47 protein-coding genes and 2 tRNA genes (2 of these 49 cut by a window edge) are annotated in these 57,671 nt (G+C 71.0%); 40 read left to right on the forward strand and 9 right to left on the reverse strand.

What is annotated here, in order from left to right; translation table 11 throughout:
• Positions 1-1,846: the 5' portion of a glycosyltransferase family 2 protein gene (locus ACIQ7Q_RS13785; protein WP_403860017.1), read on the reverse strand. It extends 224 nt beyond the left edge of the window; 1,846 of the gene's 2,070 nt are visible here — the first part of the coding sequence; the start codon lies at positions 1,844-1,846; its stop codon lies off the left edge, out of view.
• A 424-nt stretch (positions 1,847-2,270) separates the two neighbouring features.
• Here ACIQ7Q_RS13785 and proB point away from each other — a divergent pair, with 424 nt between their 5' ends.
• The 5 genes from proB to ACIQ7Q_RS13810 all read left to right on the forward strand — a co-directional run bounded on the left by proB (position 2,271) and on the right by ACIQ7Q_RS13810 (position 7,575).
• Positions 2,271-3,377 carry a glutamate 5-kinase gene (proB, locus tag ACIQ7Q_RS13790; RefSeq protein WP_403860569.1) on the forward strand — a complete coding sequence of 369 codons (1,107 nt, stop codon included), beginning with the start codon at positions 2,271-2,273 and terminating at the stop codon, positions 3,375-3,377.
• A 160-nt stretch (positions 3,378-3,537) separates the two neighbouring features.
• The gene (locus tag ACIQ7Q_RS13795; RefSeq protein WP_403860020.1) at positions 3,538-4,176 is read left to right on the forward strand and encodes a hypothetical protein; all 639 of its coding nucleotides are present in this window, start codon (positions 3,538-3,540) and stop codon (positions 4,174-4,176) included.
• Positions 4,177-4,333: 157 nt separating this feature from the next.
• Positions 4,334-5,626, forward strand: coding sequence for a glutamate-5-semialdehyde dehydrogenase (locus tag ACIQ7Q_RS13800; protein ID WP_403860023.1), 1,293 nt, complete (start codon positions 4,334-4,336; stop codon positions 5,624-5,626).
• 90 nt (positions 5,627-5,716) lie between these two features.
• The gene (locus tag ACIQ7Q_RS13805; protein ID WP_403860026.1) at positions 5,717-6,331 is read left to right on the forward strand and encodes a hypothetical protein; all 615 of its coding nucleotides are present in this window, start codon (positions 5,717-5,719) and stop codon (positions 6,329-6,331) included.
• Positions 6,332-6,498: 167 nt separating this feature from the next.
• Entirely contained in the window at positions 6,499-7,575 is a 1,077-nt protein-coding gene (locus tag ACIQ7Q_RS13810) for a hypothetical protein (RefSeq protein WP_403860029.1), read from the forward strand.
• Here ACIQ7Q_RS13810 and ACIQ7Q_RS13815 read toward each other — a convergent pair.
• Complete coding sequence (locus tag ACIQ7Q_RS13815) at positions 7,560-8,642, reverse strand: M48 family metallopeptidase (protein ID WP_403860032.1); 1,083 nt, start codon at positions 8,640-8,642, stop codon at positions 7,560-7,562. The two genes, ACIQ7Q_RS13810 and ACIQ7Q_RS13815, sit on opposite strands and share 16 nt — an antisense overlap.
• A 221-nt stretch (positions 8,643-8,863) precedes the next feature.
• On the opposite strand from ACIQ7Q_RS13815, the gene ACIQ7Q_RS13820 reads away from it, so the two are divergent.
• From ACIQ7Q_RS13820 to ACIQ7Q_RS13855, 8 genes are all read left to right on the forward strand, one after another.
• The gene (locus ACIQ7Q_RS13820) at positions 8,864-9,025 is read left to right on the forward strand and encodes a hypothetical protein (RefSeq protein WP_403860035.1); all 162 of its coding nucleotides are present in this window, start codon (positions 8,864-8,866) and stop codon (positions 9,023-9,025) included.
• A gap of 38 nt (positions 9,026-9,063) precedes the next feature.
• Positions 9,064-9,699: a nicotinate-nucleotide adenylyltransferase gene (nadD, locus tag ACIQ7Q_RS13825; protein ID WP_403860038.1), complete on the forward strand. Its 636-nt coding sequence runs from the start codon at positions 9,064-9,066 to the stop codon at positions 9,697-9,699.
• Between the two features lie 19 nt (positions 9,700-9,718).
• Entirely contained in the window at positions 9,719-11,653 is a 1,935-nt protein-coding gene (locus ACIQ7Q_RS13830; RefSeq protein WP_403860041.1) for an LCP family protein, read from the forward strand.
• A gap of 95 nt (positions 11,654-11,748) precedes the next feature.
• Entirely contained in the window at positions 11,749-12,183 is a 435-nt protein-coding gene (gene rsfS / locus ACIQ7Q_RS13835; RefSeq protein WP_356639214.1) for a ribosome silencing factor, read from the forward strand.
• A 35-nt stretch (positions 12,184-12,218) separates the two neighbouring features.
• A complete protein-coding gene (locus ACIQ7Q_RS13840; RefSeq protein WP_403860044.1) occupies positions 12,219-12,869 on the forward strand; it encodes a histidine phosphatase family protein in 651 nt (216 codons plus the stop codon).
• A gap of 159 nt (positions 12,870-13,028) precedes the next feature.
• Positions 13,029-13,101: transfer RNA gene (locus ACIQ7Q_RS13845), tRNA-Ala, on the forward strand.
• A gap of 466 nt (positions 13,102-13,567) precedes the next feature.
• Positions 13,568-13,741 (forward strand): hypothetical protein, encoded by a 174-nt coding sequence (locus ACIQ7Q_RS13850; RefSeq protein ID WP_403860047.1) that lies wholly within the window; start codon positions 13,568-13,570, stop codon positions 13,739-13,741.
• A gap of 167 nt (positions 13,742-13,908) precedes the next feature.
• Positions 13,909-13,981 (forward strand) — tRNA-Ala (locus tag ACIQ7Q_RS13855).
• Positions 13,982-14,048: 67 nt separating this feature from the next.
• On the opposite strand, the gene ACIQ7Q_RS13860 is transcribed toward ACIQ7Q_RS13855, so the two are convergent.
• Together ACIQ7Q_RS13860 and ACIQ7Q_RS13865 are read right to left on the reverse strand one after the other, a co-directional pair.
• A complete protein-coding gene (locus tag ACIQ7Q_RS13860; RefSeq protein WP_403860049.1) occupies positions 14,049-15,644 on the reverse strand; it encodes a ferredoxin in 1,596 nt (531 codons plus the stop codon).
• Positions 15,641-17,260: a hypothetical protein gene (locus ACIQ7Q_RS13865; protein WP_403860052.1), complete on the reverse strand. Its 1,620-nt coding sequence runs from the start codon at positions 17,258-17,260 to the stop codon at positions 15,641-15,643. Before ACIQ7Q_RS13865 ends, ACIQ7Q_RS13860 begins: the two co-directional genes overlap by 4 nt.
• Positions 17,261-17,688: 428 nt before the next feature.
• Here ACIQ7Q_RS13865 and leuS point away from each other — a divergent pair, with 428 nt between their 5' ends.
• The 8 genes from leuS to holA all read left to right on the forward strand — a co-directional run bounded on the left by leuS (position 17,689) and on the right by holA (position 28,827).
• A complete protein-coding gene (leuS, locus tag ACIQ7Q_RS13870; RefSeq protein WP_403860055.1) occupies positions 17,689-20,541 on the forward strand; it encodes a leucine--tRNA ligase in 2,853 nt (950 codons plus the stop codon).
• 142 nt (positions 20,542-20,683) lie between these two features.
• Complete coding sequence (locus ACIQ7Q_RS13875) at positions 20,684-21,442, forward strand: hypothetical protein (protein WP_403860058.1); 759 nt, start codon at positions 20,684-20,686, stop codon at positions 21,440-21,442.
• A 219-nt stretch (positions 21,443-21,661) separates the two neighbouring features.
• Positions 21,662-22,507 carry a DegV family protein gene (locus ACIQ7Q_RS13880; RefSeq protein WP_403860061.1) on the forward strand — a complete coding sequence of 282 codons (846 nt, stop codon included), beginning with the start codon at positions 21,662-21,664 and terminating at the stop codon, positions 22,505-22,507.
• Positions 22,508-23,287: 780 nt separating this feature from the next.
• On the forward strand, positions 23,288-23,986 hold the full coding sequence (locus ACIQ7Q_RS13885; protein WP_403860064.1) for a helix-hairpin-helix domain-containing protein: 699 nt from the start codon (positions 23,288-23,290) through the stop codon (positions 23,984-23,986).
• On the forward strand, positions 23,983-26,544 hold the full coding sequence (locus ACIQ7Q_RS13890; RefSeq protein WP_403860067.1) for a ComEC/Rec2 family competence protein: 2,562 nt from the start codon (positions 23,983-23,985) through the stop codon (positions 26,542-26,544). The genes ACIQ7Q_RS13885 and ACIQ7Q_RS13890 overlap by 4 nt, the downstream gene beginning before the upstream one ends.
• Before the next feature lie 109 nt (positions 26,545-26,653).
• The gene (locus ACIQ7Q_RS13895; protein ID WP_403860070.1) at positions 26,654-27,448 is read left to right on the forward strand and encodes an arylamine N-acetyltransferase; all 795 of its coding nucleotides are present in this window, start codon (positions 26,654-26,656) and stop codon (positions 27,446-27,448) included.
• 67 nt (positions 27,449-27,515) lie between these two features.
• Positions 27,516-27,761: a hypothetical protein gene (locus ACIQ7Q_RS13900; RefSeq protein ID WP_403860073.1), complete on the forward strand. Its 246-nt coding sequence runs from the start codon at positions 27,516-27,518 to the stop codon at positions 27,759-27,761.
• Positions 27,762-27,840: 79 nt separating this feature from the next.
• On the forward strand, positions 27,841-28,827 hold the full coding sequence (holA, locus tag ACIQ7Q_RS13905) for a DNA polymerase III subunit delta (protein ID WP_403860076.1): 987 nt from the start codon (positions 27,841-27,843) through the stop codon (positions 28,825-28,827).
• 247 nt (positions 28,828-29,074) lie between these two features.
• Here the strand turns inward: holA and rpsT are convergent, their stop codons facing one another.
• Positions 29,075-29,341, reverse strand: a complete 267-nt coding sequence (gene rpsT, locus ACIQ7Q_RS13910; protein ID WP_356629763.1) for a 30S ribosomal protein S20 — start codon at positions 29,339-29,341, stop codon at positions 29,075-29,077.
• Between the two features lie 253 nt (positions 29,342-29,594).
• Here rpsT and lepA point away from each other — a divergent pair, with 253 nt between their 5' ends.
• From lepA to ACIQ7Q_RS13935, 5 genes are all read left to right on the forward strand, one after another.
• Positions 29,595-31,460, forward strand: coding sequence for a translation elongation factor 4 (lepA, locus tag ACIQ7Q_RS13915; RefSeq protein WP_403860080.1), 1,866 nt, complete (start codon positions 29,595-29,597; stop codon positions 31,458-31,460).
• Between the two features lie 335 nt (positions 31,461-31,795).
• The gene (locus tag ACIQ7Q_RS13920; RefSeq protein ID WP_403860083.1) at positions 31,796-33,685 is read left to right on the forward strand and encodes an AMP-dependent synthetase/ligase; all 1,890 of its coding nucleotides are present in this window, start codon (positions 31,796-31,798) and stop codon (positions 33,683-33,685) included.
• Positions 33,686-33,932: 247 nt separating this feature from the next.
• The gene (locus tag ACIQ7Q_RS13925; RefSeq protein ID WP_403860572.1) at positions 33,933-35,882 is read left to right on the forward strand and encodes a SpoIIE family protein phosphatase; all 1,950 of its coding nucleotides are present in this window, start codon (positions 33,933-33,935) and stop codon (positions 35,880-35,882) included.
• A 74-nt stretch (positions 35,883-35,956) separates the two neighbouring features.
• Positions 35,957-37,189, forward strand: coding sequence for a radical SAM family heme chaperone HemW (hemW, locus tag ACIQ7Q_RS13930; RefSeq protein WP_403860086.1), 1,233 nt, complete (start codon positions 35,957-35,959; stop codon positions 37,187-37,189).
• Positions 37,190-37,291: 102 nt separating this feature from the next.
• Positions 37,292-37,870 carry a Uma2 family endonuclease gene (locus ACIQ7Q_RS13935; protein WP_403860089.1) on the forward strand — a complete coding sequence of 193 codons (579 nt, stop codon included), beginning with the start codon at positions 37,292-37,294 and terminating at the stop codon, positions 37,868-37,870.
• Here ACIQ7Q_RS13935 and ACIQ7Q_RS13940 read toward each other — a convergent pair.
• On the reverse strand, positions 37,867-38,673 hold the full coding sequence (locus ACIQ7Q_RS13940) for a DUF3097 domain-containing protein (protein WP_403860092.1): 807 nt from the start codon (positions 38,671-38,673) through the stop codon (positions 37,867-37,869). The two genes, ACIQ7Q_RS13935 and ACIQ7Q_RS13940, sit on opposite strands and share 4 nt — an antisense overlap.
• A 25-nt stretch (positions 38,674-38,698) precedes the next feature.
• On the reverse strand, positions 38,699-39,430 hold the full coding sequence (locus tag ACIQ7Q_RS13945) for an MBL fold metallo-hydrolase (RefSeq protein ID WP_403860095.1): 732 nt from the start codon (positions 39,428-39,430) through the stop codon (positions 38,699-38,701).
• A gap of 189 nt (positions 39,431-39,619) precedes the next feature.
• Between ACIQ7Q_RS13945 and hrcA the strand changes: the two genes are divergently transcribed.
• The 9 genes from hrcA (at position 39,620) to ACIQ7Q_RS13990 (ending at position 50,066) form a co-directional block, all read left to right on the forward strand.
• A complete protein-coding gene (gene hrcA / locus ACIQ7Q_RS13950; protein ID WP_403860098.1) occupies positions 39,620-40,645 on the forward strand; it encodes a heat-inducible transcriptional repressor HrcA in 1,026 nt (341 codons plus the stop codon).
• Entirely contained in the window at positions 40,646-41,782 is a 1,137-nt protein-coding gene (gene dnaJ, locus ACIQ7Q_RS13955) for a molecular chaperone DnaJ (protein WP_403860101.1), read from the forward strand. It begins immediately after the preceding gene.
• 179 nt (positions 41,783-41,961) lie between these two features.
• Entirely contained in the window at positions 41,962-43,035 is a 1,074-nt protein-coding gene (locus ACIQ7Q_RS13960; RefSeq protein ID WP_403860104.1) for a nitronate monooxygenase, read from the forward strand.
• Positions 43,035-43,778 carry a 16S rRNA (uracil(1498)-N(3))-methyltransferase gene (locus tag ACIQ7Q_RS13965; RefSeq protein ID WP_403860107.1) on the forward strand — a complete coding sequence of 248 codons (744 nt, stop codon included), beginning with the start codon at positions 43,035-43,037 and terminating at the stop codon, positions 43,776-43,778. Before ACIQ7Q_RS13960 ends, ACIQ7Q_RS13965 begins: the two co-directional genes overlap by 1 nt.
• Positions 43,779-43,856: 78 nt before the next feature.
• Complete coding sequence (locus ACIQ7Q_RS13970) at positions 43,857-44,399, forward strand: hypothetical protein (RefSeq protein ID WP_403860110.1); 543 nt, start codon at positions 43,857-43,859, stop codon at positions 44,397-44,399.
• A 45-nt stretch (positions 44,400-44,444) separates the two neighbouring features.
• A complete protein-coding gene (locus ACIQ7Q_RS13975) occupies positions 44,445-47,645 on the forward strand; it encodes a S41 family peptidase (RefSeq protein WP_403860113.1) in 3,201 nt (1,066 codons plus the stop codon).
• Positions 47,646-47,758: 113 nt separating this feature from the next.
• Complete coding sequence (locus ACIQ7Q_RS13980) at positions 47,759-48,118, forward strand: histidine triad nucleotide-binding protein (RefSeq protein ID WP_403860115.1); 360 nt, start codon at positions 47,759-47,761, stop codon at positions 48,116-48,118.
• Positions 48,119-48,124: 6 nt separating this feature from the next.
• Positions 48,125-49,039 carry a ribonuclease Z gene (locus ACIQ7Q_RS13985; RefSeq protein ID WP_403860118.1) on the forward strand — a complete coding sequence of 305 codons (915 nt, stop codon included), beginning with the start codon at positions 48,125-48,127 and terminating at the stop codon, positions 49,037-49,039.
• A gap of 25 nt (positions 49,040-49,064) precedes the next feature.
• Positions 49,065-50,066 carry an adenosine deaminase gene (locus tag ACIQ7Q_RS13990; protein ID WP_403860121.1) on the forward strand — a complete coding sequence of 334 codons (1,002 nt, stop codon included), beginning with the start codon at positions 49,065-49,067 and terminating at the stop codon, positions 50,064-50,066.
• Between the two features lie 72 nt (positions 50,067-50,138).
• Here the strand turns inward: ACIQ7Q_RS13990 and ACIQ7Q_RS13995 are convergent, their stop codons facing one another.
• A complete protein-coding gene (locus tag ACIQ7Q_RS13995) occupies positions 50,139-51,431 on the reverse strand; it encodes a YncE family protein (protein WP_403860124.1) in 1,293 nt (430 codons plus the stop codon).
• A gap of 149 nt (positions 51,432-51,580) precedes the next feature.
• On the opposite strand from ACIQ7Q_RS13995, the gene ACIQ7Q_RS14000 reads away from it, so the two are divergent.
• The gene (locus tag ACIQ7Q_RS14000) at positions 51,581-52,228 is read left to right on the forward strand and encodes a TetR/AcrR family transcriptional regulator (protein ID WP_403860127.1); all 648 of its coding nucleotides are present in this window, start codon (positions 51,581-51,583) and stop codon (positions 52,226-52,228) included.
• An 84-nt stretch (positions 52,229-52,312) separates the two neighbouring features.
• On the opposite strand, the gene ACIQ7Q_RS14005 is transcribed toward ACIQ7Q_RS14000, so the two are convergent.
• On the reverse strand, positions 52,313-53,611 hold the full coding sequence (locus ACIQ7Q_RS14005) for a glucarate dehydratase family protein (RefSeq protein ID WP_403860130.1): 1,299 nt from the start codon (positions 53,609-53,611) through the stop codon (positions 52,313-52,315).
• Between the two features lie 203 nt (positions 53,612-53,814).
• On the opposite strand from ACIQ7Q_RS14005, the gene ACIQ7Q_RS14010 reads away from it, so the two are divergent.
• From ACIQ7Q_RS14010 to ACIQ7Q_RS14025, 4 genes are all read left to right on the forward strand, one after another.
• Positions 53,815-54,924: a carbohydrate kinase family protein gene (locus tag ACIQ7Q_RS14010; RefSeq protein ID WP_403860133.1), complete on the forward strand. Its 1,110-nt coding sequence runs from the start codon at positions 53,815-53,817 to the stop codon at positions 54,922-54,924.
• A gap of 171 nt (positions 54,925-55,095) precedes the next feature.
• A complete protein-coding gene (locus ACIQ7Q_RS14015; protein ID WP_403860135.1) occupies positions 55,096-56,118 on the forward strand; it encodes a PhoH family protein in 1,023 nt (340 codons plus the stop codon).
• 12 nt (positions 56,119-56,130) lie between these two features.
• Complete coding sequence (gene ybeY, locus ACIQ7Q_RS14020; RefSeq protein ID WP_356629803.1) at positions 56,131-56,628, forward strand: rRNA maturation RNase YbeY; 498 nt, start codon at positions 56,131-56,133, stop codon at positions 56,626-56,628.
• Positions 56,625-57,671: the 5' portion of a hemolysin family protein gene (locus tag ACIQ7Q_RS14025; RefSeq protein ID WP_403860139.1), read on the forward strand. 252 nt of this gene lie beyond the right edge of the window; 1,047 of the gene's 1,299 nt are visible here — the first part of the coding sequence; it begins with the start codon at positions 56,625-56,627; its stop codon lies off the right edge, out of view. The genes ybeY and ACIQ7Q_RS14025 overlap by 4 nt, the downstream gene beginning before the upstream one ends.

Genomic DNA, 57,671 nt, shown 5'->3' on the forward strand with positions numbered 1-57,671 from the left:
GGTCCTTGTCGCCGTCGAGCCGCACACCGAGCTGCCAGGTGCCCGCCGGGGCGCCCTCGACCTGACGCGGCACGGCCAGATGGGCGCGGCCCTGCGCCGGACGGAGGGCGCACGAGAACGAGTGCACCACCGAGGTCTCCAGAGCCTCGGACGCCGCCGGGCCGGCCGCCGCGTCGGACGGTTTGCTGAGCACCACTTCGACCATGGCGGGAGCGGTGCTGCCCGTGGTGAAGAGGTCGAGCCGCAGTTGTGGCGATCGCCCGGGCATACGCAGTACGGGACGTCCCTCCAGATACGGGACGACCTTCTTGCCGCGGCGCGCGACATCCAGCGTGAGATTGCTGTGCGTGTCCGTGAAGTACGGGATGACCGGCCGGGCGGGCGAGGACAGCAGCGCCGGGAAGCACTGGTCGTCGACGTGCTCCTCGCGGTCGGCGCCCAGCCGCACCCTGCGGACGAGGCCGAGGCCTCGGACCGTCACCCAGGCGTCCCAGAAGCCGCGCGGCAGGCTGCCACGGCCCTTGCGGCCGCCTTCGGAAGCCAGTCGGCCCGTGCCGCGCTGCACGATCTCGCAGGTCCCGTCCTCCTCGTCCAGCATCTCCACCCGTGCCTTGAACGTGGCAGGGCAGGGCCACTCGACCGCCTTGTCGCGGTCGCGCAGTGCCAGCTCGGCCTTGAAGCCGCCGAGGTCGTCGGTGATCTCGAGAAGGGCGCCGTCGGGCAGGAAGCGGGAGGTGATGTCCGGATGGACGTACAGCCGCTCGTCACGGCGCAGCAGCTTGAGCGGCAGCCGCTGCTCGCCGTGTACGAGGCGTACGGCGAGGGTCAGGGCGATCCGGCCGTCGGCCTCCCAGGCGACGTTCTCGAGTCGCACCGCGCCCTTCACGGACGAGGCCAGCCCGGCGAGCCGGACCAGCCCCTGCGCGTTGTTCTCGCGCAGCAGGGTCGAGCGCATCCGCAGCATCGGGCCGAGTCCGTTGTGCACGGAGTCGCCCATGAACTCCAGGGCGAGGGGCCGTACCGCCTCGACCATCTCGCGCAGATAGTCGTCGTCGTACTTCAGCACCGCCGGTTCGCTGAGGCGGCCGAGCATCTCCACACGGTAGAAGCGGCGCAGCACCCGGTCCCGGAGAGGGCCCGGCTCGGTGCTGGCGACGACGACCTCGAGCACCTCGCGGAGGTTGCCGTAGTAACCCGCGGGGACGAGCTTGGCCGACCCGGCGTTCTTGCCGTCGTCCCGCTTGGAGTAGTGGTAGCAGGTGTACGTGCCGAGGATGGAGACGACCTGTGCGGGGAAGTACGCCTTCATCATGTACAGCTGGTCCTCGAGGCGGCGCTTGCCCTCGGGGTAGGCGATGCCGTGCTCGCGCAGGAACTCGGTGCGGAACATCTTGTGCGGCGTGAGGCTGTCGAACAGCGGCGCGTTCTGCAGCGTGCACTTCTCGCGGTTCGTGCGGAAGACGCCGTGCGGCACCCCCCGGAAGTTGCTGGCCACCTTGCCGATGACGATGTCGGAGCCGTTGCGGTGACCCATGTCGTAGAGACGGCGCAGTGCGTCGGTCCCCAGGTGGTCGTCCTGGTCGAGGAACTGGACGTACTCACCCCTGGCCTCGGCGACTCCGATGTTCCGTGGCTTGCCCGGCCAGCCCGAATTCGGAATGTGAATCACTCGGAAGTGTGGGTGCTGTGCCGCCAGCTTGTCGAGGCGCTCCGGCGTGTCGTCGGTGGACCCGTCGTCGACGAACACGACCTCGAACTCCTCGGCGGGCAAGGTCTGGCCGAGGAGGGAGTCAATGCAGGGATCGATGTACTTTCCGGGGTTGTACACCGGGATGACGACACTCACTTTGACCGACACGACTGTGCCCCGTCTCTTGTGGGAACCGGAGTCGAAGATGTGGGGCAGGAGGCAGGCGCGCGCCGACGTGATCGCGGGGGCCACCGCCCACCAGCACCCTATCGGTTGTCCGGAACGTGCACTTCGCATGCGACACAACTCGTGCTAAGGGTGAGCCCCTTTGGCGCCACCCGGACACGTGCAGACGGCACCGAGTTCGCGGCCGTGGCCGGAAGCCGCTGTCCACCGAACGGAATGCCCGCGCAGGCGGCGCGCGCCCTGGCATACATTCGGCCTTGTGACAGAGGAGCGGCAGAGCGTGGCAGGACAGACCCCCGACGACACCCCGGGGCACGGCGCAGGGCAGGGGACGCGACAAGCGGCGGCGCGCGCGGCGGGGACCCGGCCCGGCCCCGCAGAGGCGAGGGCACAGGTGACCGAGGCCCGCCGGATCGTCGTCAAGGTCGGCTCCTCCTCCCTGACCACCGCCGCCGGCGGACTCGACGCCGACCGGGTCGACGCCCTCGTCGACGTGCTCGCCAAGATCCGCAGCGGCGGCGAGAAGGAGATAGTGCTGGTCTCCTCCGGGGCCATCGCGGCCGGCCTCGCGCCGCTCGGCCTGGCCCGCCGCCCCAAGGACCTGGCCCGTCAGCAGGCCGCCGCGAGCGTCGGCCAGGGTCTGCTCGTCGCCCGCTACACGGCCTCATTCGCCCGCTACGGCGTCCGTGTCGGCCAGGTGCTCCTCACCAGCGACGACACCAGCCGCCGCGCGCACTACCGCAACGCCTACCGGACCCTCGACCAGCTGCTCGCCATGGGGGCCGTCCCGGTCGTCAACGAGAACGACACCGTGGCCACGGACGAGATCCGTTTCGGCGACAACGACCGGCTCGCCGCGCTCGTCGCCCACCTCGTGCGCGCCGATCTGCTCGTCCTGCTCTCGGACGTCGACGGGCTCTACGACGGCGACCCGGCACGCCCCGGCACCTCCCGCATCGACGAGGTGCACGGACCCGAGGACATCGCGCACGTGCAGATCGGCAGCGCGGGCAAGGCGGGTGTCGGCACAGGCGGCATGGTCACCAAGGTCGAGGCGGCAAGGATCGCCGCGGCGGCCGGGGTACCCGTCGTCCTCACCTCCGCGAGCCGTGCCGCCGACGCCCTCTCCGGTCGCGCGACCGGCACGTATTTCCACGCGACCGGGCGCCGCTCCGCCGACCGGCTCCTGTGGCTCGCGCACGCATCCACCCCGCAGGGATCCCTCACCCTCGACGACGGCGCCGTGAAGGCGGTCGTCGACGGCAGGAAGTCGCTGCTGCCCGCCGGGATCGCCGCCGTCGACGGCGAGTTCAGCGCCGGCGACCCCGTGGAGTTGCGGGACGCCGGGGGGCGGGCAGTGGCCCGCGGGCTCGTCAACTTCGACGCCAAGGAGATCCCGCAGTTGCTCGGCCGCTCCACCAGGGAGCTGGGCAAGGAGCTCGGACCGGAGTACGAGCGGGAAGTCGTACACAGAGACGATCTGGTCGTCCTTCACCCCTGAAAGAGTCGACTTTCCCCCTGAAAGAGGGGAAAGTCCCGCCTTCCGGCAGAGACCTTTACCAAAACGACCCCATGCCACGCCGCGGGCTGGTCAACTTTGATGCGGGGGCATGCGGGGGTTCGGAACAACGACGCAGCGACGCAGCAACAGGAGGCGGCCGGTGAGGCGAGCGCGCCCAGGGGATGTGCCCCGAGGGAACGGGAGGCCGCCCCCTGTCCGCCGGACGGGAGGCGAGGAGCGTGCCCTGACCAGCGTCGGGGCGGGCGCCGACTTCGGTGACGGGCGCACTGACGAACCTGTTGACGCTCGCGGTGAAGGGCGGGCCGAGGGCTCTGGCGACCTACGGACCGACGCCGACACGGGGCGCGGGGACCGGACGACCGTCCACTGGCCCGCGGCAGGCACGGGCGCGGCGGAGACCGGGGCCCTGCCCGGCAGCCGCACCGAGGAACGTGTGCTGTCGCGGCTGTGGCACATCACCCTCAGCGTCTCCGGCCCGGAAACTCCGCTGAAGGAGGTCCGGCGCGGCCTGGAGCAACTGGCCCACGACCACCCGTTCCTGCTCACCAGCCGGTACGCGAACGATCACGCGGAGATCCGCTACTGGGAGGAGGCGCGCGACCTGCACGACGCGGCGGCCGTCGCCCTGCGGCTGTGGGGCGAACACCGTGCCACGGCCAAACTCCCGCCCTGGGAGATCGTCGGCCTGGAGGTCATCGACCGGCAGACGTATCACCAGCGCATCGCGGAGGGCTACGGCCCGCCGCCCGCCGCGCCGGTGGGCGTGCACCCCTTCTGAGGCCCGTGGCCGCCGACACCTGTGGCTGCTTGCGGTGCATGTGTCCGCCGAGGCATGCCGTCCCGGTCAGAGTGCGCATGCCGTCCGGTCATGGTGCGTCGTCTCGCGGATCGGGATACGGGGCGGATGCCTGCCACCGGCCCATTACGCTGCACGTATGACGTCGCTCTCTTCGGTCTCGCCGTACGACAACATGTCCCCGGTCGCCCAGGCGGCCTACCGGGCCCGCGCAGCGGCCGCCGACCTGGCGCCACTGCCGCGTTCGGCCAAGGACGACGCGCTGCTCGCGATGGCGGACGCCCTCGAGGTCCGTACGAGCGAGATCGTCGAGGCCAACGCCGACGACATCGCCCGCGCACGTGAGGCCGGCACGAGCGAGGCGATCATCGACCGGCTCACCCTCACCCCCGAGCGGGTGCGGGCCATCGCCGCCGATGTGCGCCATGTGGCCGCGCTGCCCGACCCCGTCGGCGAGGTCATGCGCGGCTCGACCCTGCCCAACGGCATCGACCTGCGTCAGGTGCGGGTGCCGCTCGGCGTCGTCGGCATCATCTACGAGGCCCGGCCGAACGTCACGGTGGACGCCGCGGCGCTCTGCCTGAAGTCCGGCAACGCCGTGCTGCTGCGCGGCTCGTCCTCCGCGTACTCCTCGAACACCGCGCTCGTGCGGGTGCTGCGGGACGCCGTCGGCGGCTCCGGGCTGCCCGCCGACGCGGTGCAGCTGGTGCCGGGCGAGAGCCGCGACTCCGTGCGCGAGCTGATGAGGGCCCGCGGCATGGTCGACGTGCTGATCCCGCGCGGCGGCGCCTCGCTGATCCGCACGGTCGTCGAGGAGTCCACCGTCCCCGTCATCGAGACCGGCACCGGCAACTGCCATGTGTACGTCGACGCCGAGACCGACATCGACATGGCCATCGAGATCCTGATCAACTCGAAGGCGCAGCGGCCGAGCGTCTGCAACGCCGCAGAGACCCTCCTTGTCCACAAGGATGTCGCCGACGCCTTCCTGCCCCGCGCGCTGGACGCACTCGCCGACGCCGGAGTGACCGTGCACGGCGACGAACGCGTGGTCGAGTACGCGGACGCGACCAAGGCCACGATCGTGCCGGCGACCACGGAGGACTGGGAGACGGAGTACCTCTCCTACGACATCGCGGCAGCCGTCGTCGAGTCGCTGGAGGCGGCCGTCGCCCACATCAGGCTCTGGTCGTCCGGCCACACCGAGGCGATCGTCACCACCTCGCAGGCCGCCGCCCGCCGATTCACCCAGTTGGTGGATTCCACGACGGTGGCTGTGAACGCGTCCACGCGTTTCACGGACGGCGGTCAGTTCGGCTTCGGCGCGGAGATCGGAATCTCCACCCAGAAACTGCACGCACGCGGCCCCATGGGGCTTCCCGAGCTCACGTCGACCAAGTACATCGTGACCGGCGACGGTCACATCCGGTAAACGTCAGCGGGGCGCTGCCCCGTGTCACTCGGGCGGGGAGAATTTGCACTCTCCCTGCCCAAACCGAGCCCTCCGGTCTACTCTGAAGGCGTGCCGGACGACGTGGGGGGTAGGCCGTTCCCGGACGGCTGGGAGCCCGACGACGACCGCGGGGGCGCGGACGAGGACTTCGCCACCGTGGTGTTCGACGAGGACTTCGTACGGGCCGCCAAGATCCATGAGCCGAGCGCCGTCGAGCGGCTGCTGGCGGCCGCCCAGGCGCGCGCGGACGAGGCCGCCCGGTCCGGCCCCCGCGGCCACTCCGCGGACGACGACCTCTACGACGGCGTGCACGGTGGCGGACACCGCAGAAGCCGCGGCTACAACGAGGACGAGGACGACGACCTCGGTTCCGACGGGGAGTGGGCGGGCCCCTACGGACGGCACGGCGGCGCGCTGCGCCCCTACCGCGGCAGCGCCCGCTGGCACCGGCCGGTGGCGTGGATCCTGGCCCTGGTGATGGGCATCGGGATGGTCGCCCTCGCCTTCACGGCCGTCTACCGCGGTGCCTCGAGCAACAACCGCCAGGAACCGGGACCGCAGCCGGCGAGGACCGGCGTGGACGCCCCACCGACGGGCGCCACGGTCAGCGGCCGGGGCAACGGCACTCCTGCTCCCCTCGAGCGCTCCGCGCCCCGCGTCTCGGCGGTCCCGCGTACCCCCTGAGGCGTCGCGTTTGCGCCGTTCGCCGCAGCCCTGAAGTGCTGCGTCAGCCGGACCGCAACCCGCTGCCGTACTCACCATGCGGTCGGCCCGCAAGTCGGTGAGATCTCCTCAGAACTTGTCGTGCAGCAGCGCGTTTACCGTGCTCCTGCCAGACCTACCCTGAAAGTATGGCTGGGCGTGGAGACCCGCCCGAGGGGACTCCCGAGGGGCTCCCCGGCGGTGGAGAGGACGAATACGGATCCGTCGTCTTCGACGAGTCTTTCGTCCGTGCTGCCCGCGTGCAGGAATTTTCCGCCGTGGAGCGGATGGGCGAGCACGCGCCTGCCGTGCGCAGCCTGCCCGTCTGGAAGGGCAGGCGGGCGCCCCGGCAGGCCGTGCTGCTCGTCCTGCTCGTCGTGATCGCCTTCGGCACCGCGATCTACCTGGGGGTCCGGCATCCCTACCAGCCGGTCACGGTCCGGCAGGCGGAGCAGCTGCGTATCACCCTCGTCCCGCTCGCGCCGCAGGGGCGGGTGCCCGGCGGCATGCCCGCCGAGCTCTACGCGAACAGCCCGGCCGAGCAGTTCCGGGTCGGCGCCTCCGGAATCACCATGCCTGCCGTCCGCCGTACCGAACACTTCTCGGAGGGGCAGGTGATGACCGCGCTTGCGACCACCAAGGACTACCTGGTCGAGTCGTCACTCGACCCCGACGTCCTCACCGGAGACGAGGTCCAGCCCGTTCGGCTGCTGCTCGACCCGGACCAGCTGCCGCAGTTCGACCGGAGCGTCGCCGCGCCGGCCTCCGACGGCCGCCACGCCGCCACGGGCTGGCTGGTGCGCTTCGACCCGGCGAAGGTCGCGCTGGCCGACCCCCATGTCAGGGTGCAGGGCACGCTGGTCGTCACGGAGACAGAGGTGGGCACCCTCGAGATCACGTCGGACCACACCTTCGTCTACGCCCTGCGCCCGGCGGCGGCGAGCGGCCCGCGCGCGGACGAGGCCTCGCTCTTCACCGTCCGCCGCGAACTGCACTTCCGCTTCGACCGGGACGACCTGCAGCACCATCGCCTGGAGGTACGGGTCAGCTACCTCCAAGCCGGGCCCCAGTCCTGCTCGTCCGACGCTTCGGGCACGCTCCGTCCGCTGCTGGCCGGTGAGCGGGCCGCATCGGACGGGCCGGCCGGCACCGACCCGTACGCGACGGGCCCGGCCACCGCGGCTCTGTGCGGGGTCCTCGCCCCCAAGGCTCAGCCCTCGTCCTGACCCCCTCCGCCCGCCGGACCCGTGTCCGTGCTCCCGCCGGGTGCGGCGCCGTTGCCCATGAACTTGTCGCGGAGCTTGCCGCCGAGGTCACCGGCGCCGCCCGCTATGTCGCCGACCAGCTTCATCAGCGGGTCCTTGCTCGTACGCACCGACTCGGCGTAGTGCGAGGCCGATTCCCGGAACGAGTCGGTCACCGAGGTGTCCTTGTCCTCGTGGCGACGGGCGTAGTGGCCGTCCATGATCCGCTGGTAGTCACGGCTCTCGGCCCACAGCTTCAGCTCTGCCGCGCGAACCGTGGTGAACGGGTGCGAGCGCGGGAGCACGTTCAGAATCTTCAGGACCGAGTCGCGCAGGTCGCCCCCGGCCTCGTACTCCTCGGCCTGCTTGAGGAACGCGTCCACGTTCATCTCGTGCAGGTGGTTGCCGCCGGCGATCTTCATCAGGCCGCGCATCGAGGCGCGCAGATCCTGGCCCACCAGCAGCCCGGCGCGGTCAGCGGAAAGCTCCGACTTGCGGAACCACTCGCGCAGCGCCGTGACGATCGCCATGATCGCCACATTGCCCAGCGGGATCCAGGCGACCTTCAGGGCCAGGCTGGTGAGGAAGAGCAGGATCGTGCGGTAGACGGAGTGACCCGAGAGGGCGTGGCCGACCTCATGGCCGACGACCGCCCGCATCTCCTCCTCGTCGAGCAGCTCCACGAGCCCGGTGGTGAGGACGATGATCGGCTCGTCCAGGCCGATGCACATGGCGTTGGGACGCGGGTCCTGCGTCACATACATCGCGGGGACCTTCTTCAGGTCCAGGATGTAGCAGGCGTCGCGCAGCATGTCGTGCAGATGCGTGAACTGCTCGTCGCTCACCCGAACCGAGTCGGAGAGGAAAAGCAGTCGCAGGCTGCGCTCGGGCAGCAGCGCGCTGAGCGCCTTGAAAACGGTGTCGAAGCCGCTGAGCTTGCGCAGCGCCACGAGCGCCGAGCGGTCCGCGGGGTGTTCGTACGCCCGAGAGGAGATGTCCGGGAAGCGCTTGCGCTGCCTGCTCGGTACCTGCTCGTGGTTGTCGGTCATGGTGCCCCCTGATTGGTGCGAGTCCTCGCTCGTCCCCCTGACGGCCCCCAGCGTAGGGGCTGGGGACGCGGCACGGTGCGGGCCTGTGGATAACTGTGAAAGCCCTGTCGACGGCGCCTGCGGGAAGCACAACGACCGAGTCGGCGTGAGCGTGCCCGCGCCGCCCGCATACGATGTGCGCGACGTCTCTCCGCTCCGACTCCCGATAGGTCCTGCTGAAGATGAGCCTCACCAGCGCCGCCGCCAACCTGGTCACCCTCGCCGAGGGCGCCGAGCACGGCGGCAACCACGAAAGCCTCAACCCTTACCTCACCGGCGGCGGCGCCCTGCTCGCGCTGCTCCTGCTGCTGTGGATCACCACCCGCTTCAACCGCGACCGCTGAGTCCTGGCCGGCAGTCGGTGCCAGTAGGCTCTGCACGCATGGGAGAGCAGCAAGTGGCCACGGGCCCCGGCGCCGGCTCCGGATCGGGCAGGCGGCGACTCGGTGTGATGGGCGGGACGTTCGACCCGATCCACCACGGGCACCTGGTTGCCGCGAGCGAGGTGGCCGCGCTCTTCCACCTGGACGAGGTGGTGTTCGTACCGACCGGGCAGCCGTGGCAGAAGAGCCACAAGAACGTGTCACCGGCAGAGGACCGCTATCTGATGACGGTCATCGCCACGGCGTCCAACCCGCAGTTCTCGGTGAGCAGGATCGACATCGACCGCGGCGGGCCGACGTACACGATCGACACGCTGCGGGACCTGCGCGCCCTCAACGACGACTCGGACCTGTACTTCATCACGGGTGCCGACGCGCTCTCCCAGATCCTCAGCTGGCGCAACGCCGCCGAGCTGTTCTCCCTCGCCCACTTCATCGGCGTGACCCGCCCGGGCCACGATCTGACGGACGACGGGCTGCCCGAGGGCGGTGTGTCCCTCGTGGAGGTCCCGGCACTGGCGATCTCGTCGACCGACTGCCGGGAGAGAGTCGCCGAGGGGGACCCGGTCTGGTACCTCGTGCCGGACGGTGTGGTGCGCTACATCGACAAGCGCCAGTTGTACCGCGGCGAGTGAGCCACGGAGAGGGGCAGCGGTGAACGACCAGCAGAACCCGTACGACCCGTACTACCAGCCGCAGATCGTCGGCTACGACGAGTACGGGCAGCCGGTCTATCAGCCGCCCCAGCAGTACGACCCCTACGCACAGCAGCAGGACGGACACTCCGAGCAGCCGGACGGCCAGACGCCGCAGGGCGGCCGGCCCTCGCACGGCGACGGCGGCTATGCAACCGACCACGGTTACGGCTCCGCGCAGACCTACGGCTCGGACCAGGGCTACGGCTCGGGCCAGGGCTACGGCCAGGCGCAGGACGCCCAGGACTACGGCCGGGACCAGGGCTACGGCCAGGCGCAGGGCTCGCAGGACCACGGCCGGAACCAGGGCTACGGATACGACCCGTACGCCCCGCAGCCTCAGAGCCCCGCCAATCCGGACCAGTTCGACCCGTACGCCCAGCAGCGGTACCCGGCACAGCCGCAGGCCGGCGGCTACGGACGCGAGGGTCGCGACGGACCGGACACGTACGGCTACGACACCGGCACACAGCCGGCCGTCGACACCACCGCTCAGTGGAGCATCCCCCAGCAGCAGACGCACCAGCAGGCACAGGGGGCGGCGGACCAGCGGCGGGCTGCCTCCGCGCAGGCGGCGCAGGAGAGCGCCGCGGTTCCGGAGCAGCGCCGGCCCGAGGACGGGCAGGGGCGGCCGTACCAGACCGAGCAGTTCTCGTTCATCGAGGAGCCCGACGAGGACTCCGAAGACGTCATCGACTGGCTGAAGTTCACCGAGAGCCGCTCCGAGCGCCGCGAGGAGGCCAAGCGTCGCGGCCGCAACCGCGTCGTCGCTCTTGTCGTCACCCTGGCCCTCGTACTCGTCGGTGGCGTCGGCTATCTCTGGTACGCCGGCAAGCTGCCGGGTCTGTCCGGCTCCGAGGCCAAGAGCGAGACGGCGACCGGACCACAGAAGCGCGACGTCATCGTGCTGCACCTGCACAACACCAAGGAAAAGGGCACCTCCACGGCGCTCTTGGTCGACAACGCCACCACCGGGCAGGGCACCACCGTCCTGCTCCCCAACACCCTCTCCGTCGCCAACGACGACGGCACCGCGACCACCCTCGGCAAATCCGTCGAGGACGACGGATCGACCGGTACCCGCGAAGCGATCGGCACCCTGCTCGGCGCCGAGATCTCGGGCACCTGGCGACTCGACACCCCTTACCTGGAGAACCTGGTCGAGTTGGTCGGCACGATCGATCTGACCACCGACGCCGAGGTCCCCGGGGCGAAGAAGGGCGACGCCCCTCTGGTGAAGAAGGGTGAGAACCAGACGCTGAACGGACGGGCGGCCGTCGCGTACGCCACTCACCGCGCGGCCGGGGAGGCCGAGGAGAAGCAGCTGCTGCGCTTCGGCCAGGTCATGCAGTCGGTGCTCAAGAAGCTGCCGGACGATCCGAAGTCCGCGACCGTCATCGTGGAGACGCTGGCGCAGATCCTCGACCCCTCGCTGAACGAGCGGGACCTCGGAAGCTCTCTCGCCAAGCTCGCCGAGCATGCCAAGGGCGGCGACTACAAGACGGCTGTGCTCCCTGTGCAGGAGGACGGCACCCTCACCGACCAGGCCGCGAACAGTGTGGTCAAGGACGTCCTGGGCGGATCCGTCAGCGCTCCGGAGCAGGGCGCCGCGGTCCGTGTGGGCGTCAGGAACGGCAGCGGGAACGACGCGGCCACGGAGAAGGCAAGGGTCCTGCTCGTCAACGGCGGCTACTCCGTCATCGACAGCGGCAAGGCCGGCACCGCCACCACCACACAGGTCACCTACGGTGACGAGACGCAGAAAGCGAAGGCCGAGGAGGTCGCCAAGACGCTCGGCCTGCCGGCCGGTGCCGTCAAGAAGGGCAAGGCCGCCACGAACGCCGATGTCTCGGTCGTCCTCGGCTCCGATTTCAAGATCGAAGAACCGGAGTGAGGCGGGCGCCGACGGGGCCGTGACCATCGCTGCGTGGACTGTCGGCGGTCCGTGAGACCCTTGAAGGGTTCTCTACCGCCGACGAAAGCCTGCCTGTGACCGCCACGGATCGATCCATCGAGCTCGTCAACGCCGCCGCCCAGGCGGCGGCCGACCGGCTCGCGCACGACATCATCGCGTACGACGTCAGCGATGTGCTCTCCATCACCGACGCCTTCCTGCTCGCCTCCGCGCCCAACGACCGTCAGGTCAAGTCGATCGTCGACGAGATCGAGGAGCGGCTCAACAAGGAGCTCGGCGCCAAGCCGGTGCGCCGCGAGGGTGACCGCGATGCCCGCTGGATCCTGCTCGACTACGTCGACATCGTGGTGCACGTCCAGCACAGCGAGGAGCGTGTCTTCTACGCCCTCGAGCGGCTCTGGAAGGACTGCCCCGAGCTGTCCCTGCCGGAGGACGCCCGCAAGACCCGCGGCAAGGCGGAGGAGCACGCCAGGCTCACTGGCGGTGACACGGAAGGGGACCTGAGCTGAACGGCACGAGCAGCGGTGGCGCCAACGGCGGCACCGTGACGTCGAAGCGTGGGCGCGGCCGGCGCATCGTCCTGTGGCGCCACGGCCAGACCGCGTGGAACCTGGAGCGCCGTTTCCAGGGCTCCACGGACATCGAGCTGACCGAGGACGGCGTCGCCCAGGCGCGCCGCGCCGCCCGGCTGCTCGCCTCGCTGAACCCGCACGCGATCGTCGCCTCCGACCTGAAGAGGGCGGCGGCGACGGCCGGCGAGCTGGGCGGCGTCACCGGGCTCGACATCTCGTACGACGCCGCCCTGCGGGAGACCTACGCGGGCGCCTGGCAGGGCCTGACCCACGACGAGATCGTCGAGAAGTACGGCGAGCAGTACGCGGCCTGGAAGCGCGGAGAGCCCGTCCGACGCGGCGGTGGCGAGCTGGAGACCGAGGTCGCCGACAGGGCCGCTCCCGTGGTGCTGCACCACGCGGAGAAGCTGCCCGACGACGGCACGCTCGTGGTCGTCAGCCACGGCGGCACCATCCGTACGACCATCGGCCGGCTGCTGGGGCTCGAGGCCCACCACTGGGAGAGCCTCGGCGGGCTCACGAACTGTTGCTGGTCGGTTCTGGGCGAGGGCGCGCGGGGCTGGCGTCTGCTCGAGCACAATGCGGGCACTCTCCCGGAGCCGGTGCTCGGCGACGACACCTGAGCCGGGTCGCAGGCCCTCGGGACGGGTTCAGGTGCGGGGGCGGGGCTCGAGGTGCGCCCGGCGCGCACCGATCCCGCGGGGCCGGACCCGGATTTCACTTTCCGGCAGGTCGCAGGCTAAAGTTCTTCTTGTTCGCAGCGCGGAGCGCGAGGAACACGCGGGGCTATAGCTCAGTTGGTAGAGCGCCTGCATGGCATGCAGGAGGTCAGGAGTTCAATTCTCCTTAGCTCCACAGTCGGATCCCGCCCCCTGATGGGGGCGGGATCTTTTCTTGTCCCCGGGGCCTGTCCCGGTTTCGCCTCCGGGGCAAATCCGGCGCGCGACGGCCCTCGCCCTGCCGGCGGCCCGTCTTCCGGCAAGTCGTGGCCGATCTCGTACGCGAACGCCGCTGACCACGGTGCCCGGCCGTGGCAGAATCGGACGGCCGGAGGGGACACCGGCGGTACGGGAGGGAGCGCACGATGTCCGCCAGCGGCGAGGAAGCCGGGGAGGCTACCGATGACCTGCTTGCCACGGCGGAGGTCTGTGTTCGCCTCAGCTGTCCTTCCTGCGGTTCTGTCCATGTCGCACAGGTCCTCGGTGACAACGGCGGCGTTTCCTACGTGTGCACGGCCTGCGGCCACAGCTGGAGCTGAGTGATGGGTGCCCACAGGCGGAAATGCGACTGGTGCGGCAGCGGTACGCCCATCGTCAGGGACATGGATCCGGCCAACCCCGAGTACCAGTACTGGTGCGAGGAGTGCGCGCGGGCGCTGATCATAAAAGGCGACCCCATCGAGACCTACCGCGAGCTCGAAGGGGAGCCGATCTACGGCAGGCTCCTGGACGAGCACTGCACCCTGAAGCGCTTCTACTCGTTCGCAACGGCCTGAACCCGCCGCCCGGATCATCCTGTTCACCCCATTCGTGCAGCCGTGCGCGAAGAGGGCATTCCGGTGTGTATCGGGCGGCCGCGTAAACGATTTGGAGATGCGCCGACGAGAGCGTTAATGTTCTCTACGTCGCCGCGGGGGAAACCCGGAAGCGCGGGGCACAGCAAGGGGCTATAGCTCAGTTGGTAGAGCGCCTGCATGGCATGCAGGAGGTCAGGAGTTCAATTCTCCTTAGCTCCACAGAAGAAGCAGTGAGGCGGGCCAACCGATCCGGTTGGCCCGCCTCACTGCTTTGTGCGCGTCTACGTCAACTGCGGCCGCTGCCGAGGGCCTTGCGGTTGCTGCTGGGCAGCGCGGCGCGCGCGGGCGGCGGAGTCGGGGCCGAGGAAGCCACCTGCTCGATGCGCATCGCGAGCGCGGGACAGCGGCGCACGGCTCGCTGCGCCCGCCCCCGCATGTGCATGGGGACCATCGCGTCGGCCACCGACGGGTAGCCGTCCGGGTTGAGCCGGATCAGCTCGGGGATGATGTCCGCGCAGAGGCCGTGGCCCTGGCAGAGCGTCCAGTCCACGAAGATCTTCTCGCCGCTCGGGATCGACTCCTCGGCCTCCTCGTAGCCGGGCAGCGGAAGCGGCAGCACACCCGTCGTGTCGCGCCCGCAACCGCCGTGCAGCACATGGGCCGCGAGGTCGTCCGTGAAGGCGGACAGGGTCGAGGCGAAGAAGCGCGCGGAACCGTCCGGGTGCTTGCACGCGCCGCGGCCCTTGACCGCCTGGGTCACCTCGCGCAGCGCCTCCAGAGCGGCCGGCCCGCCGCCGTTCATCACATCGGCCAGCCCGCCCGCCGCCGCGGGCAGCCCGAGCTTGCACGGGCCGCACTGGCCCGCGGTCTCCGCGGCCAGCCAGTTGGCGACCCGCAGTGCCTCGCCCAGCGGACACGTCTCGGGACCGATCGGCAGGATCGCGCCCGCGCCCAGCGCGCCGCCCACCGAAGCCAGTGACTCCTTGGAGACGACCGCCTCGTGGACGGCGGCGGAGTCGATCCAGTTGCCGTGGTAACCGCCCGTCAACACACCTTGCGGCTGCGGCGGTGCGCCGGCCAGCTGGAGCACGTACCGCAGCGGCACGCCCGTCGGCACCTCGACGACCATCGGGCGTGCGACCGCCCCGGAGATTGTCAGCATGACGGTGCCCGGCTCGGAGTCCAGGCCGGTGTTGCAGTAGCGGCGGGAACCGATGCGGGCGGCGACGGCGAGCTGCGCGAACGTCTCCGCGTTGGACAGGAGGGTCGGAGCGCCGCCCACGCCCGTCTCCGCGGCACGGACCCGGCGGCCGGGCGGCAGGGCGGGTCCGCCGTTGACGGCCCGGATGACGGACGACGCCTCGCCCGACACCATGCGTTCGGGGGTGCGGACGACTCTGGCCCGCAGGGCCTGGCCACGCCGGTCGGACAGGCCGCGCTCGGCGAGCGCCGCACGCATGGAGATCTCCGTCGAGTTCCGGGTCACCGCGACGACGAGGGTCCGGGCGCCGAGCGCCTCCGCGGCGAGCAGCGCACCGTCGAGGATCAGATGGGGAGCGCGGTTCAGCAGCACCGTGTCCTTGCGGCAGGCCGGCTCGCCCTCACTGCCGTTGACCACGACGACCGGCCGCACGCCGCGCCGGATCGCGGACTTGGCGACGGCGCGCAACTTCTTGCCGAACGGGAAGCCCGCTCCGCCGCGGCCGGTGAGGGATATTTCCTCGGCGAGTTGGGCGAGTCGCTCGCCGCTCACTGGCTCGAGCGGCCCATGCACCTTGAGGTGCATGGGCAGGTCGAGACGGTCGACGAGATCGAAACCCTGTGTCAGCTGGGGAAGGCCGACGACGCGGACCTCGGGGACGTCGGGGAGCGGGGCGTTCACGGTCGTTCTCCTGCTGGTGCGTGCCAGGGCTCTCCGGCCGGGGGCTGGAAGAGGGGGCCGGGCAGTGGCGCTGTCTCGTCGTACGCGGGGATGTTGCCGGTGTCGTACGAGGAGCGGTCGGGGTAAGGGGCGGCGGCTTCGGTGAGAGGCGTGTCGTAAGGGGCGGTGGACGTGTAGGGCGCTGAAGCGCCGTAGGCGGGGAGGCCACCGGTGTCGTACACCGGCACGCCGCCCGTGTCGTACCTCGGAACGTTGCCGGTGTCGTACGGGGGCAGGCCGCCCGTGTCGTACGTGGGGACGGCACCCGTGTCGTACGTGGGGAGGGCACCGGTGTCGTACGGGGAGGGTGCGTCGTACGACGGTGCCGGGTCGAAGAGTGGTGGGGCAGGGGTGTCGTAGACGGGTGGTGCTGCCGGGTCGGGCCGGACCGACTGCGCCGGGGGCGGCGGCGAGGGGGTCGGCCAGCTGCCCGTACCGGGGCCCGTCTCCGACACCACGGGTATCTCCTCGGTCATCGGCACACGCTCGGCGAGCGGGGCCGACGGCTCGCCGGCGAGCGAGACCGCGCGGTAGGCGGCGGACATACGGGTGCCGCGGCCCGTGGTGCCGCCGCCGTCGGGGGTGACGGCGGGCTCGTCGTTCTGCGGCCGCGGGGCCTCGTACAGCTGCGGCGAGGGGGCGGCGATCCGAGGAGGCTGCGCGCGCGCCTGGCCGAGGGGCGGCTGGAAGTCCTGCTCGTACGGGCGCTGCGCCGGCACGCCGTTCATCCCGCCGCCCACGCGATCCATGCGTTCCATGCGGTCCATGCCTGCGGGTACGGTCGGGCGGCCCATCCCGTTCATTCCGCTCACGCCAGGCAGCGGCGCGGTGGCCAGGTCGCGCTGTGCCTGCTCATCGGCGGCGGGCCCGTCGGAACCGGCGCCGCCGGTCAGGATGAGGATCTTCGCGGCGATCTGCCGCTGCAGGGGGCGCGGCAGCAGTCGGACCGAGACAGCGGCGGCCACGCCCGCCAGGGCCAGGCAGTACATGGTCACCACCCAGGTCGCGGCCGGCCGGCCGGTGTAGAGGCCGTGGACCAGGGCGAAGCACCAGGCCGGGTACGCCAGCATGTGCAGCGCCCGCCAGCGGCCCGCGACGCGTACGTTGCCGGCGAGGGCGCTGCGGAGTGCGCCCGTCGTGCCGGCCACCACCATCAGGAACCCGGCCAACGAACCGAAGCCGATGAGGGCCGAGGTCCCGGTGACCCCGAGCCCGAACGGGATCAGGGCGCCGATCACCGACACGTGCCCCAGCGACACCTTCACCGTGGCGTGCAGCAGCAGGAAGCCGAGCGAGGCGATCGCCGTCGCCCGGTGGATGCCCTGGGCGAGCAGGCGGTGGCGGGGCGAGAGCAGTAGACGGTCGGTGGCGATGAGGCCCCAGGCGACGGAGGCGGTCAAGGAGACCAGGGAGAGGACTCCGGTGGTGAAGTCGAGCGCGGCGCGAAAACTGTCGCTTCCTCCCACGGCGAGCAGGGGTATGAGCACCAACGCGGCCGCGGTGAGGCCGCCTTGCACCTGGCGGCTGAGTCCGGGGCCCGGACCGGGCGACAAGCGCATCTTGAGACGAGGGTTCATGGGGCGACTCCGAATGGTGCGGGAAAGCTGTCCCGTTGACGCACTCTAGGTCGACCCATACCAACGGGACGAGGTTTCGAGGTTTATAGCGGGGAAGTGAGCGCAACTGACTCTGGGGTTGCCCTGGATAGGTGCGATACGCGGAGTAACGCGGACAGCCCGATCTTCGGAGCCTGACCGAAAGGCGCTCCCGCCCGATGGGAGGCCGTCCGGTGGACAGCAATGCGGCCGGTTCCTCCGCTGCGGTACCCTGACGCCATGCGTGCCGTACGCCTTCTGCTTAGCGAGCCGCGCTGATCAGTCCCGGCGGATGAGAAATCCGGTCGGAATCGGCGCGGCGTCCCCTCCTGTGCGAGGGGATTTTTCATTTCCCTGTACGTGAATCGGCTGGCAGTCGGCAGAGACGATCGATGGAGCTTCGAAGGATCATGAGCGAGATGAACTCGGCTGCTGAGACAGCAGCCCCACATCGTTATACGGCTGCCATGGCGGCCGACATCGAGGCACGCTGGCAGGACTTCTGGGACGCCCAGGGCATCTACGAGGCGCCCAACCCGACCGGGGACCTGGCGGGTGACCCGGCGCAGGTGGCCAAGCCCAAGAAGTTCGTCATGGACATGTTCCCGTACCCGTCCGGTGCGGGACTGCACGTCGGCCACCCCCTCGGGTACATCGCCACCGACGTCTTCGCCCGTCACCAGCGGATGACCGGGCACAACGTCCTGCACACCCTGGGCTTCGACGCCTTCGGTCTGCCCGCGGAGCAGTACGCGGTGCAGACCGGCACGCATCCCCGCGTGTCGACCGAGGCGAACATCGAGAACATGAAGGTGCAGCTGCGCCGGCTGGGCCTGGGTCACGACAAGCGCCGGTCGTTCGCCACGATCGACCCGGACTACTACAAGTGGACCCAGTGGATCTTCCTGCAGATCTTCAACTCCTGGTACGACGAGCAGGCGGACAAGGCCCGTCCGATCGATGAGCTGGTCGCGCAGTTCGAGAGCGGTGCGCGCGAGGTGCCCGGCGGCCGGGCGTGGACCGAGCTGAGCTCCCTGGAGCGCGCCGACGTCCTGGGCGGTTACCGCCTGGCGTACGCCTCGGACGCGCCCGTCAACTGGTGCCCCGGGCTGGGCACCGTGCTGGCGAACGAGGAGGTGACGGCCGACGGCCGTTCCGAGCGCGGCAACTTCCCGGTCTTCAAGGCCAAGCTGCGCCAGTGGAACATGCGCATCACCGCCTACGCCGACCGGCTGCTGGACGACCTGGACGCGCTGGACTGGCCGGAGGCCATCAAGCTGCAGCAGCGCAACTGGATCGGCCGCTCCGAGGGAGCCCGCGTCGACTTTGCGGTCGACGGCCACGACGACGCGCGGATCACCGTCTTCACCACCCGTCCCGACACGCTGTTCGGCGCCACGTACATGGTCCTGGCGCCCGAGCACGGGCTGATCGACTCCATCGTCCCCGCCGAGTGGCCGCAGGGTGTCAAGGAGGCGTGGACCGGCGGAGCCGCCACCCCCGCCGAGGCCGTCGCCGCCTATCGCAAGCAGGCACAGACGAAGAGCGACGTCGAGCGGCAGACCGAGCACAAGGACAAGACCGGTGTGTTCAGCGGCTCTTACGCCCTGAACCCGGTCACCGGCGAGCGGATCCCCGTCTTCGTCGCCGACTACGTGCTGATGGGTTACGGAACCGGCGCCATCATGGCCGTGCCCGGCCAGGACGAGCGGGACTGGGAGTTCGCGGAGGCCTTCGAACTGCCCATCATCCGCACGGTGCAGCCGCCCGAGGGCTGGGAGGGCGAGGCGTTCACCGGGCAGGGCCCGGCGATCAACTCCGCCAACGCCGAGATCTCGCTGAACGGCCTGGGCGTCGCAGAGGCCAAGGCGAAGATCACGGCTTGGCTGACGGACAAGGGCATCGGCGAGGGAACGGTCAACTTCCGGCTGCGTGACTGGCTGTTCAGCCGACAGCGCTACTGGGGCGAGCCCTTCCCGATCGTCTACGACGAGGACGGCGTGGCCCACGCGCTGCCCGAGTCGATGCTGCCCCTGGAACTGCCGGAGGTCGACGACTACTCGCCGCGCACCTTCGACCCGGACGACGCCGACACCCAGCCCGAGACGCCGCTGTCGCGCAACGACGACTGGGTCAACGTCGAGCTGGACCTGGGCGACGGCCCCAAGCGCTACCGGCGCGAGACCAACACCATGCCCAACTGGGCCGGTTCGTGCTGGTACGAACTGCGTTACCTGGACCCGCACAACAGCGAGCGGCTGGTCGACCCGGCCATCGAGCAGTACTGGATGGGACCGCGCGAGGGGCAGCCGCACGACGGAGTCGACCTGTACGTCGGCGGAGCAGAGCACGCCGTGCTGCACCTGCTGTACGCGCGCTTCTGGTCGAAGGTCCTGTTCGACCTGGGGCACGTCTCGTCGGTCGAGCCGTTCCACAAGCTGTACAACCAGGGCATGATCCAGGCGTACGTCTACCGGGACGAGCGGGGCTTCCCGGTGGCGGCCACCGAGGTGGAGGAGCGGGACGGCACGTTCTACTTCGAGGGTGAGCCGGTCAAGCGCGAGCTGGGCAAGATGGGCAAGTCCCTGAAGAACGCCGTCACCCCGGACGAGATCTGTGCCGAGTACGGTGCGGACACCCTGCGCCTGTACGAGATGGCGATGGGCCCCCTGGACGTCTCCCGGCCGTGGGACACCCGCGCCGTCGTCGGGCAGTACCGACTGCTGCAGCGCCTGTGGCGCAACGTCGTCGACGAGGCGAGTGGCGAGGTCACGGTCGTCGACACCGAGGCGGACGAGGCGACGCTGCGTGCACTGCACAAGGCGATCGACGGCGTGTCGCAGGACATGGCGGCGATGCGCTTCAACACTGCCATCGCCAAGATCACCGAGCTGAACAACCACCTGACGAAGTCGGGCGGCCCGGTGTCCCGCTCGGTGGCGGAGCGCCTGGTTCTGCTGATCGCACCGCTGGCCCCGCACATCGCGGAGGAGCTGTGGCGCAGGCTGGGCCACTCCGAGTCGGTCGTGAACCAGGACTTCCCGATCGCGGACCCGGCGTACGTCGTGGACGAGACCGTGACCTGCGTCGTGCAGATCAAGGGCAAGGTCAAGGCGCGCCTGGAGGTCTCCCCGTCCATCACGGACGAGGAGCTGGAGGCCCTGGCGCTGGGTGACGCGGCGGTCGTCGCCGCTCTGGGCGGTGCCGGCATCCGCAAGGTGATCGTACGGGCGCCGAAGCTGGTCAACATCGTGCCTGCGTAACGGGCACGGGTTTCGCCCGGACAAGACGGGCGGGGTGGCGGCGGGGATTTCCCCTACGGGCAGGTTGGGGGTTCCGATGGAACCTACGGCCTGCCCGTTCCGTTTACCGTGGAAGGAACACAACCGACGCCGGAGGGCGCACATGGAAGCCGCGATCACGATCCTGGCGCTGCTCTTCTTCGCTTTCGTGGCGTTGGGGGTGTATGTGGGCGTGAAGGCCCTGCGCGCCACCAAGCGCGGCGTCGAGCGCACCGTCAACCAGGCGCGTCGCACCGTCGAGGACACCGCACTGCGGGCGAAGAGCTACGGGCAGATGGGCGTGAGCGGTGAGCTGGCGCAGCTGCGGCTGAAGCTGCGTACGTCCATGAGAGCCACCCAGGAAGCGTTGAACGCCGGCGCGGCGGAGGACGCCTCACTGTCCGAGTCGCTCGCCCTGTTCCGGCGGCTCAGCACCCATGGACACGAGCTGGACGACGAGCTCAGGCGGCTGGAGCGCGAGCCCGACCGGTCGTCGGTCGCCGCGCTGATGCCCGGCCTGCGCGAGCGCACGGAGCGCATCACGCACTCCGCGGAATCGCTGCGCTGGGCGGCGCGCGACCGGGCGCAGAAGTTCGCGGAGGACGACTTGGACGCGCTGAGCGCCCAGATCGACATGGAGGCGGGAGCGCTGCGGCACTGGTCGGCGCCGGACGAGGCTGGAGGTGTGACGGAGCCGAAGTCGTGGCCGGCAGCGCCGAAACCGGAGCGCCAGGCGCAGGAGCCGGAGGATGCGGGCGCCCAGACATGGCCCGAGACGGAGGCCGAAACGCCCGGTCGGCCGCAGGCGATCACCGCGCGGGATCCGCGGCAGCAAACCGCCTACCCCTGGCAGAAGACCGCCCGGCCGGAAACCTCCAACTGACGCCTGCGGCCCCGCACGTGCTGTTGCGGTGGGGCACATGGCCCGCGGTGCGCTGTCGCCCGTGACCGCCGGCCTGGAGCGGGCGCGCACGAGGGCCCCCGGGTGGCGGTCGGATGGTGTTCGAATGGTGTCCGTATGGCAGTCGGACAGGGGCGGGCTGCCGACGTCCGGACAGGGTCGGGCTGCCGACCAGGGGCGGCTGCGGGTAACCTCCCGCTCATGTCCCGCCATGTCGCGATCGTCACCGATTCAACGGCCTACCTGCCGCCACTGATGATGGAGCGGCACAGCATCACCGCGGTGCCGTTGACCGTCGTACTCGGCGACCAGGCGCTGGAGGAGGGCACCGAGATCTCTGCCCGCTCGCTCGCTGCCGCCCTGCAGAAGCGACGCTCGGTGACGACGTCCCGGCCCAGCCCCGAAATGTTCGCGCAGGCCTACCGCGCCGCCGCGGAAGCCGGCGCGACCGGGATCGTCTCACTGCACCTGTCGGCGGAGCTGTCGGGGACGTACGACGCAGCACTGCTGGCCGCCAAGGACGCACCCGTGCCGGTTCGTGTCGTCGACACCGAAATGATCGCCATGGCGCTCGGATTCTGCGCGCTCGCGGCCGCCGAGGTGGCGGAGGCGGGCGGTTCCCTCGACGAGGCGGTGGTGGCGGCGGAGAAACGAGCGGAAGGCACTTCCGCGTACTTCTACGTCGACACCCTCGACTATCTGCGCCGCGGCGGCCGGATCGGCACCACACAGGCGCTGCTCGGGTCCGCGCTCGCCGTCAAACCGCTGCTTCAGCTGGACGGCGGTCGCATCGACATGCTGGAGCGCGTGCGTACGGCGTCGAGGGCCATCGCCCGTCTCGAGGAGATCGTCGCCGGACGGGCCGGCACCGCGCCGGTGGACATCGCGGTGCACCACCTGTCGGCGCCGGAGCGGGCCGCGGCATTGGCCGACCGGCTGCGGGAGCGAGTGCCGGGGCTGGTGGATCTGCACGTCAGTGAGGTGGGCGCGGTGATCGGGGCGCACACGGGGCCGGGGCTGCTGGGTGTCGTGATCTCGGCGCGTTGAGGCGTTGGCCGTCACCTGCGCGTGCCTTGTGGCCTGCGCGTCCGGCGTCACCTGCACGGGTGATGGAGTTATGCACAACGAGTCGGTTATCCACCGGAATTGGGCGTGCTCAGCGGGTTCGGGCTGTTGTGCCTACCGTCCTGTGACATGGCTCTTCGATCACGTTCCGCAACCAGTGGCCCGGGCCGCGCCCCGGCCTCCGACAGCCGCGCACGCCACGGCCGCGGCCCCGCCCATGCCCTCGGTCATGGGAACCTCGGCCAGGGGGCGTACGGCGGCGGTAGCGCCCGCGCCGGGGACAGTGGTGGTGTCCGACCCGCCCGGCTGCGTGGCGGTCGCGCGTCGCCGACGGCGCAGGCCATGGCGTTGCGTCGGCGGGCGGACGCCCTGTTCGAGGCAGCGGTTCCGCGCGCCGCGAGTGGACGGACTGAGGGTGGGCGGGCCGCGGGTTCGACATACGCGCCCGGCGACCCACCTCTGCGCTCGGCACGTTCGGTCCGCCCAGCCCGCTCGACGGCAGGCGTGCGGCGGAGCGGCGCGGGTACCGGGCCCAGTCGTGGCGGCCCGCCGGGCCGGGCGCGAGGCGACGTATCGGACACGCTGACGGAGCCGCCTGCCAGGCCGCCCGCTCCGGCAGTGGTGCCGGCCGCTGAACGGGACAGGGCGGATGCCGGGCCGGGCACCCGTGGGCTGGCTGCCGGGCGGTCGGGTGCCGGGCCGGGGGGGTTCGGGGGTAGAGGACGGCCGCGCTTCTGGTTCGCGCTCCGGGACCGGCTACCGGTGTGGGTGCAGCTGCGATGTGGTCTCGAGCCCAAAGCGCTGGCCGCTCTGGCCGTGATCCTCGTGGTGGGGGCGGGCTTCGCGGCACAGCACTTCTGGGCGGGCCGCCCGCAGTCCGTGAGCGCTCCTGCGCTAATCCAACAGGGGTCGGCCCAGGCCGGGTCCGGGCCCGTCGCCGCCTCCGGCTCCGAGACCTCGGATGCAGAGCCGGCGCCGGCGCCGTCGCCGGGTTCGCCGCCTGCCGACGCCCGGCAGGCGGCCCGCATCGTCGTCGACGTGAGCGGCAAGGTGCGGCATCCGGCAGTGCTCAAACTGCCCGCGGGGTCGAGGGTCGCCGACGCGATCGAGGCGGCGGGAGGCGTCAGGCCCGGCACGGACATGACGGGCCTCAACCGGGCGCGGGTCCTGACGGACGGCGAGCAGGTCGTGGTGGGCGGTCCCGCGGCGCCCGTGCCGAGCGGCATCGGCGCAGGGGCGGGGCCGGGGGCGGGGTCGGGAGTCCCGGTGGGGCCGATCAGCCTCAACTCCGCCACTGCTGAGCAGCTCGAGACGCTGCCCGGAGTGGGACCGGTGCTGGCCCAGCACATCATCGGCCACCGCACGCAGAACGGGGGCTTCCGGTCGGTCGACGAACTCCGTGACGTCAACGGGATCGGCGACCGCCGGTTCGAGGACCTGCGGAATCTGGTTCGGCCATGACCCGCGTGACGGTTCACGCCGCATCGGAGAGCAGGCTCGGCGCTGCCGACCCACGCCAGGAGGGACCGACCGACCTCCGACTGGTGCTGCCCGCGCTGGCGGCCTGGGCGGCGTCCGCTCTCGCTCTCGGGGCGCCGGGCGGGTGGACTGCCGCGGGTGTGGTCGCCTGCCTGGTGGCGACTGGACTGCTGCCGCTCTGGGCGGCGGCGCGGCGGAGTCGGATGCATGGGCTCATCGCCACGACCCAGGGCGGAACGACGGCAGAGGTGGGCAGTGCGGCGCGAGTCGCCGTCAGTGGCACGTGGTGGCGGCTCAACGCCACCGCCCTCGCCGCCGTGCTGCTGTGCGCCGCCGCGGGCGCGGCCTCCGCCGGACTGCACGGGGCGGATCTCAGTCGTGGACCGCTCCCCGTCCTGGCCGACCGATTCGCGCGTGTCACAGTCGAGTTGACGGTCACGTCCGACCCGAGGCCCACCCGCTCCAGGGTGGTCGGTGACCGGGTGGCTCCGCCGGCGCTCGTACTGAACGCCGAGGCGACGCGGGTCATCGCCCCCGGCGGAGCCGTCACCGCGACCCGTACCCCCGTGCTCGTGATCGTGCCCACCAGCGAGGCGGACGCGAACTGGCGCCGGCTTCTTCCCTCCACGCGGCTGAAGGTCGGCGGACGGCTCACGCCACCACTTCGCCCCGACGACCCGTTCGCGGCCGTGCTGCGGGCCGACGGCGGCCCGCCGTCCATCGCCGCCTCCCCGAGCCCTCTGCAGCGCAGGGCCGGTGCACTGCGGGCAGGACTGCGCGAGGCCACGAACGGCCTGGCGCCGGATGCCCGCGCTCTGCTCCCGGGGCTGGTCGTCGGGGACACCTCACGCATTCCGGCCGACCTGCAGGAAGCTTTCGAGGCGACGGACCTGACCCATTTGCTCGCTGTCTCCGGAAGCAATCTCACCATTGTGCTGGTCCTGTTGATCGGGCCGCCCGGTCGGGCGCTGCTGGCCGAACGCCGGGGCCTGGCACCTCGTCTGGGCATCACCCTGCGCGGGGCCGCGCTGCTCGGTGGCGTGCTCACGCTCGCCTTCGTGGTGGTGTGCCGGCCCGAACCGAGTGTTCTGCGGGCGGCGGCGTGCGGGCTCATCACTCTGCTCGCCATCGGCACCGGCCGCCGGAGGTCGCTCGTCCCGGCGCTGGCCGCCGCTGTCCTGCTGCTCCTTCTCTACGACCCGTGGCTGGCGCGGAGTTACGGCTTTCTGCTCTCCATCCTCGCCACCGGGGCGCTGCTCACGATCGGCCCCCGTTGGAGCGAGGCGCTCCAGCGGCGAAGGGTGCCGCCCCGGCTCGCCGAGGCGCTGGCGGCGACCGCCGCGGCGCAGGCCGTGTGCGCTCCGGTGGTGGCCGTGTTCGCCGCCAGGGTCAGCCTGGTCGCGATTCCCTGCAACCTCGTGGCCGAACTGGCTGTGGCTCCGGCGACGATCCTCGGCTTCGCGGCGCTGGCCACGGCCCCCATAGCCATACCGGTCGCCGAGCTGCTGGCGCGCTGCGCCGGCTGGCCTGCCGGCTGGATCGCCTCCGTGGCCCGGGCGGGAGCGGCGCTGCCGGGCGCCCAGATCGACTGGCCGGGCGGCTGGCGCGGTGGGCTGCTGCTCCTGGCCCTCACTGCAGGTTTGCTGCTCGTGGTCCGCCGGCTGACACGACATCCCTGGGCCATCGCGCTCTGCGCGCTGCTGCTCGTGCTGGCTGTGGTACGCCCCGCCCCACTGACCAGGAGCCTCACCGGTTGGCCGCCTCAAGGCTGGGCGCTGGTGATGTGCGACGTGGGACAGGGAGATGCCATGGTGCTTTCGGCCGGTGACGATACCGCGGTGGTCGTGGATGCGGGGCCCGATCCCCGCCTCGCCGACCGGTGCCTGAGCGAATTGGGTGTCACGGAGGTGCCGTTAATTCTGGTGACCCACTTCCACGCCGACCACGTCGCCGGCCTCGCCGGAGTGCTGCGCGGCAGGGTGGTGGGGGCGATCCAGACGACGTCGTTCGAAGAACCCCGTCCACAGGCGGCGTTCGTACGGCGCACGGCTGCGGCGGCCGGTGTGCCGGTGATCCACGCGATACCGGGGGAGCGGCGTCGCGCCGGGCGGCTCTCCTGGCAGGTCCTGTGGCCCGACATGTCCCGGGGCGCGGCGCCCGAAGGGCCGAACGATGCCAGCGTCGCGCTGCTCGTCCGGGCGGCGGGCGGCCTGTCGCTGCTGCTGCTCGGAGATCTCGAACCCCCGTCCCAGCGCGGGCTGATACGTGCCCATCCGGCGCTTCCACCGGTCGACGTGCTCAAGGTCGCCCATCACGGCTCGGCGTACCAGCACCCCTCGCTGCTGGCGGGGGCCAGCCCCCGACTGGCCCTGGTGTCCTGCGGCAGGAACAACCTGTACGGGCACCCGGCGCCCCGTACGGTCGGTGCGCTGCGGGCGCGAGGGGCGCTGGTGCTGCGTACCGACCGGGACGGCGCCATCGCGATCACGGGCGCGGGTGCAGAGCTGAGAGCTGTGACGCGCGGCCCAGCGGGCGGGTGAAGGGGGACGACCGCCGCCTCCTCGGGCCGGGGGAGGAGGGTCCTCCGCCATCCGGCCCAGGACCAACGCGCGCCTGGCCTGCGGGTCGGCGCCGCAGGAGACTGACGGTATGAAACCTCCTGCGCAGACCGTCGATGCCTACCTCGCCCGGATCGAGGGCGTACGACCCCGGCGGGCGGACGCCGCGGCGCTTCGTGAGTTGCAGCTGCGGCATCTGCTGACGGTGCCGTTCGAGAATCTGTCGATCCACCTCGGTGAGCCCCTGGTCCTGGAGGACCGCCCCCTGCTCGACAAGATCGTCGGTGCCCGACGCGGCGGCTTCTGCTACGAACTCAACGGCACCTTCGCGGCGTTGCTGCGCGGGCTCGGCTACCGGGTGACGCTGCTCCAGGGCCGGGTGTTCGGCGACGGGAGCCGACTGGGCATCCCGTACGACCACCTCGCGCTGCGCGTGGAGACCGAGGACGGCACCGGACCCTGGCTGGCCGACGTCGGATTCGGCGACCACAGCCACCATCCGCTCCTCCTCGGGGAGAGGGGCGAGCAGGCCGACCCGGCGGGGATCTTCCAGGTCGTCGAAGCGCCCGAGGGGGACCTCGACGTCCTGCGGGACGGCAAGCCGCAGTTCCGCCTCGACACCAGGCCGCGGGAGCTTGTCGACTTCGAGGCGGGTGCATGGTGGCACCGCACCTCGCCCGCCTCGCACTTCACCCAGTCGCTTGTGTGCTCCCTGCTCACCGAGGAGGGCCGGATCACCCTTACCGGCCGCAAGCTCGTCACCACGGTGCGCGGCGAGCGGCAGGAGCGGCCGCTCGGCGGCGACGACGAGGTGCTCGCCGCCTACCGGAAGCACTTCGGCCTGGAGCTGGACCGAGTGCCGGAGGTGCGGCGGACGCAGTCCTGACACCTGGTGCGACGACCGACCCGGGCGCGAATGACAAGGTCGTGCCGGTGACCGGCACAATATGGCCGTGAGCGATGTGAGACATGTACTGGTGCTGCCCGACCGCGACGCCGCGCAGGAGGTGGCAGAGACGATCGGTGACCGCTTCGCCGTGGCCGAGGAGCCCCAACTGGTGCGGGACGCCCTCGCCGGTGAGGACGACGCCGAGGACGCGCAATGGCTGGTCGTCGTCGAGGACCCGCAAGGCAGGTTGGACGGCGCCGCGCTGGAGGAGTTCGTCGCGGGCTGGGACGGATGGCGCGAGGCGCACTGACGACGCCTCGAGCGGCGGGGACGGCGGCAACGGGGACAGCAGCGGGGACTGTCGGTGGCCCGTGGGATGCTGGAGCGCGATGGCCAGCAACAGGAATTCCACCGACGATCCACTCGCCCCCGTCACCCTCGCGGTCGGCCAGGAGGACCTGCTCCTCGATCGCGCCGTTCAGCAGGTGGTGGCCGCGGCGCGCGCCGCGGACGCCGACACCGACGTACGGGATCTCACCGCCGACCAGCTCCAGCCCGGCACTCTCGCCGAGCTGACGAGCCCGTCGCTCTTCGCCGAGCGCAAGGTCGTGATCGTGCGAAACGCGCAGGACCTGTCCGCCGACACGATCAAGGACGTCAAGGGATATCTCGACTCCCCGGCCGAGGAGATCACTCTGGTGCTGGTGCACCCGGGTGCCGCCAAGGGCAAGGGACTGCTGGACGCGGCCCGCAAAGCCGGGGCGCGCGAGGTCGCCTGCCCCAAGACGACCAAGCCGGCGGAGCGGCTCACCTTCGTACGGTCCGAGTTCCGTGCGTTGGGCAGGTCCGCGACGCCCGAGGCGTGCCAGGCCCTGGTCGACTCCATCGGCAGTGATCTGCGGGAGTTGGCGTCGGCGGTGTCCCAGCTGACCGCGGACGTCGAGGGCACCATCGACGAGGCGATCGTCGGCCGTTACTACACAGGCCGTGCCGAGGCCTCCAGTTTCAACGTCGCCGACCGGGCGGTGGAGGGCCGGGCCGCCGAGGCGCTGGAGGCGCTGCGCTGGTCGCTGTCGACGGGCGTCGCGCCCGTGCTGATCACCAGCGCGCTGGCCCAGGGCGTGCGGGCGATCGGCAAGCTCTCCTCCGCGCGCGGCGGCCGGCCTGCCGACCTGGCCCGTGAGCTGGGCATGCCGCCGTGGAAGATCGACCGCGTGCGCCAGCAGATGCGGGGCTGGACCCCCGACGGGGTTGCCGTCGCCCTGCGGGCGGTGGCAGAGGCGGACGCGGGCGTCAAAGGCGGCGGCGACGACGCGGAGTACGCGTTGGAGAAGGCGGTCGTGACGATCGCGCGTGCGGCGCGGTCGCGCCGCTAGAAGCCCCTTCTCCCCGGGCGCCTCCACCCCGGGCGCTCTCCCACCGCCTCGCCTCTCGCCCGCCGCCCGGGTACGACGAAGACCCCGGGCCGGTGTCCTGGGGAAGGACAACGGCACGGGGCCTTCGCTTCAAGCTCGGTGCGCCGCACCCGCGTGGCGAACGCAGGCCGCGTGCGGCGCGGAAGGTGCCGGTCAGGAGCGGATGAGAGGGCCCGCTGAATCCGTTCCGGCGATCACATCAGTGAGCTCAGCCCTGCAGGGAGCCGACCTTGGCAGCCAGCGCCGACTTCTTGTTGGCGGCGGCGTTCTTGTGGATGACACCCTTCGAGACAGCCTTGTCGAGCTGACGGGAGGCGTCGCGGACGGCCACATTGGCCTTCTCGACGTCACCCGCGGCGACAGCCTCACGGGCCTTGCGGATCGCGGTCTTGAGCGACGACTTGACGGCCTTGTTGCGCAGGCGCGCCTTCTCGTTGGTCTTGTTCCGCTTGATCTGGGACTTGATGTTCGCCACGAAAGAGCCTTTTCAGGTTCGATGATTCTCTGAGGTTGCGTCCCGGCCTCCGAAGTTTGCGGGCTTCGGAAGCCCCCGGGAGAGGGCATGAGACACAGCTGCTCAGGCTACCAGTCGCCCCGCGGGCGGCCCAAACCGGGCTCAGTCCCGCAACCGTGGGACCATGGAGCCTACGTATCGATCCGACATCGCCCCGAGCCGAGCCCGAGCCGAGCTCACCGACCCGGCGTCTGCCAAAGAATCAGGACCCTGCGTGCCCGCGACTCCTACCCACGTGCCCGAGCCGAGCCGTACCGACCCGGCTCTGATCCGCAACTTCTGCATCATCGCGCACATCGACCACGGCAAGTCGACCCTCGCCGACCGGATGCTCCAGCTGACCGGCGTGGTCGAGCAGCGGCAGATGCGCGCTCAGTACCTCGACCGGATGGACATCGAGCGCGAGCGTGGCATCACGATCAAGTCCCAGGCGGTCCGTCTTCCCTGGGCGCCCACCGAGGGCGAGGACCAGGGGAAGACCCACATCCTCAACATGATCGACACCCCCGGGCACGTGGACTTCACGTATGAGGTGTCCCGGTCCCTGGCCGCCTGTGAGGGCACGGTCCTGCTGGTCGACGCCGCCCAGGGCATCGAGGCCCAGACGCTCGCCAACCTGTACCTGGCGATGGAGAACGACCTCGCGATCGTCCCGGTCCTCAACAAGATCGACCTTCCGGCCGCCCAGCCGGAGAAGTTCGCCGAGGAGCTGGCGAACCTGGTCGGCTGCGACCCGGACGACGTGCTCAGGGTGTCCGCCAAGACGGGCCTCGGTGTGGAGGCGCTGCTCGACCGCGTCGTCCGCGAGGTTCCCGCTCCGGTCGGCGTCGCCGACGCCCCCGCCCGCGCGATGATCTTCGACTCGGTCTACGACTCCTACCGCGGTGTCGTGACGTATGTACGTGTGATCGACGGCCAGCTCAACAAGCGTGAGCGCATCCGGATGATGTCGACCGGCGCCACGCACGAGCTGCTCGAGATCGGCACCAACTCGCCCGAGATGCTCCCGGCCGACGGTCTCGGCGTCGGCGAGGTGGGCTACCTCATCACCGGTGTGAAGGACGTCCGGCAGTCCAAGGTCGGAGACACAATCACCAGCCTGCACAAGGGCGCCACCGAGGCGCTCGGCGGCTACAAGGACCCGAAGCCGATGGTCTTCTCGGGCCTCTATCCGCTGGACGGTTCCGACTACCCGGAGCTGCGCGACGCCCTGGACAAGCTCCAGCTCAACGACGCCGCGCTGGTCTACGAGCCGGAGACGTCCGCGGCTCTCGGCTTCGGCTTCCGTGTCGGTTTCCTCGGCCTGCTGCACCTGGATGTGATCCGCGAGCGGCTCGAGCGCGAGTTCGGCCTCGACCTGATCGCCACGGCCCCCAACGTGGTCTACCGCGTGACCATGGAGGACGGCACAGAGCACACGGTCACCAACCCGAGCGAGTTCCCCGAGGGCAAGATCAACGAGGTGCACGAGCCTGTCGTGCGCGCCACGATCCTCGCGCCCAGCGAGTTCATCGGCTCGATCATGGAGCTCTGCCAGACCCGTCGCGGCACCCTCCTCGGCATGGACTACCTCTCGGAGGACCGGGTCGAGATCCGCTACACCCTGCCGCTGGCGGAGATCGTCTTCGACTTCTTCGACCAGCTGAAGTCCAAGACGCGCGGCTATGCCTCCCTTGACTACGAGCCCACCGGGGAGCAGGCCTCCAGCCTCGTCAAGGTCGACATCCTCCTCCACGGTGACAAGGTGGACGCCTTCTCGGCGATCACCCACAAGGACGCCGCCTATGCCTACGGAGTGCGGCTCGTCGCCAAGCTCCGGGAGCTCATCCCGCGGCAGGCGTTCGAGGTGCCCATCCAGGCGGCCATCGGGTCCCGGGTCATCGCGCGCGAGACCATCCGCGCCATCCGCAAGGACGTCCTCGCCAAGTGCTACGGCGGTGACATCTCCCGTAAGCGGAAGCTGCTGGAGAAGCAGAAGGAAGGCAAGAAGCGGATGAAGATGGTCGGCTCTGTGGAGGTCCCGCAGGAGGCTTTCATCGCGGTGCTGTCCAGCGACGAGGGTGGCAAGAGCAAGAAGTAGTCGTCGCGTCACCGTGCGTAGCGACCACCTCGGGGGTGTGCGTCCGGTACGCGCGCCGCTCGCTCCGAAATGTGCGCACCCGCTCTCTCCGGAAAGCGCCCGTCCCTGTCGTGGCGGGCGCTTTTCGGTCGTCCGGGGCGCATCCAGGGCTTAGCTGTCGCATGCACCGATCTGTCGTCCCGATGGGCGGACCTGCGCTCCGTTCGTTATGAAGCGGCAGCCCGCAGGCCCTTACGCGCCGGTCGAACGCGCTCTACCCTGATCACGGCTCGATGGTTACTCGCCAGTTAAACAACCAGCCAGTCGTGCATGCTGCCGCAGGCCCGGAGGACGTCGTGAGCGAAACCCAGACCCAGATCGAGAACCGGCCGCCCTCGGTGGCCACCCTCTTCACCGAGCGCGTGGCAGCCACGCCGAACGGCGAGGCCTACCGCTACCCGGTGCCCCGGGGCTCGGGCGGGGGGCCGGACGAGTGGAAGTCGTTGACCTGGGGGCAGGCCGCCGAGCGGGTCTACGCCATCGCTGCCGGTCTGATCGACCTCGGGGTGAACGCCGAGGAGCGGGTCGCGCTCGCGTCTTCCACCCGGGTCGAGTGGATCCTCGCCGACCTCGGCGTGATGTGCGCCGGCGGCGCCACCACCACGGTCTACCCGTCGACCAACGCGGAGGAGTCGGCGTACATCCTGGCCGACTCCGGGAGCCGGGTGCTGATCGCCGAGGACGTGGCCCAGCTGGCCAAGGCGCGGGAAAAGCGCGGCGAACTGCCCGAGCTGAAGCACGTGGTCGTCTTCGACGCGACCGGCCTGGAGCCCGACGCGGGCGAGCCGGAGGGCTGGGTCCTCACCCTCGCCGATCTCGAGGCGCGCGGCGCGAAGTACCTGAAGGCCAACCCGTCGGCCGTCGAGGAGCGGGTGGCGGCGATCACCGCCGACCAGCTGGCGACGCTCATCTACACCTCCGGCACCACCGGCCGCCCCAAGGGTGTGCGGCTGCCGCACGACAACTGGTCCTACATGGCGAAGGCGATCGCCTCGACCGGCCTGGTCACCACGGAAGACGTGCAGTACCTCTGGCTCCCGCTGGCCCACGTCTTCGGCAAGGTGCTGACCTCCGGCCAGATCGAGGTCGGTCACGTCACGGCGGTCGACGGCCGGGTCGACAAGATCATCGAGAACCTGCCGGTCGTCCAGCCGACGTACATGGCGGCCGTGCCGCGCATCTTCGAGAAGGTCTACAACGGAGTCGCGGCCAAGGCGCGGGCGGGTGGCGGCGCCAAGTACAAGATCTTCCAGTGGGCGGCCGGCGTCGCCCGCGAGTACGCCAAGGTCACCCAGGACAACTTCCGCCGAACCGGCTCGGCTTCCGCGCCCTTCGGCCTGACCGCCAAGCACAAGGTCGCCGACGCGCTCGTGTACTCCAAGCTGCGCGAGGCCTTCGGCGGGCGGCTGCGTGCCGCCGTCTCCGGCTCCGCCGCGCTCGCGCCCGACATCGGCTACTTCTTCGCCGGCGCCGGCATCCACATCCTCGAGGGCTACGGGCTCACCGAGTCCAGCGCGGCCTCCTTCGTCAACCCTGGCGAGGCCTACCGCACCGGCACTGTGGGCAAGCCGCTGCCCGGCTGCGAGGTGCGCATCGCCGACGACGGCGAGATCCTGCTGCGCGGTCCCGGCATCATGGAGGGCTACCACGGTCTGCCCGAGAAGACCGCCGAAGTCCTGGAGTCCGACGGCTGGTTCCACACCGGCGACATCGGCGAGCTGTCCGCCGACGGCTACCTGCGCATCACGGACCGCAAGAAGGACCTGATCAAGACCTCCGGCGGCAAGTACATCGCGCCGGCCGAGGTCGAGGGTCAGTTCAAGGCGGTGTGCCCGTTCGTCTCCAACATCCTGGTGCACGGCGCGGACCGTAACTTCTGTACCGCGCTGATCGCCCTGGACGAGCCGACGATCCTCGGCTGGGCCGAGGAGAACGGCCTGGGCGGCAGGAGCTATGCGGAGGTCGTCGCGTCCCCGCAGGTCGAGCAGCTGGTCGAAGGCTATGTGAAGCGCCTCAACGCGGGCCTGCAGCGCTGGCAGACGATCAAGCAGTTCCGCCTGCTCCCACGTGACCTGGACATCGAGCACGGCGAGCTGACGCCCAGCCTCAAGCTCAAGCGCCCGGTCGTGGAGCGCGAGTACAAGCACCTGATCGACGAGATGTACGCGGGGTCACGCGAGGCGTAGCAGGGACCGTCACAACGACCGGGCGGAAGCGCGGGACCGGTGCCGGACGGATCGGGCGGGGGAGGGAGCCGCCCGGCCAGAGGGCCGTTCCGCAGCTTCCGCCCGCGCGCTTTTACGCCTTCCTGACTTTTCATTCCCCCCACTTCGGTGACTCCACGCTTATGAGCGCCCCCGGTCTGTCACCCTGTCGGTGTCATGAGCGGCGCACGCCAGCACCGACCAGGAGCCGCAGGTGGGGTCCATTCCGATGCAGCGCGAATCCGGCAACCGATCGACTCCCGTGTGGCCGGCACGGGCCGACCCCAGGCTGGTCGCGCGGACCAGCCTGCCCGGCAACCTACTGGCACCCGCCGCCGCGCGCCGCTTCGTGCGCGACGCCCTCGCGGACTGGACCGGTCTGGGGTTCCTGGCCGGCGACCTGTGTGCCGACCGGCTGGCCGACGACGCGGCCGTGGTCGTCAGCGAGCTCGTCACCAACGCCGTCGTGCACGCGGGCACAGCGGCGGAACTGCTCTGCCGGTTCGAGGAGCCCACGCACGAGGAACCCGCCGCGCTCGTCGTCGAGGTCTCCGACCACCATCCCGACAGCGCCGTGACCAGCGGTCCGCACAGCGCCGACCAGTCCGGCACCCCCGACTACGGGCGCGGCCTGCATCTGGTCGCCGCCCTCGCCGAACGCTGGGGCGTCACCTTCCACGCCGCCCTCAAGACCGTCTGGGCGCGCCTGCCCCTCGACGGCCGCGACGTCCGCCCCGCCGCTGCCGCCGTCCTCGCTCCGGCCGTGGACCGGCGTGCCCTGCGGGACATGGAGGCGTACGAGCCGGGACATGCCCGGCGTGAAGATCTGGACTGGGTGAGCCGGGGTGCTCCCGCCTTCCTCGCGGAGGCGTCGGACCTGCTGGCCGGACAGCTGGACGAGGACATGGTCGCGGCGCTGGCCGGGCCGCTGCTGGTGCCGCGGCTCGTCGACCGGTGCGCGATCTGGCTCGCCGCCGGGACGGAGGGGCACGGAGGGGGCGGCGCGGCCGCAGCGGCGTCGAGACTCGTCGGTGTATGGCACAGCGACGAGTCCCGTGTGGAGCGGTTGCGCGAGGCCCTGGGCAAGGAACCGCCCCTCCCGCCCGATGCCTCGGCCGGAGTTCCGGTGCCGGTGGCCTGGCCGGACGAGCGGCTGGAAGAACTGCCCCGGCTCGGGCAGCGGCGGGACCCGGCGAGGCTTGTCGACGTCCGCGAGGGAACGGCCACAGCCCTGGCCTGCCCGCTCGCCGTCGGCGGCCGCCGCCTCGGGGTGCTGCTCGTCGCGCAGAACGGCCCCGAGCCCGTGGGCGCCGACGTCGCCGCGCTCATCGAGGACTTCGCCCGGCGCGTCGCTCTGGCCGTCAGCGCCGCCCGCCAGTACACCCGGCAGGCCACCATCAGCCGGGTGCTCCAGCGCGGTCTGCTGCCCAGCAAAGTGGGCCAGATCCCCGGCGTCGACACGTTCCTGGTCTACGAGCCGAGCGACGACGGCGTGGCCGGTGGCGACTTCTACGACGTCTTCCCCGCCGGGTCCGGCGGCCGGTGGTGCTTCATGCTCGGCGACGTCCAGGGCAGCGGCCCCGAGGCCGCGGTCGTCACCGGCCTGGCCAGGCCCTGGCTGCGGCTCCTCGCGCGCGAGGGGTACGAGGTCGGCCAGGTGCTCGACCGGCTCAACGGTCTGCTGCTCGACGACGCGATGGAAGCGGCGGAGGCGGCGGCCCTGCTGGTCACCGGCGGACACGGGCCGGGCCTGCCCGACTCCCGGTTTCTGTCGCTGCTCTACGGAGAGGTGGTGCCCTCGCCGTCCGGTGACGGAGGCGCCCGGTGCACCCTCGCGAGTGCCGGGCACCCGCTGCCCCTGCTGCTGCGCCCCGACGGCACGGTGTGTGCCCTTGCGGAACCGCAGGTACTGCTCGGGGTCGTCGACGATGTCGCGTACCAGAGCCACACCTTCCGTCTCGAGCCCGGCGACACGCTGCTGTGCGTGACCGACGGCGTGACCGAGCGGCGCTTCGGACCCCGGATGTTCGACGACGAGGACGGCCTGGCGGCGGCGCTCTCCGGCTGCACCGGCCTCTCGGCGCAAGGCGTCGCGGAGCGGATCAGGGCGGCGGTGCATGCGTTCGCGCCGACGCCGCCGGGGGACGATCTGGCGCTGCTGGTGCTCCAGGCGGGGTGAGCGGGCAGGGAGCAGAACCGGCGCCCTCGTGAGCGGCGGAGAGACGCCCTCCCGAGTGACGGACAATGGGGGGCATGCCTTCCGTACTGCCCGACGGCGAACCCATGCCCGAGGACGGCGCACTGCCCGCGTCCGCCCTCCACGCCGCCGGAGACCGTCCCCTCGCCTTCTACCTCCATGTGCCGTACTGCGCGACGCGCTGCGGCTACTGCGACTTCAACACCTACACCGCCACCGAGCTGCGCGGCTCCGGCGGCGTGCTCGCCTCCCGCGACAACTACGCCGAGACCCTCGCCGACGAGATCCGCCTCGCCCGCAAGATCCTCGGCGACGACACGCGTCAGGCGCGAACGGTGTTCGTCGGCGGAGGCACGCCCACGCTGCTGGCCGCCGGTGATCTCGTACGGATGCTGGATGTCGTTCGCGAGGAGTTCGGGCTCGCCGACGACGCCGAGGTGACCACGGAGGCGAACCCGGAGTCGGTGGGCCCCGCCTATCTGGAGGCGCTGCGGGCCGGCGGCTTCAACCGGATCTCGTTCGGGATGCAGAGCGCCCGCCGGCACGTGCTGAAGGTGCTCGACCGGACCCACACACCGGGGCGGCCGGAGGCGTGTGTGGCAGAGGCTCGGGCGGCGGGCTTCGACCATGTGAACCTCGACCTGATCTACGGCACCCCCGGCGAGAGCGACGACGACTGGCGCGCCTCGCTGGAGGCGGCGGTGGGCGCCGGACCGGACCATGTCTCGGCGTACGCGCTGATCGTCGAGGAGGGCACCCGGCTGGCCCGCCGGATCCGGCGCGGCGAGGTGCCGATGACCGACGACGACGTCCACGCCGACCGCTATCTGATCGCCGACGAGGTGCTCGGCGCAGCCGGCTACGACTGGTACGAGGTCTCCAACTGGGCCACCACCGATGCAGGCCGGTGCCTGCACAACGAGCTGTACTGGCGCGGCGCCGACTGGTGGGGCGCCGGCCCCGGAGCGCACAGCCATGTCGGCGGCGTGCGCTGGTGGAACGTGAAGCATCCGGGCGCGTACGCGGCGGCGCTGTCGGACGGCCGCTCGCCGGGAGCGGGCCGCGAGGTCCTCTCCGACGAGGACCGCCGGGTCGAGCGGATCCTGCTGGAGCTGCGGCTGCGCGAGGGCGTGCCGCTCGCGCTGCTGCGCACGACGGGCCTCGCGGCGGCCCGCAAGGCCCTTGCCGACGGCTTGCTGGAGCCCGGCCCGTACGAGCGGGGTCGCGCGGTCCTGACGCTGCGGGGACGGCTGCTGGCGGACGGGGTGGTCAGGGACCTGGTGGACTGACCACTCACCAGGGTGAACTCGTGCAGAAGAGAGGTGCGACTGCCTACGCTGTCCCTACCCTGCTGCTCGAACAGGATGCGGCGGACGAGGAGGGCCACGGAGATGACCGCTGTGGATGACCGGCCTGTTGCATCGATTGCCGACCTCTACGAGAACCTGCATGTTCCCGAGGGGTTCAAGGCGGAGCTCCTGCGGGGGGAAATCGTGATGATGGCAGGGCCCGACTGGGTCCACAACATGATCGTTCTGCAGGTGCAGAAGCAGATTCTTCGTCTTGAGCGCTGGTACCCGCTCCAGACGCAGGACCTCGCGATCCCGGGCGAGTCGAGTGAACCGCAGCCGGACCTCGTGGTGCACGAAGAGGGGGCTTTCGAAGGCCCCGGCCGACTTGTTCCCGCACCTGCCGTCACGCTGGTCATGGAAGTGGTCTCCAAGACCAGCGCCGACCGCGACTACCGGCTCAAGCCGTCGATGTACGCGGCCGGGCAGGTGGACGCCTATCTGATCGTCGATCCTTTCGCGGCCCGCTGTGTGCTCCTCACGGAACCGACAGGCTCGGGCGAGGCTGCCAGGTACCAGGTGGAGCGGACCGCCAAGTTCGGTGATCCCCTCCCCGTCGAGGTGCTCGACCTCACGCTGGACACATCCCTGTTCCGGACGTTGCCGAGCAACCCTGGCTAGTCGGACAGCGTCACGAAGTCGATCAGCTCCTCCACCCGACCGAGCAGCGCGGGCTCCAGGTCCTTGTAGCTCGTCACCCTGGACAGGATGTGCTGCCAGGCCGCGCCCGTGTTCTCCGGCCAGCCCAGCGCCCGGCAGACGCCCGTCTTCCAGTCCTGGCCCCGCGGGACCCTCGGCCAGGCCGGGATGCCCACGGACGACGGCTTCACCGCCTCCCAGACGTCGATGTACGGATGGCCCACCACCAGCACGTGCGGGTCGGTGACCGACGCCGCGAGGCGGGACTCCTTCGAGCCGTCGACGAGGTGGTCCACCAGCACGCCGAGGCGGGCGTCCGGGCCGGGGGCGAAGTCGGCGACGATCGCGGGCAGGTCGTCGATGCCCTCCAGGTACTCCACGACCACGCCCTCGATGCGCAGGTCGTCGCCCCACACCCGCTCCACCAGCTCCGCATCGTGCCGCCCCTCCACATAGATGCGGCCCGCGCGGGCGACCCTGGCCCGGGCGCCGGGTACGGCGATGGAGCCGGAGGCCGTACGGGACGGACGGCTCGGGGCCATGGGCGCCGGGCGGACCAGGGTGACCACTTGGCCCTCCAGCAGGAAGCCGCGCGGCTCGAGCGGGAAGACCCGGTGCTTGCCGAAGCGGTCATCGAGGGTGACCGTCCCCGCCTCGCAGCGGATCACCGCGCCGCAGAAGCCCGTCGACACCTCCTCGACGACCAGGTCGGGGTCCGCGGGGATCTCGAGGGCCGGCTTCGACCGCTTCCACGGCGGTGTGAGATCAGGGCTGTAGCTGCGCATTCGCACGACGATACGTCCGGCCGCCCTACGACACGCCGAAACGCGCTGCCAGCGCCTCCCGTTGAGCCCGCACGAACTCCGCGTCCACCGCCGCCCCGTGCCCGGGCACGTACAGCGCGTCCTCGCCGCCGAGCGAGAGGAGCCGGTCGAGTGCGGCGGGCCAGCGGGACGGGATGGCGTCCGGGCCGGCCTGCAGCTCGCCGGACTCCTCCACCAGGTCGCCGCAGAAGACCACCTCCGGTGCGCCCGGCACCAGCAGCGCCAGGTCGTGGCCGGAGTGGCCGGGGCCGACGTTGGCCAGCAGTACCTGGCGGCCGCCCAGCTCCAGGGTCCACTCGCCGCACACGCTGTGCTGCGGGGCCACCAGCAGGTCCGCGGCCTCCGCCGCGTCGTCCGGCGCGACTCCGTGCCGCACCGCGTCGGCGCGGATCACGTCCCGGTCCCGCCGCAGCAGCGCGTCCATGCCGACCGCGCCGTAGATCTCCACCCCCGAGAAGGCCGCGGTGCCCAGCACATGGTCGAAATGGGGATGGCTCAGTGCGATGTGCGTCACCCGCCGGATCCGCCGGCCGGCGAGCAGGGCCTGGGCCTGTGCCCGTACCTCGGCGCCCTCGCGGACCGTGGAGCCGGTGTCGAACAGCAGCACGGCGTCCTCGCCGACGACCAGACCGACGGTCGCGTCCCAGCCGGGCATACGGCGCCGGCCGATCCCGTCGGCCAGCCGTTCCCAGCCGAGGTCTTCCCAACTGACGTCCATGCGGCGACGCTATCCGCAACACATGCGCATCGACCTCGGTGGGCCCTGGAAACAGCGTGTCCGACCGCACGGTCGGCCACCCTTGCTACCCCTGTACCCGGCAGCCGTACACTGGCCGGGGGAATGCTGGCACTCGGGCGCACCGAGTGCCAAGCCACTACGAGGAACCACAGCTGGAGGTGCGCACGAATGCTCAGCGAACGCAGGCTCGAGGTACTGCGCGCCATCGTCCAGGACTACGTCGGCACCGAGGAGCCCGTCGGCTCCAAGGCACTCACCGAGCGGCATCAGCTCGGCGTCTCGCCGGCCACCGTCCGCAACGACATGGCCGTGCTGGAGGAGGAGGGCTTCATCGCCCAGCCTCACACCAGCGCCGGCCGGATTCCCACGGACAAGGGCTACCGGCTGTTCGTCGACCGGCTGGCGGGCGTCAAGCCGCTGTCGTCGCCCGAGCGCCGCGCCATCCAGAACTTCCTGGACGGAGCGGTCGACCTCGACGACGTCGTGGGCCGTACGGTGCGCCTGCTGGCGCAGCTGACCCGGCAGGTCGCCGTCGTCCAGTACCCGTCGCTGACCCGGTCCACGGTCCGGCATGTGGAACTCCTCTCCCTCGCGCCCGCCCGACTGATGCTCGTGCTGATCACGGACACCGGCCGGGTCGAGCAGCGCATGATCGACTGCCTCGCGCCGTTCGGCGACACCTCGCTCGCGGACCTGCGGGCCCGGCTCAACAGCCGGGTCGTGGGACGCCGCTTCGCGGATGTGCCGCAACTGGTGCAGGACCTTCCCGAATCGTTCGAGCACGAGGACCGCGGCACCGTCTCCGTGGTGCTCTCCACGCTGCTCGAGACCCTGGTCGAGGAGACCGAGGAGCGGCTCGTGATCGGCGGCACCGCCAATCTGACCCGCTTCGCGCACGACTTCCCGCTGACCATCCGGCCGGTGCTGGAGGCGCTGGAGGAGCATGTGGTGCTTCTCAAGCTGCTCGGCGAGGCGAAGGAATCGGGCGGCATGGGCATGACCGTACGGATCGGTCATGAGAACGCCCACGAAGGACTCAACTCCACGTCCGTGGTCGCTGTCGGCTACGGTTCGGGCGACGAGGCAGTTGCCAAACTCGGCGTGGTCGGACCGACCCGCATGGACTACCCCGGAACGATGGGAGCGGTACGCGCAGTGGCACGTTACGTCGGACAGATCCTGGCGGAGTCGTAAGTGGCCACGGACTACTACGCCGTACTCGGCGTACGCCGCGACGCATCGCAGGACGAGATCAAGAAGGCCTTCCGCCGCCTCGCGCGCGAACTCCACCCGGATGTGAACCCGGATCCGAAGACGCAGGAGCGCTTCAAGGAGATCAACGCCGCGTACGAGGTGCTCTCGGACCCGCAGAAGAAGCAGGTCTACGACCTCGGCGGAGACCCGCTCTCGCAGGCCGGAGGCGGCGGCGCGGGCGGATTCGGCGCCGGTGGCTTCGGTAACTTCTCCGACATCATGGACGCGTTCTTCGGTACGGCCTCGCAGCGCGGGCCCCGCTCGCGTACGCGGCGCGGCCAGGACGCGATGATCCGTCTGGAGATCGACCTCAACGAGGCCGCCTTCGGCACGACCAAGGACATCCAGGTCGACACGGCCGTCGTCTGCACCACCTGCTCGGGTGAGGGCGCTGCGCCGGGGACCTCGGCGCAGACCTGTGACATGTGTCGCGGTCGTGGCGAGGTCTCGCAGGTCACGCGGTCGTTCCTCGGCCAGGTCATGACCTCGCGGCCGTGTCCGCAGTGCCAGGGCTTCGGCACGGTCGTGCCCACCCCGTGCCCGGAGTGCGCCGGTGACGGCCGCATCCGCTCGCGGCGGACGCTGACCGTGAAGATCCCGGCCGGTGTCGACAACGGCACACGCATCCAGCTCGCCGGCGAGGGCGAGGTCGGCCCCGGCGGCGGCCCCGCGGGAGATCTCTACGTCGAGATCCACGAGGTCGCCCACCCCGTCTTCCAGCGGCGCGGCGACGATCTGCACTGCACGGTGACGATCCCCATGACGGCGGCGGCGCTGGGCACGAAGTGCCCGCTGGAGACGCTCGACGGCGTCGAGGAGGTCGACATCCGGCCGGGCACCCAGTCGGGCCAGTCGATCCCGCTGCACGGGCGCGGCATCACCCACCTGCGCGGTGGCGGGCGCGGCGACCTGATCGTGCACGTCGAGGTGACGACGCCGACGAAGCTGGACCCGGACCAGGAGCGACTGCTGCGGGACCTGGCGAAACTGCGCGGCGAGGAGCGGCCGACGGGTCAGTTCCAGCCGGGCCAGCAGGGGCTGTTCTCGCGTCTGAAGGACGCGTTCAACGGGCGTTAGCCGGACGGCGTGGCCGCGGGGGCGTATTCCGGGGGCTCCGCCCCCGGCCCCCGTGTCCAACGCCGGCGGAACGGCGAGTTGCGGGGTTCTGCCCCCGGCTCGTACGCCTCGAACGTCAACGGTGCCGGCGAGGCTCCGGGTGATTCGGCCGCCCGCCCGGGACGTGGCACGATGCCTGCATGTCCTCCCTGCTGACCGATCTCTGCCGTCATCCGATCGTGCAGGCTCCCATGGCAGGCGGCGCTTCCTGCCCGCGGCTGGTCGCGGCCGTCTCGGAGACCGGCGGGCTGGGGTTCCTCGCCGCCGGGTACAAAACGGCGGACGGGATGTACCAGGAGGTCAAACAGGTGCGCGGGCTCACCGCCCGCCCCTTCGGCGTCAATCTCTTCATGCCGCAGCCAGGCACCGCCGACCCGGCCGCCGTCGGTGTCTACCGGGATCAGCTGGCCGGTGAGGCCGCGTGGTACGAGACGCCGCTGGGCGATGCCGACTCCGGGCGCGACGACGGCTACGACGCGAAGCTCGCCATACTGCTCGACGACCCGGTCCCCGTCGTCTCGTTCACCTTCGGCTGTCCCCCGCGCAGCGTGCTCGAGTCCTTCACCAAGGCGGGCACGTTCACCATCGTGACCGTCACCACGCCCGAGGAGGCGCAGGCCGCGCAGTGGGCCGGCGCCGACGCCGTGTGTGTGCAGGGCATCGAGGCGGGCGGGCACCAGGGAACGCACCGGGACGACCCCGCGACCGACGGAACCGGTCTGGGGCTCCTCGCCCTCCTCCAACTGGTCAAGGAAACCGTGCAGTTGCCCGTGATCGCGGCCGGGGGTCTGATGCGGGGCAGCCAGATCGCCGCGGTCCTGGCGGCGGGCGCGAGCGCCGCCCAGCTCGGCACCGCGTTCCTGGTGTGCCCGGAGTCGGCGGCCCACGCGCTGCACAAGCGGGCCCTGACCAATCCGCTGTTCGTACGGACCGAACTGACCCGCGCGTTCTCCGGGCGGCCCGCGCGGGGGCTGGTCAACCGATTCATGCGGGAGCACGGGCCGTACGCTCCCGCCGCATATCCCGAGGTGCATCACATGACAAGTCCGCTGCGCAAGGCCGCGGCCAAGGCGGGCGACGCCCAGGGCATGGCGCTGTGGGCCGGGCAGGGGCACCGGCTCGCCCGCGAGATGCCCGCCGCCCAGCTGGTGGGGGTGCTCGCGGCGGAAACCGACTCGGCGCGGGCCGCGTTCGCGCTCGGCGGTGGTGTGTGATGACCGCTCCCGTTTTTCTCGTCGAGTCGCTCGCGGGTGTCGCTCCCGGCGCGGCCGTCACCCTGGACGGCCCCGAGGGCCGGCACGCCGTGTCCGTACGCAGGCTCCAGCCGGGTGAGGAGATCGTCCTCACCGACGGCCGGGGCCGCGGAGCCGCAGGCGCCGTCGTGTCGACGGAGGGCAAGGACCGCCTTGTCGTCGAGGTGCGCGAACGCCGTGAGGAGCCGGAGCCGACGCCCCGCATCACGGTCGTACAGGCGCTCCCGAAGGGCGACCGCGGTGAACTCGCCGTCGAGACCATGACCGAGACCGGTGTGGACACGGTCGTGCCGTGGTCGGCGGCGCGCTGCATCACACAGTGGAAAGGCGAACGCGGGGCCAAGTCGCTGGCAAAGTGGCGGGCGACGGCCCGTGAGGCGGGCAAGCAGTCGCGCAGGCTCCGCTTCCCCGAGGTCGCGGAGACGTCGACGACCAAGCAGGTGGCGGCTCTTCTGGCGGCGGCCGACTTCACGGCGGTGCTCCACGAGGAGGGCGCGCAGCCGCTGGCGACGGCCGAGTTGCCGACGGAGGGGTCGATCGTGCTGGTGGTCGGACCGGAGGGCGGTGTGTCGCCGGAGGAGCTGGCCACCTTCGCCGAGGCGGGAGCGAAGCCGTACCGGCTGGGCCGCAGCGTGCTGCGCACCTCCACGGCCGGTACCGCGGCGACAGCGCTGCTGCTGGGTCGCACCGGCCGCTGGTCCTGAACACCGGGTGCCACCCAGTGGTGTGAACTGGCGTCAACCTGTCTTCTCCCGCAAGCGAGCCGGTGGCACTCTGCCACCATGACGCCGTCAAGACGCGCCCTGCCCCTGCTCGCCGCCTGCGCGGCGGCGGTTGTCGGCGTCACCGCGTGCGAGCCGGTGGCCGGCGGACTCAACTCCGCCGCGGTCGCCATCACCACGGACCGTACGGCGACCAGCACCCTCGAGCGGCTCACCTTCGACGTGGCCTGGTTCAGCTGTACCGCGAAGGCCGACGCCTCGCCCGCGCCCGCGGCCTCCGGCAACCCCGCCGCGCCCCGCCGCGTCACCGTCGACTGCCGGGGAGAGACAGGATCCGGCCAGGACATCACCCTCACCGGAAAGGTGACGGAGGAGCGTGCCGGCAAGTGCGTCCGCGGTGACATGACAGCCAAGGTCGACAGGAAGGTCGTCTTCCAGGCGACCATGCTCGGCGACTGCGACGCCGCCGCCCCCAGCAGCGCCACGCCCCCCAGCAGCGCCACGCCCCCCAGCAGCGCCACGCCCCGCCCCGGACAGCTCCGTCCGACCGTCACCCTCACCGTGACCGTCACGGAGACGGTGACCGCCGTACCGGCCAAGTGATCCAAAACCCTCACGGCGCGGCTCCCGCCTGCCTAGGGTGACGGTGTGACGCACCCTGCCTACCTCCGGTATCCGCATCTGCACGGCGAGTTGATCGCCTTCACCGCCGAGGACGACGTCTGGGTCGCGCCGCTCGACGGCGGCCGGGCGTGGCGCGTGAGCGCCGACAACATGCCCGTGAACCATCCCAGGATCTCGCCCGACGGCTCGCACATCGCCTGGTCCTCGTACCGCGACGGTGCCCCGGAGGTGCACCTGGCCCCCGTCGACGGCGGCCCCTCGGACCGGCTCACCCACTGGGGCAGCAACAGAACCTCGGTACGGGGCTGGACCCCGGACGGCAGGGTGCTGGCGCTCACCACCCACGGTCAGGCGTCGCTGCGCCGCACCTGGGCGCACGCGGTGCCGCTCGACGGCGGACCCTCCGAGATCCTCCCGTACGGACCGGTCGGCGGCGTCGCGTTCGGCGGCCCGCACACGCTGCTGCTGTCGGCCACCATGGGCCGCGAGGCAGCAGCCTGGAAGCGCTACCGCGGCGGCACGGCGGGGAAGTTGTGGATCGACCGGGGCGACGACGGGCAATTCGTACGCCTCCACGAGGACATCGACGGGAACATCGAGTACCCGCTGTGGGTGGGCGGCCGTGTCGCGTTCCTCTCCGACCACGAGGGCGTCGGCGCCCTGTACTCCTCCCTGCCCGACGGCTCGGACCTGCGCCGCCACACCGGCGTCGAGGGCTTCTACGCGCGCCATGCCGCCACCGACGGCACCCGCGTCGCCTACGCCAGTGCGGGCGAGCTGTGGATCGTCGACGATCTGGACGGCGCCGAGCCGCGCCGCCTCGACATCCGGCTCGGCGGGCAGCGCACCGACCTGCAGCCCCGGCCCGTGGACGCCGACCACTACTTCGGCGCGGCGGCCCCCGATCACACCGGCCGGGGCAGCGCCGTGGAGATCCGGGGCGGCATCCACTGGGTCACCCACCGCGAAGGGCCGGCGCGTTCGCTCGCCGTCGAGCCGGGCGTACGGGCCAGGTTGCCGCGCACCTTCCGGGTCGACGGCGAACAACACGTCGTGTGGGTGACCGACGCCGAGGGCGACGACGCCCTGGAGTTCGCGCCGGCCACCGGTACCGCGGCCGGCGCCACCCCGCGCCGGCTCGCCGCGGGCCGGCTCGGTCGCGTACTGAGCCTGGCCGTCGCCCCCGACGGCAGCCGGGCAGCCGTCGCCTCGCACGACGGCCGGGTGCTGCTCGTCGAACGCGAGACGGGCGAAGTGCGCGAGGTCGACCGCAGCGAGCACGGTGACGCCGACGGGCTCGTCTTCTCGCCCGACTCGACATGGCTCGCCTGGTCCCACCCCGGCCCCAACCCGCTGCGGCAGATCAAAATCGCCAACACGGGTGATCTGACCGTCTCCGAGGCCACGCCGCTGCGCTTCGCCGACTTCCAGCCCGCCTTCACCCTCGACGGCAAGCACCTCGCGTTCCTGTCCGAGCGGGCCTTCGACCCCGTCTACGACGCGCACGTCTTCGACCTGGCCTTCGTCGGCGGCTGCCGGCCGCATCTGATCACGCTGGCCGCGACCACGCCCTCGCCGTTCGGGCCGCAGCGGCACGGCCGGGCCTTCGATGCCGGCAAGGACGGCGACTCGGAGCAGGAGGACGGCGCGGCGCCCGTCACCCGTATCGACCTCGACGGGCTTGCGGACCGCATAGTGCCGTTCCCCGTCGAAGCCGCCAGCTACTCCGGTCTGCGTGCCGCCAAGGACGGCCTGCTGTGGCTGCGCCACCCGCTGCACGGCGTCCTCGGCGCGGGCCGCGCCACGCCCGAGGCCCCGGGGCCCAGAACCACCCTGGAGCGGTACGACCTCGGGCAGCAGCGGGTCGAGGAACTCTCCTCCGACGCCTCCTACTTCCGCGTCACCGGTGACGGCAAGCGGATCCTGCTGTGCACCGACGGCAAACTCAAGGTCCTCCCCAGCGACCGTGACGTCTCGCACGACGACAACGACGGCGGCGCGAGCATCACCGTCGACCTGTCCCGGGTGCGCTCCAGCGTCGAACCGGCCGCCGAGTGGCGGCAGATGTACGCCGAGGCCGGCCGGCTGATGCGCGACCACTTCTGGCGTCCCGACCTGGGCGGCGTCGACTGGGACGGAGTGCTCGAGCGCTACCGGCCCGTCCTGGACCGGGTCGCCACCCACGACGACCTGGTCGACCTGCTGTGGGAGGTCCAGGGCGAGCTGGGTACCTCGCACGCGTACGTCATGCCGCACGGCGGCCACGGCAACGCCGCCACCCGGCAGGGGCTGCTCGGTGCCGACATCTCCCGTACGGACGACAGCGCTTGGCGTATCGATCGCATTCTGCCGTCCGAGACCTCCGACCCGAAGGCGCACTCGCCGCTCGCCGCGCCGGGTGTCGCCCTGCGCGCCGGTGACACGCTGCTCGCCGTGGACGGCCGGCCCGTCGACCCGGTCAGGGGCCCGGGGCCGCTGCTCGTCGGTGCCGCCGGCAAACCCGTCGAACTGACCGTGTCCCCGGCCGGCGGCGGCGATCCGCGGTACGCGGTCGTCGTCCCCCTCGCGGACGAGGAACCGCTGCGCTACCACGCGTGGGTCGCAGACCGCCGCGCCTACGTCCACGAGCAGTCCGGTGGCCGCCTCGGCTATCTGCACGTCCCCGACATGCAGGCTCCCGGCTGGGCCCAGATCCACCGCGACCTGCGGGTCGAGGTGGCACGGGAGGGGCTGGTCGTGGACGTACGGGAGAACCGCGGCGGCCACACGTCGCAGCTCGTCATCGAGAAACTGGCCCGGCGGATCGTCGGCTGGGACCTGCCGCGGGGCATGCAGCCGTACAGCTACCCTCTCGACGCGCCCCGCGGCCCGGTCGTCGCCGTCGCCAACGAGTTCTCCGGCTCCGACGGCGACATCGTCAACGCGGCGATCAAGGCGCTCGGCATCGGGCCCGTCGTCGGCACGCGCACGTGGGGCGGAGTCGTGGGCATCGACAGCCGCTATTCGCTGGTCGACGGGACGCTGGTCACCCAGCCGAAGTACGCGTTCTGGCTGGAGGGTTACGGGTGGGACGTGGAGAACCGGGGCGTCGATCCGGACGTCGAAGTGGTCACGGCGCCCCAGGACCACGCTGCGGGTCGTGACCCGCAGCTGGACGAGGCGATCCGTATGGCGCTGGAGTCCCTGGCGCAGACTCCGGCGAAGCAACCGCCGACGCTCCCGTAGCGGGGCGCTTTCGGAAGCGGCCCGGCCCACCCGGGCCGGGCCCCGCGCCCCGCAGGGGCACGCCGCCGATACGATGCGTGTGGAAGTCGTCGGAGCGCGAGGAGGACCCGGGAATGGCCGGAGAACCGCAGGCGGACTGCCTGTTCTGCAAGATCGTCGCCGGGGAGGTACCCGCCACCGTCGTGCGTGAGACGGAGACCACCGTCGCCTTCCGCGACATCAATCCCCAGGCCCCCAGCCACGTTCTCGTCATCCCCAAGGCGCACTACGCGGACGCCGCCGACCTCGCCGCCGGCGCCCCGCAGCTCGCCGCCGACGTGCTGCGGGAGGCCGGGCAGATCGCCGCCGACGAGAAGGTGGTCGAGAGCGGGTACCGCGTCGTCTTCAACACCGGAGCCGGGGCGGGTCAGACCGTGTTCCACGCCCACGCGCACGTGCTCGGAGGCCGCGGCCTCGAATGGCCCCCGGGATAGTCCGCCTTGTCCGTACGGGAACTCGTGGTGCTGGGCACCGCCAGCCAGGTGCCGACCCGGCACCGCAACCACAATGGCTATCTGCTCCGCTGGGACGGCGAGGGGCTGCTCTTCGACCCCGGCGAGGGCACGCAGCGCCAGATGCTCCGTGCCGGCGTCTCCGCGCACGACATCAACCGGATCTGCGTCACCCACTTCCATGGAGATCATTCCCTCGGTGTCGCCGGGGTGATCCAGCGGATCAATCTCGACCAGGTGCCGCATCCGGTCTCCGCGCACTATCCGAAGAGCGGGCAGCGCTTCTTCGACCGGCTGCGGTACGCGACGGCGTACCGCGAGACGGTGCAGCTGGTCGAGGCCCCGGTGCCGGTCGCCGCCGACGGCGTCGTCGCACGGACCGGCGCGTACACCCTGTACGCGCACAAGCTCTCGCATCCTGTCGAGTCGTTCGGCTATCGCCTCGTCGAGCCGGACGGACGGCGGATGCTGCCGAAGGAGCTCGCGGCGCACGGCATCAAGGGCCCGGACGTCGGGCGGATCCAGCGGGAGGGCACGCTCGGCGAAGTGTCCCTGGAGGACGTCAGCGAGGTCCGCAGGGGGCAGCGGTTCGCCTTCGTGATGGACACCCGGCTCTGCGAGGGCGTCCATCTGCTCGCGGAGGGCTGCGACATGCTGGTCATCGAGTCGACGTTCCTCGACGAGGACAGCCATCTTGCGTTGGAGCACGGACACCTGACGGCAGGCCAGGCGGGCGGCGTGGCCCGGGAGGCGGGCGTACGCCACCTCGTCCTCACGCACTTCTCCCAGCGGTACACCGACGCCGTCGCGGACTTCGAGCGGCAGGCCAGGGCCGCGGGGTTCGACGGCGAGGTGACCGTCGCCAGGGACCTGTGGCGCATCCCGGTGCCCAAACGGTCCTGAGGCCTGCGCAGCCTAGGATGTGACCATGCCCCTCCCCAAGGCCGAACTCCACCTTCATATCGAGGGCACCCTCGAGCCCGAGCTCGCCTTCGCGCTCGCCGCGCGCAACGGTGTCACGCTGCCCTTCGCGGACACCGAAGAGCTGCGCCGGGCCTATCTGTTCAAGGATCTCCAGTCGTTCCTCGACCTGTACTACGGGCTGATGGCGGTGCTGCGCACGGAGGACGACTTCGCGGATCTGGCCGACGCGTATCTCGAGCGGGCCGCCGCGCAGGGCGTACGGCATGCGGAGATCTTCTTCGACCCGCAGGCGCACACCGCCAGGGGCGTGTCGATGGGCACGGTCGTGGAGGGGCTCGGCCGTGCGCTCGACCGGGCCGAGGAGCGGCACGGCGTCTCCACCCGGCTGATCATGTGCTTTCTGCGCGACGAGTCCGCGGAGTCGGCGCTCGCGACGCTGGAGGCGGCGAAGCCGTTTCTGCACCGGATCACGGGCGTGGGTCTCGACTCCGCGGAGGTGGGCCATCCGCCGTCCAAGTTCCGCGCGGTGTTCGAGGCGGCGGCCGCGCTCGGCCTGCGCAGGGTGGCGCACGCGGGCGAGGAAGGGCCGCCCGCCTACATCGTGGAGGCGCTCGACGTCCTCGGCGTCGAGCGAGTCGACCACGGGCTGCGCTGCATGGAGGACGCGGGGCTGGTGGCGCGGCTGGCGCGCGAGCGGATCCCGCTCACGCTGTGTCCGCTGTCCAACGTACGGCTGCGCGCCGTCGACCTGCTGGAGGACCATCCGCTGGCGCGGATGATGGACGCGGGGCTGATGTGCACGGTCAACTCGGACGACCCGGCGTACTTCGGCGGCTACGTGGGTGACACGTTCCGTGCGGTGCACGAGGCGCTGGGGCTCGGGGACGAGCAACTGCGCGAGCTGGCCCGCAACTCGATCCAGGCGTCCTTCCTGGACGACGACGAGGAGCGGCGGGCGCGCCTGCTGGCCGAGGTGGAGGCCTACGAGTTCGAGCACGCCGGCTGACAAGCGGGTCCGGCTGGGAAGCGGGCCCGGACCGGCCTCCTGCCTGCCGGTCCGGACCCGCTCGCGGTCGGCTCAGCGGGTGGCCGGGCCCGTCCAGCCGGCCGGGACGTGGGCGATGCGGACCCGCTGGGGGTGGTCTCCGACGGAGACGGTGGCGACCTTCTTGCCGGTGGCGAAGTCGATCGCGGTGACGGCGTCGGAGCCGCTCTCGGAGATGACGCAGGACTTGCCGTCGCCGCTGACCGTCGCCCAGTAGGGCTTGGAGGCGGTCACCAGCGGACCCTCCCGCAGGGTCGCGCGGTCGACGACGGTGGCGTAGTCGTCCATGGTTCCGGCGATGCAGAGCTTGTCACCCGCCGGGCTCATGGACATGCCGTGGTGACGGGAGTCGTTGACCCAGGTGGTGCGGTCCTCGCTGGTCGCGGGGCTCTTCGGGAGCGTCTTGGCCCTGGTGATCTTGTCCGTCGCCACGTCGTACTCGAGGAAGCCGTTGAAGAACGACACCTGGAAGTAGAGCTTCGACTCGTCCGGGGTGAAGGCGACGGGCCGGACCGAGTCGGAGAGGTCCCCGCGGCCGAAGGCGTCGAGCCGTTCGCGCATGTCGATGACCTTGATCTGCTGGAACGTCTGCGTGTCGACGACGGTGATACGGCGGTCGCCCTTGGTCCAGTCGAGCCAGGGGGCGTCGAGCGCGGTGTTGACCTCACCGATCGACATGTTCCACAGACACCTGCCGCCGTCGGTGAAGACGTTCTCGTGCGGCTTGTCCCCGGTCTTGAACGACCCCACCTGCTTGCCGGTCTCGATGTCGAGGACGTGCACGGTGTTGGAGGTCGAGGAGGAGACGGCGACGCGCTTGCCGTCGGGGGAGACGGCCATGTGGTCGGAGCGGAAGCCGGAGACGGGGAAGCGCCAGTTGATCTTTCCGGTGGCGAGGTCGATGGACACGACGTCGGCGAAGCTGGGCCGGGAGACGACCATGGCGGAGCCGTCGGGCGTGGAGTACATGTCGTCGACGAACTGGTCGTGACCTTCGCCGGGGCCCTGGCGGATGCCGAGGAAGAAAGCCAGTTTGACGGGGTTGAGGTAGATCTCGGTGAGCCGCTGCTCCTTGTCGGGGATGACGTTGACCCGCCCGATCTTCGCGAAGTCGCCCCGCGCCTCGATGACATCGGCGGTGCCGTCCCAGTTGTTGCCGACGAACATCACCTCCCGCAGGCCGTCCGCGGCACGGTCGTCGGCGTCTTGTGCCGCGGACCCCGCGGACGCGGGGGACGCCGCGGTTGCCGACACCGAACCGGTGGCGGCGAGTGCCAGGGCGGCGACGACCGCACCCACGGCCCGCCTGGTGCTGGACAGAGACATCGTCGTTCCTTCCACAGGGGCGTCCGGCAAGGGCGCAGTCTGAAAACGGGTCCGTTCAGATTTGGCTACTGGAAAGTAACGAGGAGTCGCAGGCTTCACAAGACTCCGGACACGTGAAAATGAGTCAGCGATCGACGAGGGAGGCGCCAGTGGGCGGCAGGCTCAGACAGCCGACGGGCCGTTACGGGGGCCGGTCGGCCGAGGAACGGCAGGCCGAGCGGCGCCGGCGTTTCCTCGACGCCGGTCTGCGCCTCTTCGGCGACACCCCCGGCTACCGCGCGACGACCGTCGCGGCGCTGTGCGATGCGGCCGGGCTCTCCACGCGGCAGTTCTACGAGGAGTTCCGGACGCTCGAGGACGTGCTGGCCGCGCTGCATCTCCAGGTCAACGACTGGGCCGAGGAGGCGGCGCTCGCCGCGCTGGCCAAGGCGGCCGACCTGCCGGTGGCGGAGCGGGCGACGGCGGTCTTCCGCGCCTACGCGGCCAATGTGACGGGTGATCCGCGGCGCATCCGGATCACGTTCATCGAGATCATCGGCGTCAGCCCGCAGATGGAGCGCCAGCGGCTCACCCGGCGCGCCCGCTGGGTGGACTTCATATGTGCGCAGGCCGAGGACGCCGTGGCGCGGGGAGAGGCGGAGCAGCGCGACTACCGGGTCGCGGCGGCGGCGTTCATCGGCAGCGTCAACGGCCTGCTCCACGACTGGACGGTCGGATGGGTGGACGCGACGCTCGACGAGCTCGTGGACGAGCTGGTCCGGATGCTGCTGGGCATCCTCCGGCCGGTCGCGCCGTAGAGCCAATGCCGTAAAGCCGCCGCCGTAAAACCCGCGTTCATCTCTTTGGACGCCGGGTTCAGCCCGTTGGACAGCCCGCGCCGCTCACCAGCGGGGCACGGCGGGGGTGACCCACCCCGGTCGGGCGACGCGCATCGCCGCCGCGTCGTCGCGTTCGCGCATCGTGCCGTCGTCGTCCAGCCACCGCCGGTGCAGGCGGGCCAGCCGTTCGCGGTCGAGGTCGACGCCGAGGCCGGGCCGGTCGCTCACAGTGAGGCGCCCGTCCCGGAAGGAGAGCCGCTCGGTGATCACGTCCTCCGTCTGCCACGGGTAGTGGCTGTCGCAGGCGTGGTCCAGATTCGGGACGACGGACGCGACATGCGTCATCGCGGCGAGGCTGATGCCCAGATGCGTGTTGGAGTGCATGGAGAGTCCCACGCCGAACGTCCGGCACACCGCCGCCAGTTCGCGGGTTGCCAGCAGTCCGCCCCAGTAGTGGTGGTCGGACAGGACGACCTGCACCGCCCCGCGCGAGAAGGCCTCCGGGATCTCCGCGAACGTGGTCACGCACATGTTCGTCGCGAGCGGTACGTCCGTACCCGCCGCCACCTCCGCCATGCGGGCCGTCCCGCTCGCAGGGTCTTCCAGATACTGCAGTACGCCCGCCAGCTCCTCGGCGACCTTCAGTGAAGTCGCGACCGACCAGGCGCCGTTGGGGTCGAGCCGCAGATGCTTCCCCGGAAACGCCTCGGCCAGCGCCCGGATCGCCGCGATCTCCTGCTCCGGCTCGAAGACGCCGCCCTTGAGCTTGAACGAGGTGAAGCCGTACTCGTCGGCGAAGCGCCTGGCCTGCGCGACGATGCCGGCCGGGTCGACCGCGGCGCCCCAGTCGTCCGGCTCGCCGGCGCCCCCGGGGTGCCGCGCCCATCGGTAGAAGAGGTACGCGCTGTACTCGACGGTGTCGCGGAGCTTGCCGCCGAGCAGCGCGTGCACGGGCAGCCCGAGGGACTTGCCGAGCGCGTCGAGGCAGGCCACCTCGAAGGCGGACACCACGGAGAGCCGCAGCTTGTCCGCGGTCTGCACGCCGCGCAGCCCGCCGGCGTCGACGGCCGCTGCGCCCGTCGCCTCCGGCGAGTCACCGCACACGAGCTGCGCCAGCCGGTGCAGCGCGTTGACGTCAAAGGCCGGGCAGCCGGGCAGTGCGTCCGCCAAGGGAGCCGCCAGATCGAGGTACTTGCTGTCGCCGTAGGTCTCGCCGACGCCGGTCACGCCGTCGGCGGTGACGATCTCGACGATCAGCCGCGGCGTGTAGGGCTGGTGCACTCCCTGGGTGTTCAGGAGCGGCGGGTCGGCGACCAGGATCGGGGTGAGCCGTACCTCGGAGATGGTCAGGTCCTGGCCCATGCTGTCTCCCCACAGAGATCGCGTACATGTATGAGAACAGAGATTAGGTATGCGAACATCCGAGCGTCAATGGTGCGAGCGCGCCCTCCACCCCTCCGGCGGGGCGCACTCAGGACGCCGGGCGGCGCACATTTCATTGGGGTCGAGTGTCGGTGCCGTCGGGCAGACTGGCTTGAACTGCATCACGTACGGGAGCGCGCACGGTGACCACTCGCAGCGGAGAGCAACTGCGGCACTCGACCTACCTGGACCCCCTCGCGGCTCTGCGGGCGCCGGAGGATCCCGTCTGCGACGTCTACCTCACCGGCAGCGTATTCCTCGACATCATCTTCACCGGCCTCGATTCCGCGCCCGTGCGCGGCACCGAGTCGTGGGCGCGCGGCATGGGATCCAGCCCCGGCGGCGTCGCCAACATGGCCACCGCCCTCGCCCGGCTCGGCCTGCACACTTCGCTCGCCGCCGCCTTCGGGGACGACCACTACGGCGAGTACTGCTGGGACGCCCTCGAACAGGGCGAGGGCATCGATCTGACCCTGTCCCGTACCGTCCCGGGATGGCACTCCCCGGTGACCGTCTCCATGGCGTACGAGGGTGAGCGGACGATGGTGACCCACGGCCATGAGGCCCCGCCGCACGAGTCGGCCCCCGCCTGCCCGCCGCCCGCCCGCGCCGCGGTGGCGTCCCTCGTGCCCGGCGCCCGCGCCGAATGGATCGCCCAGGCCGCCCGCAAGGGCACGCGGATCTTCGCAAACGTCGGGTGGGACGACTCCGGCCGCTGGGACCCGGACGACCTCGCCGACCTGGAGCACTGCGAGGCGTTCCTGCCCAACGCGGCGGAGGCGATGCGCTACACCCGCACGGACTGCCCGCGTGCCGCCGCCCACGCCCTGACGGACCGGGTTCCGCTCGCCGTCGTCACCCTGGGCGCGGAGGGCGCCTACGCCGTGGACGGCGCCACCGGCGAGAGCGCGGAGGTGCCCGCCATCTGTGTGGAGGCACTGGATCCGACGGGCGCGGGGGACGTCTTCATGGCCGGATTCGTCACCGGCACGCTGGCGGGGTGGCCGCTCGCCGACCGCCTGGCGTTCGCCGGGCTGACCGCCGCCCTGTCCGTGCAGGAGTTCGGCGGGTCGCTGTCCGCGCCGGGCTGGTCGGAGGTCGCCGCGTGGTGGCAGTCCGTCCAGTCCGCACCGGACCAGGACCCGGCTGCGCTGCGCCGCTACGGGTTCCTGGAGGGACTGCTGCCCGCGCCGGCCGGGCCCTGGCCCCTGCGCCGGGCGGTGCCGACCATCGGTTTCGGCCGCTCGGTCTGAGGCCTCTCCGCCCACCGGGAGCCGGAAGCGCCGGGGCCGGCGGGGGAGGGCGCGGGCCGTGAGAAAAGCCTTCGGTCTTGTCAGTGGCACGTCGTACCCTGGGTGTTCCAGAGGTTGTCGAGCAGCGAGAACCCTGCAACGGGAGGTATGTGCAGGCCACAGAGCCGGCCCATGACTCAGACACCCATTGACCAGACACCGGCGCCGGACCAGGCGCGAGCCCACTTCACCGTCCCCGCCAAGCATCCGATGGTGACGGTTCTCGGCTCGGGTGACGCTCTGCTGCGCGTGATCGAGAAGGCCTTCCCGGCGGCCGACATCCATGTCCGGGGCAATCAGGTCAGCGCGGTCGGCGATGCGCGGGAAGTCGCTCTGATCCAGCGCCTGTTCGACGAGATGATGCTCGTGCTCCGCACCGGGCAGCCGATGACGGAGGACGCAGTGGAACGCTCGATCGCCATGCTCAGGGCGGCCGAGGAAGGCTCTGGCGAGGCCGTGCCGGAAACCCCGGCGGAGGTCCTCACCCAGAACATCCTCTCTAGCCGCGGCCGCACCATCCGCCCCAAGACTCTCAACCAGAAGCGTTACGTCGACGCGATCGACAAGCACACGATCGTTTTCGGCATCGGCCCCGCCGGTACCGGCAAGACGTATCTCGCCATGGCGAAGGCGGTGCAGGCGCTCCAGTCCAAGCAGGTCAACCGCATCATCCTGACCCGCCCCGCCGTCGAGGCGGGTGAGCGCCTCGGCTTCCTGCCCGGCACGCTCTACGAGAAGATCGACCCGTATCTCCGGCCTCTGTACGACGCGCTGCACGACATGCTCGACCCCGACTCGATCCCGCGCCTGATGGCCGCGGGCACGATCGAGGTCGCGCCCCTGGCGTACATGCGAGGACGCACGCTCAACGACGCGTTCATCATCCTCGACGAGGCGCAGAACACGAGCCCTGAGCAGATGAAGATGTTCCTCACCCGGCTCGGCTTCGACTCGAAGATCGTGATCACCGGCGACGTCACCCAGGTCGACCTGCCCGGCGGCACGAAGAGCGGCCTGCGCCAGGTCCAGGACATCCTGGACGGCGTACCGGACGTCCACTTCTCACGGCTCACGTCGCAGGATGTCGTACGGCACAGGCTGGTCGGCCGTATCGTCGACGCGTACGAGAAGTACGACGACCAAAACGGGAAGTAGCAAACGCGCACCATGTCGATCGACGTCAACAACGAGTCCGGAACCGAGGTCGACGAGCAGGCGATCCTCGACATCGCCCGCTACGCGCTCGCGCGGATGCGTATCCACCCGCTCTCCGAGCTCTCGGTGATCGTCGTGGACGCCGAAGCCATGGAGCAGTTGCACATCCAGTGGATGGACCTGCCCGGTCCGACCGATGTCATGTCCTTCCCGATGGACGAGCTCCGTCCGCCGGTCAAGGACGACGAGGAGCCCCCGCAGGGGCTCCTCGGTGACATCGTGCTCTGCCCCGAGGTGGCGAAGAAGCAGGGCGACGAGGCCCCGACGCAGCACTCCATGGACGAGGAGCTCCAGCTCCTCACGGTCCACGGGGTGCTGCACCTGCTCGGGTACGACCACGAGGAGCCCGACGAGAAGGCTGAGATGTTCGGCCTGCAGGCCGCGATCGTCGACGGCTGGCGGACGGAGAAGGGCCTGACCGGTCCCTCCCCGGCGCCGACCGTCTCATGAGCGGGCAACTGATCGCGGGCGCCGTCGCGCTGGTCGTCGTCGCCTGGCTGGCAGCCTGCGCGGAGGCAGGCATCGCCCGCGTCTCCAGCTTCCGCGCCGCCGAGGCCATACGGGCGGGACGGCGCGGCGCCGACAAGCTCGAACAGGTCGCCGCTGACCCGACCCGCTATCTCAACGTCGCCCTGCTGGTGCGGGTCGCGTGCGAGATGGCGGCCGGGGTGCTCGTCACCTACGGATGCCTCGAGGAGTTCGAGGAGACCTGGTCGGCGCTGGTCGTCGCCATCGCCGTGATGGTGCTGGTCAGTTACGTCGCCGTCGGCGTCTCCCCGCGCACCATCGGCCGCCAGCACCCCCTCAACACGGCCACCGCCTCCGCGTACGTACTGCTGCCGCTGGCCCGCGTCATGGGCCCGATTCCGCAGCTGCTGATCCTCATCGGCAACGCGCTGACCCCCGGAAAGGGCTTCCGCAAGGGGCCGTTCGCGTCGGAGGCCGAGCTGCGCGCGATGGTCGACCTCGCCGAGCAGGAGTCGCTGATCGAGGACGACGAACGCCGCATGGTGCACTCCGTCTTCGAGCTCGGCGACACCCTCGTCCGCGAGGTGATGGTTCCGCGCACCGACCTCGTCTCCATCGAGCGCTACAAGACCGTCCGCCAGGCGCTGACGCTGGCGCTGCGCTCCGGTTTCTCCCGCATCCCCGTCACCGGGGAGAACGAGGACGACATCGTCGGCGTCGTGTACCTCAAGGACCTGGTCCGCAAGACGCACATCAACCGCGGCGCAGAGGCCGACCTCGTCTCCACGGCGATGCGGCCCGCGGTGTTCGTGCCCGACACGAAGAACGCGGGCGACCTGCTGCGCGAGATGCAGCAGAAGCGCAACCACGTCGCCGTCGTCATCGACGAGTACGGCGGCACCGCCGGCATCGTCACGATCGAGGACATCCTCGAGGAGATCGTCGGCGAGATCACCGACGAGTACGACAGGGAACTGCCGCCGGTCGAGGAGCTGGGCGACGGCCGCTTCCGGGTCACCGCCCGC

It is taken from the genome of Streptomyces sp. NPDC096176 (assembly GCF_044763255.1).
Lineage (GTDB): Bacteria > Actinomycetota > Actinomycetes > Streptomycetales > Streptomycetaceae > Streptomyces.

Coding starts and splice junctions, on each gene's coding strand:
- ACIQ7Q_RS13815 (WP_403860032.1), bottom strand. CDS start 8,642: ATGACCGACAACCACGAGCAGGTACCGAGCAGGCAGCGCAAGCGCTTC.
- holA (WP_403860076.1), top strand. CDS start 27,841: ATGGCCAGCAACAGGAATTCCACCGACGATCCACTCGCCCCCGTCACC.
- ACIQ7Q_RS13850 (WP_403860047.1), top strand. CDS start 13,568: ATGGATCCGGCCAACCCCGAGTACCAGTACTGGTGCGAGGAGTGCGCG.
- hrcA (WP_403860098.1), top strand. CDS start 39,620: ATGCTCAGCGAACGCAGGCTCGAGGTACTGCGCGCCATCGTCCAGGAC.
- ACIQ7Q_RS13895 (WP_403860070.1), top strand. CDS start 26,654: ATGAAACCTCCTGCGCAGACCGTCGATGCCTACCTCGCCCGGATCGAG.
- ACIQ7Q_RS14015 (WP_403860135.1), top strand. CDS start 55,096: ATGACTCAGACACCCATTGACCAGACACCGGCGCCGGACCAGGCGCGA.
- ACIQ7Q_RS13890 (WP_403860067.1), top strand. CDS start 23,983: ATGACCCGCGTGACGGTTCACGCCGCATCGGAGAGCAGGCTCGGCGCT.
- hemW (WP_403860086.1), top strand. CDS start 35,957: ATGCCTTCCGTACTGCCCGACGGCGAACCCATGCCCGAGGACGGCGCA.
- ACIQ7Q_RS13935 (WP_403860089.1), top strand. CDS start 37,292: ATGACCGCTGTGGATGACCGGCCTGTTGCATCGATTGCCGACCTCTAC.
- ACIQ7Q_RS14005 (WP_403860130.1), bottom strand. CDS start 53,611: ATGGGCCAGGACCTGACCATCTCCGAGGTACGGCTCACCCCGATCCTG.
- nadD (WP_403860038.1), top strand. CDS start 9,064: ATGGGAGAGCAGCAAGTGGCCACGGGCCCCGGCGCCGGCTCCGGATCG.
- ACIQ7Q_RS13940 (WP_403860092.1), bottom strand. CDS start 38,673: ATGCGCAGCTACAGCCCTGATCTCACACCGCCGTGGAAGCGGTCGAAG.
- ACIQ7Q_RS13875 (WP_403860058.1), top strand. CDS start 20,684: ATGGAAGCCGCGATCACGATCCTGGCGCTGCTCTTCTTCGCTTTCGTG.
- ACIQ7Q_RS13810 (WP_403860029.1), top strand. CDS start 6,499: ATGGCTGGGCGTGGAGACCCGCCCGAGGGGACTCCCGAGGGGCTCCCC.
- ybeY (WP_356629803.1), top strand. CDS start 56,131: ATGTCGATCGACGTCAACAACGAGTCCGGAACCGAGGTCGACGAGCAG.
- ACIQ7Q_RS13820 (WP_403860035.1), top strand. CDS start 8,864: ATGAGCCTCACCAGCGCCGCCGCCAACCTGGTCACCCTCGCCGAGGGC.
- ACIQ7Q_RS13945 (WP_403860095.1), bottom strand. CDS start 39,430: ATGGACGTCAGTTGGGAAGACCTCGGCTGGGAACGGCTGGCCGACGGG.
- ACIQ7Q_RS13865 (WP_403860052.1), bottom strand. CDS start 17,260: ATGAACCCTCGTCTCAAGATGCGCTTGTCGCCCGGTCCGGGCCCCGGA.
- ACIQ7Q_RS13925 (WP_403860572.1), top strand. CDS start 33,933: ATGCAGCGCGAATCCGGCAACCGATCGACTCCCGTGTGGCCGGCACGG.
- ACIQ7Q_RS13970 (WP_403860110.1), top strand. CDS start 43,857: ATGACGCCGTCAAGACGCGCCCTGCCCCTGCTCGCCGCCTGCGCGGCG.
- leuS (WP_403860055.1), top strand. CDS start 17,689: ATGAGCGAGATGAACTCGGCTGCTGAGACAGCAGCCCCACATCGTTAT.
- ACIQ7Q_RS13995 (WP_403860124.1), bottom strand. CDS start 51,431: ATGTCTCTGTCCAGCACCAGGCGGGCCGTGGGTGCGGTCGTCGCCGCC.
- ACIQ7Q_RS13960 (WP_403860104.1), top strand. CDS start 41,962: ATGTCCTCCCTGCTGACCGATCTCTGCCGTCATCCGATCGTGCAGGCT.
- ACIQ7Q_RS13990 (WP_403860121.1), top strand. CDS start 49,065: ATGCCCCTCCCCAAGGCCGAACTCCACCTTCATATCGAGGGCACCCTC.
- ACIQ7Q_RS13880 (WP_403860061.1), top strand. CDS start 21,662: ATGTCCCGCCATGTCGCGATCGTCACCGATTCAACGGCCTACCTGCCG.
- ACIQ7Q_RS13980 (WP_403860115.1), top strand. CDS start 47,759: ATGGCCGGAGAACCGCAGGCGGACTGCCTGTTCTGCAAGATCGTCGCC.
- ACIQ7Q_RS13965 (WP_403860107.1), top strand. CDS start 43,035: ATGACCGCTCCCGTTTTTCTCGTCGAGTCGCTCGCGGGTGTCGCTCCC.
- ACIQ7Q_RS13800 (WP_403860023.1), top strand. CDS start 4,334: ATGACGTCGCTCTCTTCGGTCTCGCCGTACGACAACATGTCCCCGGTC.